Genomic DNA, 56551 nt, shown 5'->3' on the forward strand with positions numbered 1-56551 from the left:
CGATATTCAGATCATCGTCTTGGGTAGTAGTCATCGTGGTCTTCTAAGCAGAGGTAATGTGTTTGGCCGGTTTGGCTTTTGGTCCGGCATGGGAGGCGCGCGCGTCCGGCGGCCAGGGCGGCGGCACGCCGCAGGTGCGCACCTGCGCCACGATGGACGTGCATCGCCGCCTGCTGACGGAAGATCCATCGTATGCGAGCATTCGCGCCGATATTGAAAACCAGGCTGGCATGTACGAGGGCGCCGGCAGCAGCGCCGGGCGTTCCGGCGTGACGCAGATACCGGTGGTCGTGCACGTGGTGTGGAATACGGCCGCGCAGAATATTTCGGATGCGCAGATCGCCAGCCAGATCGATGTGCTGAACCGTGACTTCCGCCGCGTCAATCCGGACGTCAACAGCACGCCGGCGCCGTTCCTGCCGCTGACGGCCGATGCGCGCGTGGAGTTCGCGCTGGCCACGATCGATCCGCATGGCGCGGCTACCAGCGGCATTGAGCGGCGCCAGACGACGGTGGCCTCGTTTGGCGCCGACGATGCGGTCAAATCGCAGGCAACGGGCGGCATGGATGCCTGGCCGGCCGACAGCTACCTGAATATCTGGGTGTGCCAGCTGGGCGGCGGCTTGCTCGGCTACGCGCAATTTCCCGGCGGCCCGGCCGCCACCGACGGCGTGGTGATCCTGCAATCGGCCTTCGGCACGACGGGCACGGCGGCGCCGCCGTTCCACCTGGGGCGCACGGCCACGCATGAAATCGGCCACTGGCTGAACCTGAACCATATCTGGGGCGACGACGGCACCGGCTGCTCAGGCACGGACAACGTGGCCGACACGCCGAACCAGGGCGGACCGAACACGGGCCAGCCTTCGTTCCCCCACATTTCCTGCAGCAACGGGCCGAATGGCGACATATTCATGAACTACATGGATTACGTCGACGATCCCGCCATGTTCATGTTCACGGCGGGCCAGGTGGCGCGCATGCAGGCCTGTCTCGACGGTCCGCGCGCCAGCATCGGTACGGGGACGGGTGGCACGGGCGCCACGCCGCGCCAGAGTTCCTCACCCGTCGTGGCCTGGGGCGCGAACCGCCTCGACGTCTTCGTGCTGGGCACGGACCGCGCGCTGTACCACAAGGCCTGGAACGGCACGGCCTGGGCGCCGTCCGTCACCGGCTATGAAGGGCAGGGCGGCATTTGCACCAGTGCGCCGCAGGTGGTGTCGTGGGGGCCGAACCGGCTCGACGTGTTCGTCACGGGCACCGACAGCGGCTTGTTCCACAAATGGTGGAACGGCACGGCCTGGGGCCCGTCCCTGACCGGCTATGAAGCGATGGGCGGGCTGTGCGTGGGCGACCCGCGCGCCGTGGCCTGGGGGCCGAACCGCCTCGACGTGTTTGTCGTCGGCACGGACCGCGGCCTGTATCACAAGTGGTGGAACGGGTCCGCCTGGGGGCCGTCGCTGACCGGCTACGAAGCCATGGGCGGCATCTGCCTGGGCCAGCCGGAAGCCGTGGCATGGGGGCCGAACCGCCTTGATGTCTTCGTCATCGGCACGGACCGGGCGCTGTACCACAAGTGGTGGAACGGCACGGTCTGGGGGCCCTCGCTGACGGGCTACGAGCGCCTGGGCGGCATTTGTACCTCGTCGCCGAAGGCGGTGGCGTGGGGACCGAACCGGCTCGACGTCTTTGTCACGGGCACCGATGGCGCCCTGTATCATAAATGGTGGGATGGCGCGAAATGGGGCCCTTCCAACGATGGCTTCGAGCGTCTGGGCGGCATCTGCGTGGGCGAGGTGGATGCCGTGTCGTGGGCGGCCAACCGGCTCGACCTGTTCGTCATCGGCACCGATAGCGCCCTGTACCACAAGGCGTGGAACGGCAGCGCCTGGACGCCGTCGCTGACGGGCTTTGAAAGCCTGGGCGGCGTGTGCACCTCGCGCCCGCGCGCCACGGCCTGGGCGGCGAACCGCCTCGACGTGTTTGTCACGGGCACGAATGGCGCCCTGTTCCACAAGGCCTGGAACGGCACGGCGTGGTCGCCTTCCGTGAGCGGCTATGAAAGCCTGGGCGGCGTGGTATCGTGTTTCTGACGTCAATGCGTCAATGCGTGAAACGGGAGGCGGCATGCACGGCATGACAACGGCTTTGCCCAGCGGCAGCTGGACGCATTCCTTCGAGGAGGATGCAGACGGTATCGAGGTGTACCGGCCCACGGCCACCTTCGCCTTTCCTCCCAGCCGCAAGGGGCGCAAGGTGCTGGAGTTTGGCCCGTCCGCCGGCGCCATGGCGCAAGGGGCGGCGACATTGACGTCGATGGCGCCCGGCCCCGACGACCGTCCCCGCGCCGGCCCCGTTGCCAAGCTGGTGCCCCTGGGCATGGGCCGCTATGCGCTCAGTGATGCTGGCGGGGCGCAGGACGTGATCGACATCGTCGAAGCGACGCCCGACGTGCTGCGCCTGGCGCGGCGTTAAGGCTGGCCGCGCAGCTTGTGCGCGAGCGCCGTGCGGTTGCCCACGCCCAGTTTCTGGTAAATCGCATGCAGCTGGTTGCGCACGGTGGCCGGCGACTTGCCCAGTTCCCTGGCGATGCTTTTATACGGCAAGCCTTCGGCCGCCATGGCCGCCACCAGCCGTTCTGCCGGCGTCAGGCTCTGCATGGCAGCCTGCCTGAAACGTTGTTCGTCATCCTTGCTCTCCTGTCCGTAAGCGGCATGCCGGTGGCATGCCTGCAGGGATAACGGGAGCACGGTGCCTATCTGTAAAATTATTTTCTCTGCTGCCAGATGCGATGGGCGAAAAAAAAGACAGGCGAACCTGTCTTTTCGTGTGGCTGGGTGGCGCTCAGCCGATGGCTGCCATGGAGACAGGCTTCAGCTTGGCCGCCAGCGCCTTGCCCTTCTTGGCGCGCTTGCCGAAGTGCTCGGCCAGGGCCGTGGCGCCCAGCGACGCATCCTGCGGTTTCGAGGCCCGGCCGATGCCCGAGACCACCACGCCGCGCTGCGTGATCGGCTGCACGGCCAGCAGCTTGTCCTTGGCATCGAGGTCGATCAGCTTGACGCCGGTGCCGCCCTTGGACAGGGTTTTCATTTCATCGAGGCCGAACACCAGCAGGCGCGCGCCTTCCGTCAGGCAGGCCAGCGCGCTGGCCGCCTCGGGGATGACTTTCGGCGCCAAAGGCACGTCGCCATCGTCCAGGGTGATGAATGCCTTGCCGCCTTTCAGGCGGCTCGTCATGTCGCCCGCCTTGGCGATGAAGCCGTAGCCGGCGCTCGACGCCAGCAGCAAATTGGTGGCGCCATTGCCCGCAAAGTAGTGCAGGATGCGCACGGCGTTGCCCGGCGTGCCGCCGCTCAGGTCGCACAAGGTCGTGATCGGCACGCCGTCGCCGCGCGCGTTGGGCAGCGCCGAGACGGGCACCGAGTAGATCTTGCCGTTGTTGCCAAAGCCCAGCAGGGTGTCGACCGTGCGGCACTCGAAGGCGCCATGCAGGCTGTCGCCCGCCTTGAAGGTGAACTGCGCCGCATCGTGGCCGATGCCGGTACGCGCGCGCACCCAGCCTTTTTCCGAGATGATGACGGTGACCGGCTCATCGACCACCTTCTGTTCGGCCACGGCTTTCTGCGCTTCCTCGATCAGGGTACGGCGCGCGTCGCCGAACTGCTTGGCGTCCGCTTCGATCTCGCGGATGATGGCGCGCTTCATCGAGCCAGGGTTGTCGAGCAGGTCCTGCAGCGATTTTTCTTCCTTGCGCAGCTCGGCCAGTTCCTGCTGGATCTTGATCGTTTCCAGGCGCGCCAGCTGGCGCAGACGGATTTCCAGGATATCGTCGGCCTGGCGCTCGGACAGCTTGAACGCCTCGATCAGGGCCGCCTTCGGCTCATCCGAATTGCGGATGATCTGGATCACCTTGTCGATATTGAGCAGGATCGCTTCGCGTCCTTCCAGGATATGGATGCGGTCCTTGACCTTGCCCAGTTTGTAGCCGGTGCGGCGCGTGACGGTCTCGAAGCGGAAATCGATCCATTCGCGCAGGATGTCGCCCAGGCCTTTCTGGCGCGGACGGCCATCGCCGCCTATCATCACCAGGTTGATCGAGGTCGACGATTCCAGCGACGTATGCGCCAGCAGCATCAGCATGAATTCCGTCTGGTCCTGGTTCTTCGACTTCGGCTCGAACACGAGGCGCACGGGCGCGGCGCGGCCCGATTCGTCGCGGATGGTGTCGAGCGAATTGAGGATCAGCGCTTTCAGGGCCACCTGGTCCGGCGACAGCGCCTTCTTGCCCAGCTTGATCTTCGGATTCGTCAGTTCCTCGATTTCTTCCAGCACCTTTTGCGACGAGGTACCCGGCGGCAGTTCCGTCACGACGGCTTGCCACTGGCCGCGCGCCAGTTCCTCGATCTTCCAGCGCGCACGTACCTTCATGCTGCCACGGCCGCTCGCGTACATGTCGGCGATCTGCGAGGGCGGCGTGATGATCTGCCCGCCGCCGGGGAAGTCCGGGCCGGGAATGATGGCCATCAGCTCGGCGTGCGTCATCTTCGGATCGCGGATCATGGCGACGGCCGCTTTCGCCACTTCGGCCAGGTTGTGCGACGGGATTTCCGTCGCCAGGCCCACAGCGATGCCGGACGCGCCGTTCAGCAGCACCATCGGCAGACGGGCCGGCAGCAGCTTCGGTTCTTCCGTCGAACCGTCGTAGTTGGGCTGGAAGTCCACCGTGCCCATGCCGATTTCATCCATCAGCAGCTTGGCGATCGGCGTCAGACGCGCTTCCGTGTAACGCATGGCCGCGGCGCCGTCGCCGTCGCGCGAGCCGAAGTTGCCCTGGCCATCGATCAGCGGGTAGCGCAGGGAGAAATCCTGCGCCATGCGCACCAGCGCGTCGTATACGGACTGGTCGCCGTGCGGATGCAATTTACCCAGCACGTCGCCGACCACGGCCGCCGATTTGCGCGGCTTGGCCGTGGAATTCAAGCCCAGCTCATTCATCGCATACAGGATGCGGCGCTGCACGGGCTTCTGGCCGTCGCACACGTCGGGCAGGGCGCGGCCCTTGACGACGGAGATGGCGTAATCGAGATAGGCGCGCTCGGCAAAGGTGGACAGGGTCAGCGCTTCGCCGTCGAATACCGGTTCATCCGGCTCGATCGGCTCAGGCTGGGCATCGTCAAATAAATTGGTTTGTGTGGACATGGCGCTTGTTTCGGTGTTAAGTGGTTGCGGTTGAATTCATGGGGGCGATTATGACAGCCCGGATTTGGAAAAGGATTTACCGTAGGTCTTGTAGATGTAGCACATGGTGAAATACAGCACGGCCAGGGCCAGCTCCACGCTGTTGTGCATCATCTGCATGGCGCGGATGGCCGGGGCCTGGCCGGCCAGCACGACGCTGGCGAGGGACGGCACCAGCACCACCGGCCAGATCGTCTTCCATTTGAAATCGGTGGGGGAAAACAGCAGGCCGGCGCACGACCAGGCATACAGCGCGGCGCCCACGAGGGCGGCCGGCAGCAATTGCAAATACAGTTGCAACAGCAAGCCCGCACAGCCGATCAGCCATGCCGCGCGCAGGCGGGGCAAGAGCGCCTCCGGCCAGCCGCAATCGCCATACAGGCCGGTGGCGCTGCGCAGAGCCAGTGCCGCCAGGCAAAACATCATCGGCATGGCGTCGCCGATGGCCAGCGCCGACTGGCCCTTGCCGCTCATGAACATGGCGGCGAACAGCGACATGCCCAGAACCAGGAGTAGCAGCATGCCATGCAGCAGCTGGCGGTTCATCGCATACGCGAGCAGGGCCGACGCGCACAAGCCGACCGCAGTGACGAGGCGCATGGTGTCGCTGCGTTCGGGCAGGAACAGCATCAGCGTCAGCAGCAGATAGGGCGCGATCCAGCCCAGCTGCCGCAAGCCGGGCCGCTGCCACAGCACGGGCAGGCGGTCCTGCAGCGCTTCCTGCAGCGAATCCAGGCGCGCGAACAGGGGCGCCGGCCAGCGCAAGGCATGCATGGCCAGCAGAGTAAAGGCCAGCGCCTGGAAACCGAGCAGGCTGGCATAGGCGGCCGTGTCGCCGAGCTTGCAGCCGGCCGCATCGAGCACGCCCGCGAGCATGAAGTGCAGCACGAAGCCCAGGCCGCCCGACGCGAGCGCCGTCTGCTTGAAGTAGCGCTTCGCATGGACGGCGTGTTCCCACTGCTCGAACAGGTCCGTATCGAGCTTGTAGGCCAGCATCTCGCCATGCTGCCAGCGTATCGCGTGCAGCAGTTCGCGCAGCTGCAGCGTGAATTTTTGGTCGAACAGCTGGCGCGCATAGGCGCTTGGTGCCTGCTGCGACATGATGCAGTCCAGGCCGGGGTAGCTGTCGCGGTTGTCGCTGAAATGGGCGAACGAGCGGTCCGCCCGGTAGCGCTGCACGGCACTGCGCACCAGGTCCGCATGGCTGCGCGCCAGGTAGGAAAAGTCGTGGTCCCAGCCCAGCTGCTCGAACAGGGCCTGACGCAGCGCCAGGTTATAGCCGGCGTTGGCGCAATAGCGCAGCGCGCACAGCTCGAATTCCTCGCGCACGTCGAGGTTCAGCATGGCGTCGTCCTGCAGCATGCGGGCCAGCGCGTCGCCCGCATCCGCATGCCGCATCCATGCCAGGCAGCCTTGCCACAGATTGGCCGCTTCCTGCGCCGGATCGGTGGCGAGCACGCCCCATAGTTCCGGCGGCGGTGCCTGGTCCTGGGCTATGACGCCCCACAGTTCCGCAGGCGCATCCTGAGTGTCCTGGGTATTGTCGTCGATGATGCCCCATAATTCGATGGCTTCCGCAGGTGGCGTCCCGGCCTCCACGCTATTTTCCGCTGGCGGGGCCGGATGCGCTTCAGCCGTTTCCTCACCCTGCTGCTGCAATTCGGCGGCAAACAGATGCGCATGGCGCAGCGCGTATTCATACGCGTCGCGCAGCTCCTGGAAGGCGGCAGGATCGTCTTCGGGCCGCGTCGCCTTCAGGCGCTTCGCATACGCGCGCTTGAGGGCGCGCTCGTCACCGGTCGGTTCCGTGCCGAGGATGGCCCACAGGCTGCGCTGGCCGTTGTACATGCCGCCGTCCATTTACAGGAAGCTCTCGCTCTCGACCTGGCGCAGCACCTCGTCGAGCGCCTGGCGCGCCTTGCGGATGGTGTTCGGGTCCTGCGTTTCCAGCGCGGCCTGGAAGTTGGCCGTGTGCGCCGCCAGGTACTGGCGCACGTCGCCCAGCGACTGTTCATACAGGCGGTCGGCGCGCGTGACGAGGGTGCGGTTTTCCATCTGCTCGCGCGGGTGGATCTTCAGGTCGGCCAGTTCCGCAAAGCGCTGCTCGATCTGTTCCGGCGTCATCACGCCCGCATTGTCGCTGATGATCATCTTGTGGCGTTCCTGCGTGGCCAGCACCGTCACTTCCGCTTCCAGCACGCCGCTGACGTCGTAGGTGAAGCGCACGTCGATGCCGATCTCGCCCGCCTTTTTGGCGGGAATCGGGAAGCTGATCTTGCCGAGGAAGACGTTGTCGGCCACCAGGCGCGACTCGCCCTGGAAGATCGCCACGTTGATTTCCTTCTGGTTGTCGTGGATGGTGGTGATGTTTTCCGTGCGCGAGACGGGTACCACGGAGTTGCGCTCGATGATGGGGAGGTAATGCCCGCCCTCATACTGGTTCGCGCCGACCTGGCGCGAAATCGAAATGCCCAGCGAATACGGCGCCACGTCCGTCATGACCACTTCGTCGAGGGCCGCGTCGCGCATCTTCAGACCCGCCTGCACGGCGGCGCCCAGCGCCACGGCTTCGTCCGGGTCCAGGTGGATGGCGGGGAAGCGGCCGAACATGCGCGAGACAAGTTTACGTACCAGCGGCATGCGTGTGGCGCCGCCGGCCAGCACCACTTCATTCAATTCCGCCGCGCGGATGGTGGCGTCGCGCAGCGCCCGTTCCACGGGCAGGCGCAAACGGGCCAGCAGCGGTTCGCACAACTGCGCCAGCTTGTCTTCGCCGATCTCCCAGCTGTATTCCTTGTCCTGGTAGCGCGTGGCCATGCGCACGGACGGCTGGTCCGACAGCAATCGCTTGACGCGCTCGGCTTCGTCGCGCAGCAGCTGCTGCTGGCGCGGGTCGAGCAGGCGGCTGCCGACGGCGTCGCGCAGGCCGCTGCCTTCCATGAAAGCGTCGACCAGCACGGTGACGAAGTCTTCGCCGCCCAAAAAATTGTCGCCGGCCGAGGCGCGCACTTCCATCACGCCTTCGAACAGCTCCAGGATCGACACGTCGAACGTGCCGCCGCCAAGATCGAAGACGAGGAATTTGCTTTCCTGTTCCTTGTCGCGGATGCCGTAGGCCAGCGCGGCTGCCGTCGGCTCGTTGAGCAGGCGCTCCACGCGCAGGCCCGCCAGCTGGCCGGCGATGCGCGTGGCCTTGCGCTGCGCATCGCTGAAATACGCGGGCACGGTGATGATGGCTTCCTCGACCTTGTGGCCGAGGAAGGCTTCGGCATCTTCCTTCAGCGCGCGCAGCACCATTGACGACAGTTCTTCCGGGCGGAATTGCTGCGTGCCGAGGGTGATCTTCTTTTCGCTGCCCATGTAGCGCTTGAAGACGGCCGCCGTCAGCTGCGGGTGCGTCTGCAGCCGTTCGCGCGCGGCGCGGCCCACCAGCACGGTGCCGTCGTCGTCGATGCTCACGCACGACGGCGTCAGGTGTTCACCGAGCGCATTCGGGATGATGGAAGCCTTGCCGTCGCGCCAGATGGCGACCAGGCTGTTGGTGGTGCCCAGGTCGATGCCGATGATCATCAGATATCCGCCTCCGCCTCATTGCCGTGTTCCTCGATCCAGGCGCGGCGTCCTGCCGCCTCGCCCTTGCCCATCAACATATTGAAGCGGGACGCCGAGGCCATGTGGTCGATTTCACCGAGCGTGACGGGCAGCAAACGGCGCGTGTCCGGATTCATCGTCGTTTCCCACAGCTGTTCGGCGTTCATCTCGCCCAGGCCCTTGAAGCGCGAGATCGACCAGGCGCCCTGTTTCACGCCTTCCTTGCGCAGCTTGTCCTCGATGGCGACCAGCTCGCCGTCGTCGAGCGCATAGATTTTCTGCATCGGCTTCTTGCCGCGCGCCGGCGCGTCCACGCGGTACAAAGGCGGACGGGCGATGCAGATATGGCCCTTGTTGATCAGGACCGGGAAGTGCTTGAAGAACAGGGTCAGCAGCAGTACCTGGATGTGCGAGCCATCCACGTCCGCATCCGACAGGATGCAGATCTTGCCGTAGCGCAGGCCCGACAGGTCGGGCGAATCGCCCACGCTGTGCGGATCGACGCCGATGGCCACCGCAATGTCGTGGATCTCGTTATTGGCGAACAGGCGGTCGCGGTCCGTTTCCCACGAGTTCAACACCTTGCCGCGCAGGGGCAGGATCGCCTGGAATTCCTTGTCGCGGCCCATCTTGGCCGAACCGCCCGCCGAGTCGCCCTCGACGAGGAACAGTTCATTGCGCGTGATGTCCGACGATTCGCAGTCGGTCAGCTTGCCCGGCAACACGGCCACGCCCGAGGATTTTTTCTTTTCCACTTTTTGCAGCGAGCGCTGGCGCGACTGCGCCTGCTTGATCACGAGCTCGGCCAGCTTCTTGCCGTAGTCGACGTGCTGGTTCAGCCACAGTTCCAGCGGCGGCTTGGTGAAGGTCGACACGAGGCGCACGGCGTCGCGCGAGTTCAGGCGCTCCTTGATCTGGCCCTGGAATTGCGGGTCCAGCACCTTGGCCGACAGCACGAACGATGCGCGCGCGAACACGTCTTCCGGCAGCAGTTTCACGCCTTTGGGCAGCAGCGAGTGCATCTCGACGAAGTTTTTCACGGCGCCGAACAGGCCGTCGCGCAAGCCCGATTCGTGCGTGCCGCCATTCGAGGTGGGAATCAGGTTGACATACGATTCGCGCACGATGGCGCCTTCTTCCGTCCACGCCACGACCCAGGCCGCGCCTTCGCCTTCGGCAAAGCCTTCCGAGTCCGGGCCCGCGTATTGCGCGCCTTCGAACAGGGGAATCAGGGTTTCGCCATTTGATACCTGCGCCAGCGTTTCGGTCAGGTAGCCGCGCAAGCCTTCCGCGTACTGCCAGGTCTGCGTATCGCCCGTCTTCGCGTTGGTCAGCGTGACGGTCACGCCCGGCAGCAGCACGGCTTTCGAGCGCAGCAGGCGTTGCAGCTCCGTTTGCGAGATGTTCGGCGAATCAAAGTATTTTGCATCGGGCCAGGCCGTGACGCGCGTGCCGGATTTCTTGCCGTCGCGCGGGGCGGGGCGGGAACTCAGGGGCTCGATCACGTCGCCGTTGGCAAACACCATGTGGTGCAAGCCGTTGCCGTCGCTTTCCTTGCGCCAGACGGTGATTTCCAGGCGCGTCGACAGCGCATTGGTGACGGACACGCCGACGCCGTGCAAGCCGCCCGAGAACGCGTAGGCGCCGCCCGAACCCTTGTCGAACTTGCCGCCCGCGTGCAGCCGCGTAAACACGATTTCCACCGTCGGCACGCCTTCTTCCGGGTGCAGGCCGACGGGAATGCCGCGGCCATTGTCTTCGACGGTGATGCTGCCATCCGTGTTCTGCGTCACGGCGATATGCGTGCAATGACCGCCCAGCGCCTCGTCGGAGGCATTGTCGATCACTTCCTGAATGATGTGCAGCGGATTTTCAGTGCGGGTGTACATCCCCGGGCGCTGCTTGACGGGTTCCAGTCCTTTCAGGACACGGATGGATGATTCGCTGTAGTCGGATGCTGGTTTTTTAGTGGCCATACGTGTTCAAGCTAAGTAAAGACAGTGGTTGGAACGCCAGGCCAGGGCACTGCGGGACGCAATGACAGCGGCGGCGATAACTGTATGAATATACAGTATATCCCGTCCAGCGTCACTGGGGGAGGGCAGTGCGGCAGGCTTGGCGTCCTTGTGCGGACGCTCGCGCATTCTATCTTGTCCGGCGAGCAATAGCGCTACTCCAGGGCAACAACGGTGCGCCGCGCGCGGGGTTTTGCGCCAATTGTGATGGATTTTATGCGGTAAAGCCGCCTTTTTTACATCTTGTTTACAGCTGCCTTCCCAGTCTTTACGAATTTTTTAGACCCTTTTGGCTAATCTGCTCACTATCAAAACAAACCTGAATGAGGGTGGGAATGGATCTCGTATATCTCGGCTTGATTGCCGTGTTTTTCGTCGTGGCGGCCGGCTTTGCCGTCGCCTGCGACAAATTAGGGAGCGTCAAATGAACGCGTTTTATGTGCTGGGCGCCGTCGTCTCGGCCGGCCTGCTCGTGTATTTGCTGGTGGCGCTGCTGAAGGCGGAGGAACTGTGATGACGACGCAATCGATACTGTTATTGGTGGCCTTCCTGGCCGTGCTGCTGGCCGCCGGTTATCCGCTGGGCCTGTACATGGCCAAGGTGGCCGGCGATGGCCCCGTGCGCGGCCTGGGCTGGCTGCAAAAGCTGGAAAACCTGCTGTACCGCTGGTCCGGCCTTCCCGCCGACAAGGCCATGGGCTGGAAAAGCTATGCCATCGCCCTGATCGTCTTCAATACCGTGGGCGCCGTCTTCGTCTACGGCCTGCAGCGCCTGCAGGGTTTCCTGCCCTTGAATCCCCAGGGCCTGGGCGCCGTTAGCCCCGATTCCTCGTTCAATACCACCGTCAGCTTCGTCGCCAATACCAACTGGCAGGGCTATGGCGGCGAACAGACCATGAGCTATCTGACGCAGATGCTGGGCATGGCGTGCCAGAATTTCTTTTCGGCGGCCACCGGCATCGCCGTGATCTTCGCGCTGGTGCGCGGCTTCGCCTCGCGCTCGGGAAAATCGATCGGCAATTTCTGGGTCGACCTGGTGCGCTCGACCCTGTACATCCTGCTGCCGCTGTCCCTGGCCCTGTCCGTCGTCTTCATGGGCGAAGGCATGATCCAGAATTTTTCCGCCTATAAGGAAGTGACCCTGCTCGATCACGTGGCGTATGAAACGCCGAAGGTGACGGCCGACGGCCAGCCCGTGCTGGACGCCGCCGGCAAACCCGTGATGGAAGCGCAAGTGGCGACGACGCAGGCGATCGCCATGGGCCCCGTCGCGTCGCAGGAGTCGATCAAGCTGCTGGGCACGAATGGCGGCGGCTTCTTCAATGCCAATTCCTCGCATCCGTACGAAAACCCGACCGTGCTGTCGAACTTCCTGCAGATGCTGGCCATCTTCATCATTCCCGCCGGCCTGTGCTTCACGTTCGGCCGCATGGTGGGCGACATGCGCCAGGGTTGGGCCGTGCTGGCCGCAATGACCCTGATCTTTGTCGTCATGACGGCCGGCGTGATGAGCGCCGAGCAGCAAGCCAATCCGGCGTTGCAGGCACTGGGCGTGGACCAGCAGGCCAGCAGCCTGCAATCGGGCGGCAATATGGAAGGCAAGGAAACGCGCTTCGGCATCAGCTCCTCGACCCTGTTCGCGGCGGTGACGACGGCCGCATCGTGCGGTGCCGTCAATTCTATGCACGATTCCTACATGCCCCTGGGCGGCATGGTGCCGCTGCTGCTGATGCAGTTCGGCGAAGTGATTTTCGGCGGCGTGGGCACGGGCCTGTACGGCATGCTGATGTTCGCCATCCTGGCCGTCTTCATCGCCGGCCTGATGATAGGCCGCACGCCTGAATACCTGGGCAAGAAAATCCAGGCGTATGAAATGAAGATGGTGTCGCTGGCCATCCTGATTACGCCAGCCCTCGTATTGACGGGCACGGCGATCGCCGTGATGGTCGAACCGGGCAAGATCGGCGTGGCCAATCCGGGCGCGCACGGTTTCTCCGAGATTCTGTACGCCTTCACGTCGGCGGCCAACAACAACGGCAGCGCGTTTGCCGGCCTGTCCGCCAACACGCCGTTCTACAACGTGATGCTGGCGATCGCCATGTGGTTCGGCCGCTTCGGCGTGATCGTGCCCGTGCTGGCGGTGGCCGGTTCGCTGGCGGCCAAGCAGCGCCTGTCGGCCAACGCGGGCACCATGCCCACGCACGGCCCCATGTTCATCGGCCTGCTGATCGGCGTCGTCGTGCTCGTCGGCGTGCTCAATTACGTTCCCGCGCTGGCCCTGGGCCCGATCGTCGAACACCTGCAACTTTTCATCAAATAAGAGGCTACCATGTCACGCACAAGCCTGACTTTGTTCGATTCCGCACTGATTGGCCCCGCCATCGTCGATGCGTTCAAAAAACTCGACCCCCGCACGCAGTGGCGCAGCCCCGTGATGTTCGTCGTCTATGTCGGCAGCATCATCACGACCTTGCTGGCCATCCAGGCCCTGAATGGCCAGGGTGAAGCACCGTTCGGCTTCATCGTCGCCGTCGCCGTATGGCTGTGGTTTACCGTGCTGTTCGCGAACTTCGCCGAAGCGCTGGCCGAAGGCCGCAGCAAGGCCCAGGCGGCCTCGCTGCGCGCCCTCAAGCAGACGGTGATGGCGAAGAAAATGCAGACGCCGAAGTACGGCACTTCCTGGCTGCCCACGCCGGCGACCGACCTGCGCAAGGGCATGACGGTGCTGGTCGAGGCGGGTGACGTGATTCCCGCCGACGGCGAAGTGACGGCCGGCGTGGCCTCCGTCGACGAAAGCGCCATCACGGGCGAATCGGCGCCCGTCATCCGCGAATCGGGTGGCGACTTTTCCGCCGTCACGGGCGGCACCCGCGTGCTGTCGGACTGGCTGCTGGTGCGCGTTTCCGTCAACCCGGGCGAAGCCTTCATCGACCGCATGATCGCCATGGTCGAAGGCGCCAAGCGCCAGAAGACGCCGAACGAGATCGCCCTGACGATTTTATTGGTGGCCCTGTCGATCGTGTTCCTGATCGTCACCGTAACCCTGCTGCCGTACTCGCTGTTTTCCGTGGCGGCGGCCGGCAGCGGCACGCCGGTGACGATCACCGTGCTGATCGCGCTGCTCGTGTGCCTGATTCCGACCACCATCGGCGGCCTGCTGTCGGCCATCGGCGTGGCCGGCATGAGCCGCATGATGCAGGCCAATGTGATCGCCACCTCGGGCCGCGCCGTGGAAGCGGCCGGCGACGTGGATGTGCTGCTGCTCGATAAGACGGGCACCATCACCCTGGGCAACCGCCAGGCGTCGAGCTTCGTGCCGGCGCCCGGCGTGACGGAACAGCAGCTGGCCGATGCGGCGCAGCTGGCCTCGCTGGCCGATGAAACGCCGGAAGGGCGCAGCATCGTCGTGCTGGCCAAGCAGAAGTTCAATATCCGCGAACGCGAGATGGCCAGCCTGCACGCCACCTTCGTCCCGTTCACGGCGCAGACGCGCATGAGCGGCGTGGATATCCCGGGCGAACAGCAGGTGCGCCAGTTGCGCAAGGGCGCGGCCGATTCCATGAAAAAGTATGTGGAAGCGCTGGGCCAGCCGTATCCGGCCGAGGTGGGACGCGCCGTCGATGACATCGCGCGCCGCGGCAGCACGCCGCTGGTGGTGGTGGACGACGGCCGCGTCATGGGCGCCGTGGAACTGAAGGATATCGTCAAGGGCGGCATCAAGGAGCGCTTCGCGGAATTGCGCCGCATGGGCATCAAGACCGTCATGATCACGGGCGACAACAAGCTGACGGCGGCCGCGATTGCCGCCGAAGCGGGCGTGGACGATTTCCTCGCCGAAGCGACGCCGGAAGACAAGCTCAAACTGATTCGCAGCTACCAGTCCGAAGGCCGCCTGGTGGCGATGACGGGCGACGGCACCAACGATGCGCCCGCGCTGGCCCAGGCCGACGTGGCCGTGGCCATGAACTCGGGCACGCAGGCGGCGAAGGAGGCGGGCAACATGGTCGACCTCGATTCGAACCCGACCAAGCTGCTGGAAATCGTTGAAATCGGCAAGCAGATGCTGATGACGCGCGGTTCGCTGACGACGTTCTCGATCTCGAACGACATCGCCAAGTACTTCGCCATCATCCCGGCCGCCTTCGTGGGCACCTATCCGCAATTGAAGGCGCTCGACATCATGCATTTGGCCAGCCCCGCCTCGGCCATCATGTCGGCCGTGATCTTCAATGCCCTGATCATCGTCGTGCTCATTCCGCTGGCGCTGAAAGGCGTGCAGTACCGGGCTATCGGCGCGGCCAGCCTGTTGCGCCGCAACCTGCTGATCTACGGCCTGGGCGGGATTATTTTGCCCTTCATCGGGATCAAGCTGATCGACATGCTGCTGTCCGCCCTCAATTTAGTCTAAAGGAACCATCATGAGCACTATCGTACGTCCCGCCCTGGTCCTGTTTGCCGCGCTGACCGTGATCTGCGGCGTCGTCTATCCGTTTGCCACGGCCGGTATCGGCCAGCTGGCCTTCAATGATGAAGTCAACGGCAGCATCGTCGAGCGTGGGGGCAAGCCCGTCGGCTCGACCCTGATCGGCCAGTCCTTCACCTCGCCCAAGTATTTCTGGGGCCGGCCGTCGGCCACCGCGCCGATGGCCAATAACGGCGCCGGTTCGGGCGGCTCGAACCAGGGGCCGACCAATCCGGCCCTGGTGGACGCCGTCAAGGCGCGCATCGCCGCCCTGAAGGAAGCCGATCCCGGCAACCGCAAGCCGATCCCCGTTGACCTGGTGACGGCGTCGAGCAGCGGCCTGGACCCGGAAATCAGCCTGGCGGGCGCCCTGTACCAGGCGCCCCGCGTGGCCCGCGTGCGCGCCGTGCCGCTGGCGCAGGTGGAAAACGCCATCGCCAAGGTGCAGAAAACCGCGTATATCGGCTTTTTCGGCGAACCGCGCGTAAATGTGCTGGAACTGAATCTGGCGTTGGATGCCATGGCAAAGTAAGCTGGCAAAGGCGTGCAGGTCGGTATCGTGCACGGCTTGGCCAATGATGTCGTCGGATGAAGCGCTTGCGCGCTAATCCGACCTACTTGACGCCATGGCAAAATAAGGCGCAGGTCGGCGTAGGTCGGCTTAGCGCAGCGTAAGCCGACATCACCCATAGCCCCAGCCAGGCCAACGATGTTGTCGGATTACGCGCGCCCTTCGGACGCGCTAATCCGACCTACAATGCCCAAGAAGATTAAAATACAACATGCTCCCCAACGACAGCCAACGCCCCGACCCTGATGCCCTGCTGGCGCAAGTGCAGGCGCAGGAACAGAAAGCCGCGCGCGGCCGGCTGCGCATCTATTTCGGCGCCTCGGCCGGCGTCGGCAAGACTTACGCGATGCTGGCGGCCGCGCGCAAATTGCTGGCCGACGGCCAGGACTTGCTGGTGGGCGTGGTGGAGACGCATGGGCGCCAGGATACGGCGGCCCAGCTGGACGGCTTGCCCGTGCTTCCGCTCAAAGCCATCGAGTATCGGGGCAAGACCCTGTACGAGTTCGACCTGGACGAGGCCCTGCGCCGCGCGCCGCCGCTGATACTGATGGATGAACTGGCCCACTCGAACGTGGCCGGATCGCGTCATCCGAAGCGCTGGCAGGATGTCGAGGAATTGCTGGCGGCCGGCATCGACGTGCTGTCGACCGTGAACGTGCAGCACCTGGAAAGCCTGAACGACGTGGTGGGCGGGATCACGGGCGTGCGCGTGGCCGAGACCCTGCCCGACACGGTGTTCGACCGCGCCGATGAAGTGGTGCTGGTCGATATCCCCGCCGATGAACTGCTGCGCCGCCTGAAGCAGGGCAAGGTGTATCAGCCGCAGCAGGCCGAACGGGCATCGCAGCATTTTTTCCGCAAGGGTAACCTGATCGCCCTGCGCGAACTGGCCTTGCGCCGCACGGCGGACCGGATCCAGGATGACGTGCAAGCCTACCGCGTCGAAAAATCGATCAACCCCGTATGGAAGACGGGCGCCGCGCTGCTGGCCTGCGTGGGACCGCACGCGGGGGGCGAACACGTGATCCGCAGCACGGCGCGCCTGGCCAGCCAGCTGAACGCGGAATGGCACGCGCTGTACGTGGAAACGCCGCGCTTGCAGCGCTTGCCGGCGGGCCAGCGCGAACGCATCCTGAAAACCCTGAAACTGGCGCAGGACCTGGGCGCGCGCACGGCCATTGTGCCGTCCGCCGACATCGCCGGCGCCGTGGTCGAGTATGCGCGCGGCGCGAATATCTCGAAAGTCATCGTGGGCCGTGGCCGCGGCCGTGCGCTGGCGCGCCTGTGGCAGGCGCCGCCGGCCGCCCGCATGGCCAGCCTGGCGCCCGATATCGATTTGATCGAGGTGGGCTTGCCGCCGGCCGATGCGGCGCCCCGGCGCGCGGCGGGCGACGACGCGGACGCGCCGCGCCGGCCCGCGCGTCACTGGCGTTACATCCTGGCCGCCGGCGCCAGCCTGGGCACGGCCCTCGCGTCGGTGCCGCTGCAGCCCTACCTGGACCTGGCCAACATCGCCATGCTGTCCTTGCTGACGGTGGTGCTGCTGGCCGTGCGCCTGGGGCGCGGGCCGGCGGCATTGGCCAGCCTGGTGGGCGTGGCCTGCTTCGATTTCATCTTCGTGCCGCCCCGTTTCTCGTTTGCCGTGGGTGATTTCCAGTATGTGATCACGTTTGGCGTGATGCTGGCCGTGGGCCTGATCACGGGCCACCTGACGGCCGGTCTGCGCTTCCAGGCGCGCGTGGCCTCGCACCGCGAAGCGCGCGCCCGCGCCTTGTACGAATTCTCGCGCGAATTGTCCGGCGTGCTGCAGACGGAGCAGATTTTCGACATCACGAAAAGCGCCATCGAACGGGCGTTCCGCGCGCGCGCCACCTTGCTGCTGCCCGATGACGAGGGCAACTTGCAGGCCGCGAACGGCGGCGAACCGCTCGATATCGGCATCGCGCAGTGGGCCTTCGATCACGCGCAGGCGGCGGGGACGGGCACCGATACCTTGCCGGCTTCGCCCATTTTCTACCTGCCGCTGATCGCGCCGATGCGCACGCGGGGCGTGCTGGCGCTGCTGCCGCTCGATGGCGCGCATCGCGGGCGCTGGCTGCTGGTGCCGGAACAGCGCCAGCACCTCGATACTTTTGCCGCGCTGGCGGCCATCGCCCTCGAACGCGTGCACTACATCGACGTGGCGCAGGGCGCGCTGCTGCAGATGGAATCGGAGCGGCTGCGCAATTCGCTGCTGGCGGCCTTGTCGCACGACTTGCGCACGCCCTTGACGTCGCTGGTGGGCCTGGCCGAATCGCTGGCCCTGTCCCGGCCTGCGCTGTCGCCCGCGCAGCTGGACATGGCGCGCTCGCTGCAGTCCGAAACCGTGCGCATGAGCGCCCTGGTGGCGAACCTGCTGGACATGGCGCGCATCGAGAGCGGTCAGGTGCGCCTGAACCTGCAATGGCAGGCGCTGGAAGAAGTGGTGGGCAGCGCGCTGCGCGCCAGCGGCCCGCAACTGCAGCAGCACGCCGTGCAGACGCAGCTGGCGCCGGACTTGCCGCTGGTGCGCTACGATGCCGTGCTGATCGAGCGTGTGCTGTGCAACCTGCTGGAAAACGCGGCCAAGTACACGCCGCCGGGCAGCACCATCACGGTCGCGGCCGAGGTGCACGGCCAGTTCCTGCAGGTGACGGTGCTTGACGATGGCCCGGGCCTGCCGCTCGGCCGCGAAGAAGCCATCTTTGAAAAATTCACGCGCGGCGAGCGCGAATCGAACAAGCCGGGCGTCGGGCTGGGGCTGGCCATTTGCCGCGCCATCGTCGAAGCCCACGGCGGCACCATCCACGCGCAGCCCCACACGCCGGGGCAGGGCGCCGCCATCGTCTTCAGCCTGCCGCTGGGCACGCCGCCGGCGCCGCCGGAGATCGAGCTCGATGACGCCAACGACCATGAAACAGGAAAACCAACATGAACGAACCTTCCGCCACCGCCTTGCTGGTCGAGGATGAACCGCAAATCCGCCGCTTCGTGCGCGCCGCGCTGGAAGACGAGGGCTGGCAGATTTTCGAATCGGCCACCATGCAGCGGGGCCTGATCGACGCGGGCACGCGCCGGCCCGACCTGATCGTGTTGGACCTGGGGCTGCCCGACGGCGACGGCATCGATTTCATCGCCGACATCCGCAAATGGTCGGCCGTGCCCATCATCGTGCTGTCGGCGCGGGTCGACGAGCAGGACAAGATCCGCGCGCTCGATGCCGGCGCCGACGACTATCTGACCAAGCCGTTCGGCGTGGGCGAGCTGTTGGCCCGTGTGCGCGCCACCTTGCGCCGCCAGCGCCAGCCCGCCGCCAGCGATGATGGCGTGGTGCAGTTCGGCGACGTGCGCGTCGACCTGAAGGACCGGCTGGTGACGCGCAACAAGCAGCTGGTGCACATGACGCCGACGGAGTTCCGCCTGCTGTCGGTGCTCGTGAAGAATGCGGGCAGGGTGGTCACCAATCCGCAGCTGCTGCGCGAAGTGTGGGGACCGTCGAACAGCGAAAACGGCCATTACCTGCGCATCTACATGGGCCATCTGCGCCAGAAGCTGGAAGCCGATCCGGCCCAGCCGCAGTACCTGCTGACGGAAACGGCTGTCGGTTACCGCTTGCTGCTGCCGCTCTAACACCTGTTATTTCCCCTGTTTGAAAACAGGCGCCGCGCGCGCCGGGGGGACGCTTTACTTTAAATTTTTGCAGCGGCGGGCCAGCTGCGCCATGTTGGCAAAGGCCCATACCACCCATGAAGAAGAAAAAACCATGAATAAAATGTTACTTGCACTTGCCGTCGCGACCGCCTTTACCGGCAGCCTTGCCCACGCGGAAGAGGCCAAGCCCGACAATGAAGTCAGTTTCAACGTGGCCGGCGTGTCCGATTACCGTTACCGGGGCATCTCGCAGACGCGCTTGAAGCCCGCGCTGCAGGGCGGCGTGGATTACATCAACAACCCGACGGGCCTGTATGCGGGCGCCTGGGCTTCCACCATCAAGTGGACCAAGGATGCGGGCGGCAGCGGCGACGTGGAAGTCGATCTGTATGCGGGCAAGCGCGGCCAGTTGGGCGGCGATGTTGGCTATGACGTCGGCGTGCTCGCCTATGTGTACGCGGACAACGGCTTGAAGCACGTCGCCGGCCTGGCCGACGCGGACACGCAGGAAGTTTACGGCCAGCTGTCGTACGGCCCCGCCTATATCAAATATTCGCACGCCGTCTCGAACCTGTTCGGCATCGTCAACAGCAAGAACAGCGGCTACCTCGATATCGGCGCGAATATCGACCTGACGAACGGCTGGACCGGCAACCTGCATGCGGGCCACCAGAAAGTGAAAAACAATGATGCATCGAGCTACACGGACTGGAAAGTGGGCGTTACGCGCGACTTCGGTTTTGTTTCGGGCGCGCTGGCCGTGATCGGCACGAACGCGGGCAAGGCGGCGTATGCCTCGCCCGTGAATGGCAAATTCATGGGCAAGACGGCGCTGCAGCTGACGGTCAGCAAGACGTTTTAATTGACGGAAGGGAGAGGCGGCGCATGCGCCGCCTTTTTTGCGTGCCCAGACGGGCTAGGCAGAAAGGTTGAAAACGGCGCAATACAGCTGCCCCAGGCCGACCACGCGGGCGGCTGGAATCTGCGCGGCCAGGGCATGGGCGGGCGCCGCCTGCGAGTCCGTTGCCAGCAGGACGCGCAGGCCGGGATTGACGCTGCGCGCGTGCGCGATGCGGCGCGCCAGGCCCGCCTGCGCGCCGGCGTCGGCGACGCCGTCGAGCGGCACCACCAGTACGCGCGCGGCGATCAGGGCCGAGCGGCTGCCCATGGAGTCGCGGCCTTCGCTGTCGATGACGATGTCGTGGTAGCAGTGCACCAGGTGCTCGAGCTCCGGCTGCAAGCCCTTGGCGCTGATGGCGCGCGCCATCAGGCGCGGCCGCGTCAGGCTGCCGTGCATGGCGCCGTCGTGCATGTTCCTGGCTTGCGCCATGGCGCCCTGACGCGGATCGGCATCGAGCAGCAGCACCTTGCGGCCGGCCAGCGCGCGCGAGGCGGCCAGCCGTCCGGCCAGGATGGATTTCTCCATGCCCCCGCGTTCATCCGTGATGGCGATGATCATCTTGGCGCACGGCTGGCATGATGTTGGCGGGGGAAACCAGTTGCAGCAGACAGCCTTCGCGCGGCGCATCCCTGTCGCTCGCGGTCCATGCGGGCAGTTCCATCAGAGGCTCCAGCGCTTCGGCCAGGGCGGCCTGGCCGGCGGCCGACATGGGCGTCATCGGCAGGCGCAATGCGTCGCGTACCTTGCCCTGCATGGCCAGCGCCGCCTTCACGGGAGCGGGATTCGGTTCGGAAAACAGCAGGCGGATGACGGGCAGCATGGTCTTGAACAGGGCGCCCGCGGCGCCGTGGCGGCCCTGCCTGACGAGGTGGTACAGCTGCGCATACAGGTCGGGACGCACCTGGGCGGCGGCCGACATGGCGCCGTGGCCGCCCATGGACAGGCTGGCCAGCAGCAGCGCGTCGTCGCCGCACAGCACGTCCAGACGGGTGTCGAGCAGCAGTTCGCCCAGCTGCTGCAGCTTGCCGCCCGCTTCCTTGATGGCGACGAAGTGCGAGTCGCGCGCCAGCAGTGCCGCCGTTTGCGGTTCGATATTGACGCCCGTGCGGGCCGGCACGTTGTACAGCACGATGGACTGGTCGGTGGCGGCGGCGATGGCCTGGAAGTGGCGCACGATGCCGTCCTGCGAAGGGCGCACATACGCTGGCGCCGAGACCAGCAGGCCGGCCAGCGGATGGTCGTTGTAGCGCTGCACGGCGGAGACGACGCTGCGCGTATCGCTGCCGCCTATCCCCATGACGACGGGGAAGCGGGGGCCGACGGCTTCGAGCACGCTGTCGAGCAGCATGCTCTGTTCCGCGGCGCTCAGCATGGCCGCTTCGCCCGTGGTGCCGCATACCACCAGGCCATCGACGCCGCTGGCGGCCAGTTCGCACGCGAGCTGCTGGGCCGCGTCGAAGTCGATGTCGCCATCGCCGTCGCAAAATGGCGTGACCATCGGCACCCAGATGCCCTGGAAGTGCGCGGTGATGCGCGATGACGACATCGCCTGTTCGCAGGAGTACTGGTTCATAGCGATTTCCCCTGGCTGATGCGGCCAAATTCCGCCGCCGGCAGCAGGCGCATGACGGCATCCATGGTCAAGCGCAGGGCCGGCTCCGTCACGCACAGCCATACCTTCATGCGTTCGGCGTGGTCGACCGCCTCGATGCGCATGAACGACAGCATGCCGCCGCACGTCTTGACGACCAGTTGGCGCAGCTCGGCCAGGCAGGCTTTGTCGACCGTGATATGCATGAGGAAGGTGGGCAGGCGGGGATGGCGGTGGGGCAGTGCTTGATGCGATGGCAGGCGTGAATGGGGTTCCATGGTGGCTTTGCAGCGGTGGTTGAGGTACGTTCAAGATTAGCAGCGGGGGCGTAAAGATTCTCTAAAAAGCGGGGCCCCCGGCGTAAACGGGCTGTATGCAGGCGGCGTGAGTGTGTTGCGCAGAGGCCCCGGGCGTGGGCTTTTGTTACAAAATTGAATCGTGCTTTCGGAGACAGGGGTTTATATTGAAAACGTCTCCGCTTTCAGTCAGCCTTGCCATGTCAGACGAAAAAGATCCCCTGCATCCCCCTTCCACCGATCCCGCAGCGCCAACGCCGTCCCGGCCCGACCGGGTGGGCCGCCGGGCGCCCGATGATGAGCACCGCGCGCGCGATGCCGCGCCGCGCTACCTGAAGGATAACGACACGCCGCTGGCGCTGGCCTGGCGTGTGATCTCGTCGCGCTACCGCTCTATGCGCGACAAGGCCAGCCGCGACTTCATGCGGCGCACCCTGCGCATCGGCATCTCGGCGCGCATTTTCCACCCCGAGCCGGGCGCCACTGGCCTGCGCAGCAAGAACCTGCAATACCTGGAAGAGTCGATTGCCCAGTGGGTTATGTCGCGCGACGTGCTGGTGTTCATGATCCCGACGGTCAATACCAGCGGCCAGCTACACCCGAGCAATATCACCCTGCGCCACTATGCGCGCCATCTGGACGGCCTGGTGCTGCAGGGCGGCGCCGACGTCTCGCCGCAGACGTATTCCGAGGCGGCCACGCGGCCCGAATGGAACGGCGACCGCGCGCGCGACCTGTACGAGCTGGAACTGCTGCACGAATTCGTCGATGCGGGCAAACCCGTGCTGGGCATTTGCCGCGGCTGCCAACTGATCAACGTGGGCTTTGGCGGCACCCTGTACCAGGACATCGCCTCGGACGTGGAAGGTGCGGCCTCCCACGTCAACGACCTGTATGACCGCCACCGCCACACCATCGTCTTCCCGAAAGGCTCGTCCCTGGCGGGCATGTTTCCGAAGGCGGGCGAGGCGCTCGTCAATTCCATCCACCACCAGTCGGTCAAGGACCTGGGGCGCGACGTCACCGTGGAAGCGTATTCGCAAGGGGACAACATCGTCGAGGCCATCCGCTACCAGCGTGCCCGCTTCGTCATGGGCTTGCAGTGGCACCCGGAATTCCATTCGGCGGGCGGCGTCGAGCTGCTCGATTGCACGCCCATCCTCGATAATTTTTTGCGCGCGGCGCGGGAGACGCGGTTTTGAGTACGCACCTGATCCGCCGGCGCGCTGTGCTGGCCGGCCTGTTGGCGCTGCCCCTGGCGGGTTTGCGCGCGGCGCCGCGCCCGCACGAGGGCACGTTGCCGTTTGCGCTGACGTCCGCCGCGCGCGCCCGCATGCTCAAGGCGCGGGTGGCGCCAGCCATCGCCGAACAGGTGGTCAAGGCGGCGCGCAAGGACGCTGCGCGGCCCGTGCACCTGATGGCGGAAGTGCGCACGGGCGGCTTGCTGAAGGGAGAGGGCGGGCGCGAGACCAGCCAGCAGGCGCAGGAAGACTGGCGCCAGGCGCGCTTGCAGGCGCTGGCCTGGCGGCTGTCGGGCGAGATGCCGCATTTCGAGGCGGCGCGCCAGCTGCTGCTGGCCTGGAGCGGCAGCTATCAGCCCTCGTTCAGCCCCGTCGACGAGACGGAACTGGCCAGCCTGCTGATGGGATTTGACCTGGTACAGGAGCGCTTGAACGGCATCGAGCGCGAGCAGGTGCAGGCGTTTTGCCGCACCCTGGCGCACGGGTATCTGAGCGATCCGATCAGGGTGGGAGGCCCGTCCACGGCGCGCAACAACTGGCACAGCCACCGCATCAAGATCGGCACGGCCGCCGCGTATGTCACGGGCGACGCCCTGCTGGTCGCGCGGGCGAAGGAACGCTTCCTGGCGCACGTGCCGCGTAATATCGGCGCCGGCGGCGTGCCCTTCGACTTCGAGCAGCGCGACGCCCTGCACTACACCACCTACAGCCTGGAGCCGCTGCTGACGACGGCCCTGATGGCGCAGGCGCATGGCGACGACTGGTATGGCGCGCCGGAAGCGCGGCGCCTGGCCGAAGCGCTGGCCTGGCTGGCGCCGTATGCGCAGGGCAAAAAGACGCACGAAGAGTTCGCGAAAAGCGCCGTCCCCTTCGACCGCAAGCGCGCGGCGGCCGGTGAAAAGGGCTTTACGGGAAATTGGGAGACCAAGGGCGCCGCCAATGTGTATTTGCTGGCGGCGCGCTTCGATCCCGCTTACCTGTCCCTGGCACTGGAACTGCGTCCGCCAGCCTGGGCGCTGGCGCTGTACGGCAGTGAGTTAAAACTTGCTGGTTAAAACTTCGTGCGCACGGTGAACATCACGTTGCGCGGTTCGCCGTAAAAGCCCGTCTGGAACAGGCCCAGGCCCGTAAAGTACTTCTTGTCCAGCAGGTTGTTCACGTTCAGGCTGGCCGTGACGTTCTTGCTGATCTCGTAGCGCGCCATCAGGTTGACCAGCGCGTAGCCGCCCTGCTTGATGCGTGCATTGTCCTCGATGGCGGGATTCCAGATATTGCCGTCGTAGCTGCTTTGCCAGTTGATGCCGCCACCGACGGTCAGCTTGTCCAGGCTGGCCGGCAGGAGCCACGAGCCTTGCACGCGCACCAAATGGGCAGGCTGCGTGGTTTGCATCATGGTGGAAAACACGTCCTTGCCATCCGCGTCGCGCACATGCGCATAGGTATAGCCGGCGCTCAGCTTCACGTCCTTCATCACTTCGCCCGTCACTTCCATTTCCACGCCGCGGCTGGTGACGCCATCGATGGCCTTGAACACGGCCTCACCGTTGACTTCGCCCGCAGGGCCGGCCACGTTGCTTTGGCGGATCTGGAACAGGGCGGCGCTGGCATTGACCTTGCCATCCAAATATTCTGCCTTCACGCCTGCTTCAAAACCCTTGCCGCGCACGGGCGACAGAAAATTACGGTTCACGTCGCGGTTGCTCTGCGGCGCAAAGATGCTGGTGTAGCTGCCGAACACGGAATAGGTCTTGTCGAGGTCATACACGACGCCCGCATATGGCGTGATGACGTTGGTTTCCTCGATGCGCGAGGTGATGCGCGCAGTCTTGGGGTCGAAGAAGCTGCGGTCCGTCTCTTGCTTGTAGTTGCTGACGCGCGCGCCGACGATGACGGACAGCGCGTCGGCCGGATGCAGGCGCACGGCGCCATACAGACCGCTCTGGCGCGTGCTGTCGTTGTCGTTGCCCAGGCGGCTAAATGCGGGTTCCGCATACTGGCCGCGCCAGTCGAAATAGCTGCCTTCCACGGGCGGGTAGACCGATTCGTAGACGGGGCCATCCTGCTTTGCCGTCGAGGTGGAGTAGCCGAGCATCGCTTCATGCCGGCGGCCGAAGGCCGTGAACGGGCCGCTGGCGTCGACGTTGACGGTGGTCTGGCGGCGGTCGCCCTTGTATTTGCCCATGAAGAAAAACGTGCCTTCGCCCGTATCGGGGCGGGGATTGCCGCCGCTGGCCGAACCGAGCACGCTGTCATGCTTGCTGCGCAGCTGGTTGGCGCTCAGTGTCAGTTTCCACGCGTTGGCGAACGTGTGTTCGAGCGACGAGAACAGCGTGGTGTTCTGCATGTCGCGGCGGCTCCAGTCCGTGGCCGGATTCCACGCGGTGGGGAAATCCGTGCGGGTGCCGTCGGCCAGCAGCACGGGGAAGCCCGTCCAGGTCGAGCCGCGCGGTTTGTAGTCCTGGTGCGTAAAGCCGGCCGTCAGCAGGGTGACGGGTGTCAGGTCCGCCTCGACGATGCCGTAGGCGACGGATTTTTGCTGCGTGTAGCGGTCCAGGTAGGAGTGCTTGTCCTGGTAGGCGCCGACTAGGCGGCCGCGCACCGTGCGGCTGTCGTTCAGGGGGCCGGAGACATCGGCCTCGCCGCGGTAATTGTCCCACGATCCCGCGCCCACGGTGGCCGCGCCCTCGAAGCTGGCAGTGGGGCGCTTGCGCACCATGTTGACGGTGGCGGATGGGTCGCCCGAGCCGCTCATCAGGCCCGTCGCGCCCTTCAGTACTTCGATACGGTCGTAGATGGCCATGTCGCTGTTGGTCGTGCCCCAGTCGTAGACGCCGTCATAGATGGCCGACACGCCGTCATACTGGAAATTGGTGACGGCAAAGCCGCGCGCCTGGAAGCTCCAGCGGTCGCTGTCGTAGTTTTGCACGCTCACGCCATTGACGTTTTTCATGACGTCGGAGACGGCGTTGCTGTTTTGGTCATCCATCTGCTGGCGCGTGACGATGGTCAGCGACTGCGGGGTTTCGCGCTGCGTCAGGGCCAGGCCCGTGGCGCCGCTGGCGGGGCCGCCCGTATAGCTGCCCGTGCCGCTGGTGGCGGCGCTGCGCTCGGCCGACGCCACCACGGTGACGCCGCTCATGACGGCCACGCCGCGGCTGTCCGCCGTGGGAGTAGTCGCGCCGGCGGGGATCTTTTGCAGCAGGTAGCCGCCATTCGATTGCGGCACGGCTTGCAAGCCGCTGCCGGCCAGCAGCACGCGGAAGCCATCGTGCAGACTGTAGCTGCCTTGCAGGCCGGCGCTGCGCAAGCCCTGCGTGGTATCGCTGGAGAACGACAACAAAATGGCGCTGTCGCTGCCGAAGCGCGTCAGCACGTCGCCCAGCGCGCCGGCCGGAATGCTGTAGGCGCGTACTTGCCGGCTTTGCGCCTGGGCTGGCGCCGGCAGGGCCAGGGCCATGCCGATCTGCGCCAGGGCGCAGGCCAGAACGGTACGGGTAAGGAGGGAACGCGAAGCGTGGTGCATGGAATAAAGCCTTTCGTGGATGCGCAAGATGGAGACTGCCTATCTTCCAAGTCACGCGAGCACGGTAAAACAGCTCACTTTGCAGAAAATATTTTTCAGCGGGCCGCCAGTTCGATGCGCACCACCTGATGGCCCCAGAAGCGCGTGATGGTATTGCGCCGTAACTGCAGGCTGGCGCTGACGGCGTCGACGATGGCATCGACGTCGGCCAGCGGGTAGGAACCGGACACGCGCAAACCGGCGACGGCGGGCGTGCAGGCCAGCGGATGGTCGCTGTAGCGCGACAGCTCGGCGAGAAAATCGGCCAGGCGCATGTCGCGCGCCACCAGCATGCCATTCAGCCACGCGCCGCCATACGGCGCCAGCGCCTGGCGGTGATAACCGTCACTGTCGAAATGGGCGCCTTCGCCGGGGCGCAGCAGCAGGCGCTGGCTGCCGTCACCGCCCAGCACGGCGACGGCCCCTTCGAGCACGCCGGCGCTGGCATAGCCATCGTGCAGGCGCACGGTGAAACGCGTGCCCAGCGCCTGCAGGCTGCCATGCGGCGTGCCGACGAAGAACGGCCGCCGCGCCGCATCCTTGCCGGTGGCGATGAAGATTTCGCCGGCCAGCAGGTCGATGCGGCGCTGTGTGCCGTCGTAAGCGATATTCACGGCGCTATTGGTATTGAGGGTGAGCCGCGTGCCGTCGGCCAGGGTCATGATGCGGCGCTGGTTGATGCCCGTGCGGTAGTCGGCCGTCCAGCTGCGCCACGGGCTGCGGCGTTCGAATGCATACAGCGAGGCGCCGCAGGCCAGCAGCAGGGCCAGGGTCTTGACGGCATGGCGGCGCGGCGCGTTCGCCTGCACGCAGGCGCGCAGCAGGGTCGCGTGCATGGCGGGCGGCAGATGCTCGTGCTGTATTTGCAGCTGCTGCCACGCCTGCGTGGCACTGCCGGCCCGCTGCAGATGGCGTTTTACTGTCGCCAGCGAGATGCCGAGCTGGCGCGCGATGTCTTCCTGCGGCAGTTCGTCGAGCTGGCGCAGTAAAAAAGCCCGTTTGACGGGGGGCGGCAAGCCGTCGAGCATGCGGTCCAGTTCAAACACGGTGGCCAGCAGCAGCGCGCGCTCCTCGGGCGATGGCGCATGCAGGGGCGGCAGCTGCGCCAGCACGTCGAGATAAGCCTGTTCCAGTTTCTGGCGGCGGTAATGGTTGAACAGCACGCGCTGGGCCACGGTGGCGAGAAAGGCGCGCGGCTCGCGCGCGGCGACGGCGTCTTCGCGGTCGAGCAGGCGCATGAAAGTATCGTGCGCCACATCGGCCGCGCACGCCGTGCTGCCGAGTTTTTTGCGCAGCCAGCCCTGCAGCCAGCCGTGGTGGTCGGCATACAGTGTCGCGATGTCCTGGCGTTGTAGCGGCTCTGCCAGCGGCATCGCATTCCCTTTGCGTTTTAAATAATAATAAGAATCATTCTCATTGTAGCAAGCGGGGACGGCGGCTGTAAATGACGGGCAGGCGCGCTGTGGTTTTTTGGTTGACGAACGGTAGGTCGGATTAGGTGGGGCCGCCGAGGTCCGAAGGACCGTAATCCGACAACATGGTTGGCAGCGCCAGTCGGATTACGCGGCTACGCCGCTAATCCGACCTACGTTACCAGGCAGCAACGTCAGTAGTTTATGGGCTCGCCACGGAAGCAGCGGATGGCCGAATCGACCATGCCTTCGGCGCTGCCCTGCAGGCTGTGCTGCTTGCGCAGGTATTGCGCGTCGCTCCACTGCTTGGCCACGTCCGACAGGTGTTTCAGGGCCGGCGTGCTGCCCAGCGCCTCGGCGTGCGGTTCCATCTTGCGCAGGGTGGTCATGATGTCTTCGCGCAGCGACATCGTTTCGTAGGTTTTCGGATGCGTGATGGCGCCATCGAGGCCGAAGCGGCAGGCCTGGAAGCGGTTGTAGTTATATACGAGGTAATCGTCTTCCACGGGCGGGGTTTCGCGGCGTTCGAGCAGGTAGCGGCACAGCGCCTGCAGGTAGGCGGCCAGCGCGGCGGCCCGCTCCACCGTCAGCGGCGTGTCGCACACGCGCAGTTCGATGGTGCCGAATTCCGGCTTGGGACGGATATCCCAGTAAAAATCCTTCATGCTCTTGATGATGCCCGTGTTCTCCATCTTGGCGAAATACTCGTTGGAGAACTGGTCCCAGCTGAGGGTGAACGGCGCGCGCCCGCTCATGGGGAAGGCGAACACGGAATTCAAACGGGCCGAATCGAACAGGGTATCGCGGCCCTGCACATAGGGCGAGGAAGCCGACAGGGCGATGAAGTGGGGGATGTAGCGGTTCAGCGAATGCAGCAGGAACATGGCGTCGTCGCCCGAGGCGCAGCCGATGTGCACGTGCTGGCCGAAGATGGTGAACTGCTTGGCCAGGTAGCCGTACAGTTCCGAAATCTCCTGGAAGCGGGGCTTGGAAAAGATCTTTTGCGACGACCATTGCTGGAACGGGTGCGTGCCGCCGCCCGCGATGCCGATATTGAGCTTGTCGCCGGCCGTGATCAAGGTGTCGCGGATTTCCTGCAATTGCTCCAGCAGGGGGCCGTGATGCGTGTGCACGCTCGAGTTAATCTCGATCATGCTCTCGGTGATTTCCGGCGTGACGTTGCCGGGAAACGGTTTCTTGTTCAGCAGATGCAGCAGGTCTGGGCTGGCGGCCGTCAAGTCATAGTCCGACAGGTTCACCAGTTGCAGTTCGAGTTCGACGCCGAAGGTCAGCGCGGCCGATTGGCCAAAGGGTTCCAGCGGCATTTAGCGCTCCTTGATTTCGTGGGTTTCTTTGGCCAGCATCAGCACGCGCTGCACCAGCACGGGGCCGATCAGTTCCAGGCCCAGGGTGATGGCGGCCAGGGCGTTCAATTCGTCGCCGAAGTTCACGCCGTGCTGGCGCGCGTGCTCGAGCAGCAGGATGATGAAGACGGAGACGGGCGTCAGGGCCACGCCCGTCAGCACGCCCTTGCGCCAGGAAATGCCGCTCACATGCGAGAACGCGGCCACGCCGGCGACCTTCGTCAGCAATCGTCCGCCGACGACGGCCAGGGCCAGTCCCGCGCCGGCCGTCACGCTGGCCCATTCCAGGGTCGAGGCGGCATACACGAACAGCAGCACCGTCAGCAGCTCGCCCATGGCGCCGAAATTGCGCTGCGCCTGGCTGAAGGCGACCCTGCGGTGGCGCGCCACCAGGCCGAAGGTGAGGGTGGCCAGCAGCGGCGACAGGCTGGTGGTGTAGGTCAGGGCGACGAGCAGCATCACCGACAGCGCGAACGCCACGGTGGCGTCCTGCGCCATGTTGCCCAAGCGGCGCAGCATGGCCGGCACGACGATGCCGAAGACGGTGCCGGCGGCCACGGAGGCGGCCAGCACGGCGGCGCTGCTGCTGCTCGCCTCGATCAGGTCGGTGGAACTCTGGAACATCCAGAAGCCGACGATGATGTTGAACGTGAAGACGGCCAGCACGCAGTTCAGGGCGGTGAGGTGGACGATGCGTTCCGTGACCTGGCCCGAGCTGCGTTCCTCGTTGATGACGCGCATGATGGTGGCCGGCGAGGTGGACATGGCGAGAGATGCGAGCAGCAGCGCCGTCATCGAGGTGCTGCCGAATTCGATGCCGATGAAGTAGACGACGGCAAAGGTCAGCAGGGATTCGACCAGGCCCGTGACGGCGATCCACGGATTGTTCTTCAGCCAGCGCAGGTTGATGCGGTAGCCGACCTCGAACAGGATCAGGCCGAAGGCCACGTCGGCCAGCACCAGCATGGGGCCGGCGTCCGTCTGCGGCAGGATGCCTACCTGCGTCTGCGCGAGGATGAAACCGATCACGCCGTAAAAACTGATGCGCGGCAGGCCCGTCCAGCGGTGGCCGAATTCGCCCACTACCCAGGCCAGGGTAATGGCGAACGGCCAGGATAGGTCGGCGGCGATCGAGATCAGACTTTGCATGCTCATTCCTTTGAAAATGGCGCTGGCACCGGCCGGCAGCACGGGGGCTGGCGCGGCAAGGTCTTGGTGCAGCGGTGGTGCATGGTTTGCGCAGAGCGATGCGCCGATTCTACCGGAGCAGAAGGCGCGCACGATGTGCGCAATCGAACAGTGTCGCGACCATGGCGGCCGCGCACGGGATGCAGCAGGGTGGGGCAGGGCTGGTATCGGCGTATGCTACCCGCCCGCGGCGGAGATGCTCCGCACGGTAGTGCCGTGTCGCAGTGTACGGCATGGCGGCCTCATGCCGCCATGGACTTTTTGTTGCGTGCTTTTATTTACTGAGCAGACGCATGCCCCGTTCCAGCCCGTCGATCGACAGGGGGAACATGCGGTTGTTCATCAACTGCCGCATCACGCCGATCGACTGGCGGTACTGCCACAATCCTTCCGCTTCGGGGTTGAGCCAGATGAATTTCGGGAACGCCTGGGTAAAGCGCGCCAGCCACGTCGATCCCGCTTCCTCGTTGTTGTATTCGACGCTGCCGCCCGGCTGCAGGATTTCATAGGGGCTCATGGTGGCGTCGCCGACGAAAATCAGCTTGGTATCGGGCGGGTATTTGTGCAGCACGTCCCAGGTGGGAAAACGCTCGGCATTGCGGCGCCGGTTGTTCTTCCACAGGTAGTCGTAGACGCAGTTATGGAAGTAAAAGAACTCCATGTTCTTGAATTCCGTCTTCGCCGCCGAAAACAGTTCCTCGGTGCGCTCGATATGGTCGTCCATGCTGCCGCCCACATCGAGCAGCATCAGCACCTTGATGCGGTTCTTGCGCTCGGGCCGCATCCTGATGTCGAGGTAGCCCGCGTTGTTGGCCGTGGCGGCGATGGTGGCGTCGAGCGCCAGTTCATCTTCCGCGCCTTCGCGCGCGAACTTGCGCAGGCGGCGCAAGGCTACCTTGATGTTGCGCGTGCCCAGTTCGCGCTCGCCGTCATAATCCTTGTAGCTGCGCGCTTCCCACACCTTCACGGCCGTGCGGTTGCCGCCCTTGCCGCCGATGCGGATGCCTTCCGGATTCGTGCCGCCATTGCCGAACGGCGAGGTGCCGCCCGTGCCGATCCACTTGCTGCCGCCCTCGTGGCGCTCCTTCTGTTCCTTCAGCAGCTCGTTCAGGCGGTCCATCAGCTTGTCGTAGCCGAATTTTTCCAGCTGCGCCTTCTGCTCTTCGGAAAGCTCGCGCTGCATGCGTTTGAGCAGCCAGTCGAGGGGAATCGCCGCGTTCGTGTCGAAGGCCGCATTGACGCCCTTGAAGTACTGGGCAAAGGCGCGGTCGAACTTGTCGAAATGGGCTTCATCCTTGACCAGGGTCAAACGCGCCAGATAGTAGAAATCGTCCATCGAGGCGTCGATGACGTTCTTTTGCAGCGCTTCAAGAAGGGTCAGAAATTCCTTGATCGAGACGGGAATCTTCGCATCCTTGAGCGTGAAGAAGAAATCGATCAGCATGGCGCCTGCTCTCCCGCGCGGGGCAGTGCGGCGATGGGGCGCTGCGCCAGCTTGTAGCGCAGGTGGGCGGCAATTTCCGGCCACTCGCCGCGCGTGATGCTGTACATGACGGTGTCGCGCACGGTGCCGTCGCGTCGCAGCGCATGGTGGCGCAGCACGCCATCCTTTTTCGCGCCCAGGCGCTCGATGGCCGCCTGCGAGGCGTGGTTGAAATTGTCGGTGCGCAGGCCCACCAGCGCGCAGCCGAGGTTATCGAAGGCGTGCGCCAGCAGCAGCAATTTGCAGGTGGTGTTGACGTGGCTGCGCTGGCAGCGCTTCGCATACCAGGTGTAGCCGATTTCCAGGCGTCCGATGGCCGGCACCACGTCGTGATAGCTGGTGGTGCCGAGCACCTCGCCGCTGGCCGCGTCGATGACGGCAAAGGCGAAGCGCGTGGGGCGCATCTCGATGCCCTTGAAAATGTACTGGTCCACCTGGTCCGGCTCGGGCACGGAGGTGACGCGCAGATTCCACAGTTCCCCATCCATGGCTGCCGCGCGCAGGCCGGGCGCGTGGTGCGGCGCCAGTGCCTCGAGGCGGATGCCGTGCAGTTCCAGGGGGACGAAGACCTTGTCGGAGCTGATATCGTTCACCGGCGCTCCTTAGCGGTTGGTGCGCGACATGAACATCAGGCGCTCGAACAGGTGCACGTCCTGCTCGTTTTTCAGCAGCGCCCCGTGCAGCGGCGGCACGACGGCCTTGTTGTCCTTGCTGCGCAGCGCTTCGGCTGGGATGTCCTCGGCCAGCAGGAGCTTGAGCCAGTCGAGGAATTCCGACGTCGACGGCTTTTTCTTCAGGCCCGGCACGTCGCGCACTTCATAGAAGGTTTGCAGCGCCTGCGCCAGCAATTCCTGTTTCAGGTGCGGGTAGTGGACGGCGACGATCTGCTCCATCGTGTCCTTGTCCGGGAATTTGATGTAGTGGAAGAAGCAGCGGCGCAGGAAGGCGTCCGGCAATTCCTTCTCGTTGTTCGAGGTGATGATGACGAGCGGTCGGTGGCGCGCCGTGACCATTTCGCGCGTCTCATACACATAGAATTCCATGCGGTCCAGTTCGCGCAGCAGGTCGTTCGGGAATTCGATGTCGGCCTTGTCGATTTCATCGATCAGCAGCACCACCGGTTCGGGCGCCGTGAATGCCTGCCACAGCACGCCCTTGACGATATAGTTCTGGATGTCGCGCACGCGCTCGTCGCCCAGCTGCGAATCGCGCAGGCGCGACACGGCGTCGTATTCGTACAGGCCCTGCTGCGCCTTGGTGGTCGATTTGATATGCCATTGCATCAGCGGCATGTTCAGCGCGGCGGCCACTTCCTCGGCCAGCATGGTCTTGCCCGTGCCCGGTTCGCCCTTGATCAGCAGCGGGCGTTGCAGGGTCAGCGCCGCATTCACGGCCAGTTTCAGGTCGGCGGTGGCGACATAGCTGTCGGAACCTTCGAAGCGTTGGCCTTGCTGGGTGTGCTGTGCTTGCATGAGCGGTCTGCCAAAGTAGGGAAATGGTGAGTATAAACAGAACTGTGGCGCGCTGCCACGCGGACGGCCTGTGCCTGCCTGCCGACAATGCGGGTTTTATAGGTGGACTTGCAAGAATATCTTGGCTAGAATCGGCAAGCAGCAGATTAATTGTCAACCTTAATTGTCAACACATAAAATCAATAAAAACCAGCTCTGGCGTTTCTCCGATTACCTTTGTTCACATTGCCACTATGAAAAAAATATTTGCACTTCTCGTGCTTGCCGGCATAGCAAATGCCGTCACAGCGGCTGACATTGTAGGAAACGCCAAGGCAGCCCCTGCCAAGGTGGAAATGTGTATCGGCTGCCACGGCATCCCCGGTTACAAGGCGACCTTCCCCGAAGTGTTCCAGGTGCCGATGATCGGCGGCCAGCCGGCAAAATATATCGAGAATGCGCTGCAAGCCTACAAGAAGGGCGACCGCAAGCACCCCAGCATGAAGGGCATCGCCAGCAGCCTGTCCGACCAGGATATCGCCGATGTCGCCGCGTACTATGCGCAACAAGCCAAGCCGAACTGAGGACCAGCCAGATGATGAAAACACTACTCGCCGCCCTCGTTTGCGCCACCGTCTCGTTTTCCGCCAGCGCCGCCGGTAATATCAACACGGGCAAGGCCCTGGCCGAAAAATACAGCTGCGCCACCTGCCACGGCAAGGATTACGGTTCGCCCATCGACCCGTCCTACCCGAAACTGGCGGGCCAGCACAGGGATTACCTGGAACACGCCTTGACGGCGTATAAACGGGGCGACAAGGCCAACGGCCGCAACAACGCCATCATGACGGGCCAGGTGAAGCCGCTGAGCAACCAGGACATCAAGGACCTGGCCGCCTACCTGCACAGCCTGCCGACCACCCTGGTGACCCACCGCTGAGTTTGAATTTACGTTTGAGTTCGGTTCAGGCTTTCAGTCCGACCCGGCGCGCCAGCTTGTGCAGATTGCTGGCGTCGAGCCCCAGTTGCCGCGCCGCGGCGGCCCAGTTATCCTGATGCAACGCCAGCGCTTGCCGGATGGCCTGGCGCTGGCTCGCTTCGACGATCTGATGCATGGACAGCGGCGCCGCCGGCATCGTGCACGCAGTTAGCACTGGCGGCAGCGCGTCCGCGCCGGCCGGCGCTTCCAGCGCATCGAGGTCGAGCATATCCGTTTCCAGCGTTACTATCTCTTTGCGGTCCGCGCCGCGGATCACGGCTTTCAGCGCGGCCCGGCTGATCACATGTTCCAGTTCGCGCACGTTGCCGGGCCAGCGGTAGTGGCACAGGGCGTTTTCCGCCGCGGCCGACAGGCGCAGGCTGCGCAAGCCCAGGCGCGCGCGGTTCAGTTCCAGGAAACCGCCCGCCAGCAGCAGCACGTCGTTGCCCCGCTCGCGCAGCGGCGGAATCGGCACGGGATAGACGGATAAACGGTGGTACAGATCGGCGCGGAACGAGCCGTCGCGCACATGTTCGCGCAGGCTGCGGTTGGTGGCGGCGATCACGCGCACGTTGACCCGGCGCGGCCGGTCCGCGCCCAGGCGCTGGATTTCGCCATTTTGCAAGGTGCGCAGCAGCTTGGCCTGTATCGACAGCGGCAATTCCCCCACTTCATCGAGAAACAGGGTGCCCCCTTCGGCCGCCTCGAAACGCCCGGGCCGGTCGCTGACGGCGCCGGAAAACGCGCCGCGCACATGGCCGAACAACTCGCTCTCGGCCAGCGATTCCGGCAAGGCCGCGCAATTGACGTGGATCAATGGCTTGCCGGCGCGGCGCGACAGCCGGTGCAGGCGGTGCGCGCACAATTCCTTGCCGACGCCTGTCTCTCCCAGCAGCAGCACGGGCAGCTCGGAATCGGCGACCACCTGCAATTCGTGCAGCAAATGCGTGATGGCGCTGCTCTGGCCGACGAAGTCGTGTTCCTCGCGCGGGGCCTGCGCATCGGCCAGCATGGCGCCGCCCGACAGGCGCAGGGCGCGGATTTCCGTCTCCAGGCGCGTGACGCGCACGGCCGCCTCGATGGCGCAGGCCAGCTCGCCCAGGTCGCGCTGCGCTTGCGTATCGAAGGTGCCCACCCGCAGCGCGTCGAGCGTGATCACGCCCCAGCGTTCGCCTTCCAGGTCCAGCGCCATGCCCATGCAGTCGTGCACGGGCAGCGGTTCGCCGGCCCGCTCGGCGATCAGGCCGTCGTAGGGATCGGGCAGCGAGCTGTCGTGATGGAAGCACAGCACGCCGCGCCGCTGCAGGATGGCGGCCAGGCGCGGATGGTCGGCGACGGCGAAGCGGCGTCCCAGCGCGTCGCTGGCCAGGCCGGCCATCGCCACGGGGCGCAGGTGCTCGCCATCGAGCTTGAGCAAGGCCACGGCCTCGCAGCCGAAGTGCGCGCGCAGGCTGCCCACGAGGCGCTGCAGGCGCACGGCCACGGGCAGGTCGGCGACCAGGTCGGTGAGCAGCAGCAGGTGGATGGCGGTGGTGGTCATAAGTACCATGCAGGGTACAACGGACCACGCTTGAAAAGGGTCATATCGACCCTGCATTTTTCAAATCGTTGATTTAAAACAAGTTTTTCCTGGCACACCGTTTGCCTAGGTAAGGGTGCCGAACCGGCATACAAGACCAAGGAAAGCCTGATGAAAACGACTCCCTCCCTCCGCGCCATTGCCGCCGCCGTCTGCGTGCTGGCCATGCCCCTGTCCGTGCAAGCCCAGGCGAGCCTGCCGGCCAGCGCCGCCGCCACTGCGGCCGCTGTCAGCCAACCCTCTGCCGCCGCCGTGGTCAAGCGCTATGAACTGCAAACCAATATCGTCGACGGCAAGATGGTGTTCATCGATGCCAAGGGCCAGGTCAACCCCGTGCTGGCGGCCAAGGTGGGCGACACGGTCGAACTGGTGCTGAAAAGCGGCGAAGGCGCCGAGCACGACCTGCTGATCCCGGAACTGAACGTGGCATCAAACAAGTTCAGCGCCAATAGCGGCAGCACCACCGTGCGCTTCAAGGTCACGCGCGCCGGCACGTTCACCTATTACTGCTCGATTCCCGGCCACCGCCAGATCGGCATGGAAGGCAAGCTGGAAGTCGCCGGCACCTCGCTGGCCGAAGCCGGGGCACCGAAGGCCGCTGGCGCCGGCAGCGCTGCCGGCGAATCGAGCCAGGCCGCCGCGCTGGCCCTGTACACGCCCGCGCCGTCGCCGATGCGCGGCCCCGATCCATCGGCCGTCAGCGTGGCCGCCAATCCGGCGCAGGTGCCTTCCGCCATCGGCGCGCGCGCGCCGCAAACCCTGAAATACAGGATGGAGACGGTGGAACTGCCGGGCAAGCTCGATGACGGCACCAGCTTTACCTACTGGACCTTCAACCGGCAAGTGCCGGGCCCGATGCTGCGCGCGAAGGTGGGCGACACGGTGGAACTGACCCTGTTCAACGCCAAGGACAGCAAGATGATCCACTCGATCGACCTGCACGCGGTGACGGGCGGCCATGGCGGCGGACAGCACACGCAGGTGGCGCCGGGGCAGGAAAAGACGGTGACCTTCAAGGCGCTCAATCCGGGCCTGTTCGTCTACCACTGCGCCACGCCGCTGGTGCCGCAGCATATCGCGGCCGGCATGTACGGCATGATCCTCGTCGAACCGGAAGGCGGCCTGTCAAAAGTCGACCGCGAGTATTACGTGATGCAGGGCGAGATGTACACGGGCCGTCCGCACGGCGCCCCCGTGCACCAGGAACCGAACCTGGAAAAAATGGCCAATGAGCTGCCCGACTACTACGTCTTCAACGGCGAAGTGGGCGCCCTGAGCAAGACGCACAAACTGCAGGCGAAAGTCGGCGAGACCGTGCGCATCTATTTCGGTGTCGGCGGCCCGAACAAGATTTCATCATTCCACATCATCGGCGAGATCTTCGACAAGGTGTACAGCGAAGGCTCGATCAGCAGCCCGAAAAACGACGTGCAAACCACGCTCGTCGCACCGGGCGGCGCGACCATCGTCGAACTCAAGGTGCAGCACCCTGGCAGCTATCTGCTGGTCGACCATGCGCTGTCGCGCGCCGGCAAGGGCACCGTGGGCGTGCTGGAAGTGACGGGCGAAGCCGTGCCCGGCGTCTACCACGCGGGCGCCGTCCAATAAAACAACCCCCCATTCATCATCAAGGAATTGCTATGGAAATGATCGACCTATCCCTGGGCCAGCTGGCCCGCCGCATCCCCGGCGCCACGCGCCTGTTCGATGCGCACCGCCTCGATTTCTGCTGCGGCGGCAACAAGACCCTGCGCGCGGCGGCTGAAGCGGCCGGCGTGGACACGGCGCCCATCGTCGAGGAACTGCAAGTGCTGGCCGGACGGATTGACGCCAGCGGCGAGCGTGACTGGCAGGACGCCCCGGCCGCCGAGCTGGTGGAACACATCCTGGCGCGCTACCACGCCGTGCATCGCGAGCAGCTGCCCGAGCTGATACGCCTGGCGCGCAAGGTCGAGCAGGTGCATGGCGACCGCGCCGACTGTCCGCACGGGCTGGCGGAACACCTGTCGGCCATGGCGCAGGAACTGGAAAGCCATATGCGCAAGGAGGAAGACGTGCTGTTCCCCATGATCGTGCGCGGCCAGGGCCCCCGGGCCGGCGCGCCCATCAACGTGATGCGCATGGAGCATGACGACCATGGCGTGGCCTTGCGCGCCATGGAGGCGATGACGAACGATATCACCGCACCAGGTGGCGCCTGCACCACCTGGCGCGCGCTGTACACGGGCCTGCGCACTTTCCGCGAAGACCTGATGGCGCACATCCATACTGAAAACAATATCCTGTTCGAGCGCTTTGCGCCGGCCGTGGTGCACTGACAAAGGAAAGACCCATGGGTCCCTACAAAAAACTCTGGTTCACCCTGATCGGTGTGCTGATTGTGACGTTTTCGCTGCTCGGCTACTACGGCACGGAAGTGTATCGGCAAGCGCCGCCCATCCCCGCGCAAGTGCTGGCGCAGGATGGCCGGCAGCTGTTCGACCGCGAGGGCATCCTCGACGGCCAGACGGCCTGGCAATCGGTCGGCGGCATGCAGCTGGGCTCCATCTGGGGCCACGGCGCCTACCAGGCGCCCGACTGGACGGCCGACTGGCTGCACCGCGAATTGACGGCCTGGCTGGAACTGGCCGCGCTAGAGCAGCATGGCAAGGCGTACGCGGCTCTCGACGGCCCCGCGCAGGCGGCGCTGCGCGAAGCGCTCAAGCTGGAGTACCGCGGCAACCGTACCGATGGTGCGCAAGTGCTGCATCTGTCGGCGCGCCGCGTGCAAGCCATCGCCAACACGGCGCACTATTACGACCAGCTGTTCTCCGACGCGCCGGCGCTGCAAAAAAGCCGCGAACACTTCGCCATGAAGGAAAACACCCTGCCCAGCGCCGAGCGGCGCGCGCAGATGACGCAGTTCTTCTTCTGGACGGCGTGGGCTGCCGCCACCGAACGTCCGGGCCAGAAAGTGACCTATACGAACAACTGGCCGCACGAACCGCTGATCGGCAACCAGCCCAGCGGCGAAAACCTCGTCTGGTCGGTCGCCAGCGTGGTGGTGCTGCTGGCCGGCGTGGGCTTCCTCGTCTGGGGCTGGGCCTTCTTGCGCGACCACGACGAAGCGCTGCCGGCCGCCGGTCCGCGCGATCCACTCACCACTTTCGCGCTGACGCCTTCGCAGCGGGGACTGGGCAAGTACCTGTTCCTGGTGGTGGCGCTGTTCATCTTCCAGGTCTTCATCGGCGGCTTTACGGCGCACTACACGGTGGAAGGACAGCAGTTCTACGGCATCGACGTGTCGCGCTGGTTCCCGTATGCGCTCACGCGCACCTGGCATATCCAGGCCGCGCTGTTCTGGATCGCCACGGGCTTCCTGGCCGCCGGCCTGTTCCTCGCGCCCTTGATCAATGGCGGCAAGGATCCCAAGTGGCAGCGTCTCGGTGTCGACGTGCTGTTCTGGGCCCTCGTCGCGGTCGTCGTCGGCTCGTTCATCGGCAATTACCTGGCCATTGCGCAAGTGATGCCGCCCGAGTGGAATTTCTGGCTTGGCCACCAGGGCTATGAATATGTCGACCTGGGCCGTTTGTGGCAGATCGGCAAATTTGTCGGTATTCTGCTGTGGCTCGTGCTGATGTTGCGCGGCGTCGTGCCGGCCCTGCGCCAGCCGGGCGGCGACAAGAACCTGCTGGCGCTGCTGACCGCGTCCGTGGGCGCCATCGGCCTATTCTATGGCGCCGGCCTGTTCTACGGCGAGCGCACGCATTTATCGGTGATGGAATACTGGCGCTGGTGGGTGGTGCACCTGTGGGTGGAAGGTTTCTTTGAAGTGTTCGCCACGACGGCGCTGGCCTTCATCTTCTCGACCCTGGGCCTGGTGTCGGTGCGCATGGCCACGACGGCCAGCCTGGCGTCGGCCTCGCTGTTCATGCTGGGCGGCATACCCGGCACCTTCCACCACCTGTACTTTGCCGGCACCACCACGCCCGTGATGGCCATCGGCGCGAGCTTCAGTGCGCTGGAAGTGGTGCCGCTGATCGTGCTGGGGCATGAAGCGTGGGAAAACTGGCGCTTAAAGGAGCGCGCGCCGTGGATGGAGCAGTTGCGCTGGCCGTTGATGTGCTTTGTCGCCGTCGCCTTCTGGAACATGCTGGGCGCCGGCGTGCTGGGCTTCATGATCAACCCGCCCGTAGCCTTGTACTACATCCAGGGTCTCAACACGACTCCCGTGCATGCGCATGCGGCGCTGTTCGGCGTGTACGGCTTCCTGGCGCTGGGCTTTACCTTGCTGGTGCTGCGCTACCTGCGGCCCGACTACCGCTTCAGCCCTGCCTTGATGAAGACGGCGTTCTGGGGCTTGAACGGGGGGCTGGCGCTGATGATCTTCACCAGCTTGCTGCCGATTGGCATCATCCAGTTCCACGCCAGCGTGACGGAAGGCCTGTGGTATGCGCGCAGCGAAGGCTTCATGCAGCAGCCTTTGTTGCAGAACCTGCGCTGGATACGCACCTTCGGCGACGTGGTGTTCATCGCCGGCGCCGTCGCCATGGCGCTGCAGGTGGTGCTGGGATTGCTGGACAAGGCGAAGGCACCCGCGCTGCCACAGGCGGTACGGCCAGCCTGATCGCTTGCTGCGCCGCAGAGTGTTGTTGATCGATCTCCCGAAGCCGTGCTAGCCACGGCTTTTTTCATATAGGGCCAGGAAGACGAGGCCGGCGACCAGCGGGATATTTTTCGTCAGCGGCCCGAAAGGGTGTATCAGGAATTCCGGCAGGAAGACGGCGATCACCAGTGTATAGCCGGCCACCAGCGCGCACTGCGTCCACCATAGCAACGGCCTGGCATGGAACAGCGAGGCGATGCCCATGGCTAGGTCGGCCAGGCAGGAGGCGGCAAACACGTGTTCCGTATGCAGCGTGATGCCGCTGCGGCGCAGCCATGCGAGCGATTCGGCATGCGGATACAGATACCAGGACACAAACGCCGTCCATAGCCAGATAAAGGCCATGCCGAGGCGCATGGCCCAGTACAGCCCTTGCAGCTTGGCTGGCGTCATGGCGCGGGCTTGGCAACCATCAGCCAGTAGACCAGCATGAGCGCGGCAAATGCGGGCACGCCAAGCCAGAACCAGCAGCGCGCATAGAACCAGTACAGGCGCGGCAGCGGTGTGCCCGTGTCATCAGCCAGGCGGGCCAGGCTGCGCATGCGGATCTGCAGCCATACCACGGGTAACCAGCAGGCGCCGGCCACCGCATACAGCAGCATCGAGGCGAGGACCCAGCCGGACAGGATCGGATAGCCGGCCAGGTGCGCCAGGGCCAGTCCGGACAGCGGCTGGACAATGACGGCCGGCGTGGTGAACAGCCAGTCGGCCAGCACGGTCTTTTCGGCCGACAGGCGGATCGCACGCACCTCGCCACCCCGGTCGTTGATCCACTTGAAGAAAGCGATGCCGATGCCAGTGCCAAACAGGATGGTGGCGCTGAGGATGTGCAGCCATTTGACGAACAGGTACCAGCTCATGCCGGTACCTCGGTCACGTCATGGCCTTGCAGCGCGGCCAGGTAATTTTCCACCGTGAGCAGGCCGACGCAGGGCATCGCGCCGTGCGGTAGCGGCGCGCCACCGCTGCTGGCGCCGGCCAACCGGTTCGCCAGCGCGATCGACGCGCCGCACGGGATATGCGGGCCGTGGTTTTGCGCCGCCAGCAATTGCCAGGTCAGCGTCAGCGGCAGGCCATCGAGTCCCGTGCCTTGCAGCGTTACGAACATCGCGCCTTTGTCGCTGACCAGCGGTTCCACCCATTGGCTGATGGCGTGCAATGGCCTGGCCAGCGGCAGCAGGCTGCGCAACAGGCCCAGGCGCACCAGTTGCGCGGCGGCCCAGACGAACAGATGGCCGGGCGCACCGGCAAAACCGGCGTGAAAAGTGACGGTGTCGAGGCCCGGATAGCGTTGCGGGAACAGCGCCAGGTCGGGCACGTCGCAGCTGCCCAGCAAGCGCCGTCCCACGGGCGCGGCAAAGCGGTGGCGCTTCAGGTCGAGCCAGCCGTGCGTGGTCTGCTGGGTGCCGGCAACCAGGCGCTGGAACGGTTTGCCACAGTACGAGAAGATGCCGGCCATGGTGGCGATGCCCGGCGCGCGGGCGCCGGAGGCGATGCCGTGGCGGATCGATGTGAGCTGGCGAAAGCGCGGCAGGTAGCGGTCTACCACGGCCGAGGACAGCGCTGGCAGCGAGCTGGCGCCGCTGGTGACGAACACGCCGCGCTGGCGCGCCAGGTCGTCGAGGCTGGCGATGCCGGCGACAAAATCGCGGCCGTCGGCCAGGTCGATATAGTTGGCGCCGGCATCAATCGCCGCATCGGCGACGCGGTAATCCTGGCCCTGGAACGGGCCGGCGGTATGGATCAGCGTATCGACGCCCAGTTCGGCCAGGCGCCGCGCCAGATCAGGTGCATCGGCATCGAGCGCCAGTGCTTGCCGCGGCGGCAAGCCCAATTGCGCCGCCAGTGCCCTGGCCCTGGCGGCGTCGCGCCCGGCCACCAGCAGATGGATATCCTGGTTGCCGGCTAGCGCCTGGCAAATGCGCGTGCCGAAAAAACCGTAACCGCCGAGTACGAGAATGGTGTGATGGGCCAAGATATCCTTCAGTGGCTGAGTTTCTTGGCAACATGATACTACCTGATCAGCGGCGCCGCACGCAGTCGATATACGCGTCCGTATCCGGCGGCAAGCCCGAGCGCTGCGAAGCCCAGATCATCTGGCCCAGACATTCCATCACTTCGTGCTGGGCCGCATGGGCCGAATCGAGGCGCTGCGTCAGTTGCTGGACGGCCGGGCGGATGCCGCGCGGCTGGTCCACCTGTACCTGCTCCGTGATCGACAGATGCATGGACAGGTGCAGGAAAGGATTGGCCTGGCCCCCTTCGACGGAGTAATCGCGCGCCAGCGCCGCTTCGACGTCGGAGAGCTCGTTTTCATACTCGGGATGTTCGAGGATCCAGTCGAGCGCGATGGCTTCCATCGGCGTGAGGATTTCGTGGGCGCGGTGCTTGCGCAAGGTGTCGCAAAAGAAGCGGCGCACGTCGTCGGAAGAGGGGTTGAACATGGCTGTAGGACTATGGCTAAGGGGCAGCCGGCATTGTACCGCGTACATCAATTCAAGGCATCGGGGATGCCCTTTTTGCCGTCCGGCGTCCGCTTTCGTGACCCGATAGTCACCGCAATTTAATACCCTGTAGTAAGTATTATCCACTACCGCCACGGCCCGGCGGCGCCAAATAACGGTGATAAAATCGCCGCTCTTGATATTTGCTCTGGACACGATGGCGATTTTGTTGCCATTGCGTGCTTCCATTGCCCGCACCTTTGCCACCAGATCTTGCTCCTGGCTTATTCCGGAGCGCGGCAGCATGCCTATCACCATCAACCTTGACCTGTCCGGCCGCCCTGGCGTTCCGGCTGGCCGGCTGTTTTTCATTCAACACAGCGATGGTGCCGCCACGGTGGCGCGCAAGAATCATCCTTCAGTATTCATAAACGGAGTTACGTATGCGTAAATCGCTATTACTTTTGATGTCGTGCCTGATCCTGGCGGCATGTAACAAGACCCCTCCGGCCTCGTCCGAAAAACCGGTCGACGTGCTGCTGATCGGCGCCGGCACCATGAGCGCCACCCTGGGCAGCATGCTCAAGGAACTCGATCCCTCGCTGACGATGGAAATGGTCGAGCGCCTCGATTCCGTGGCCGCCGAAAGCTCGGACGCGATGAACAACGCAGGCACGGGCCACTCGGCATTTGCCGAACTGAACTACACGCCCGAAGCGGCCGACGGCAGCATCGAGACCAAGAAAGCCGTTGCCATCAACGAGCAATTCGAAATTTCCAAGCAATTCTGGGCCTATCAGGTGGCCAACAAGCACTTGGGCGCGCCGCAAACCTTCATCAACAACGTGCCGCACATGGCCTTTGTGTGGGGCGACGACAATATTGCCTTTTTGAAGAAGCGCTACGCCGCGCTGGAAAAGGAAAACCTGTTCAAGGGCATGCTGTTCTCGGAAGACCAGGCGCAGATCGAGCAATGGGCGCCGCTCGTCATGCAAGGCCGCGACAAGGGCCAGAAAGTGGCCGCGACGCGCATGGACATCGGTACCGACGTCAATTTCGGCAACCTCACGCGCGGTCTCGTGAAATACCTGACGGACAGCCACGGCATGGTCTTGCACCTGCGCCACCAAGTGGAAGATATTCAGCGCGGCGCCGACGGCGTGTGGAACGTGACGGTGAAAGACCTGGCTGCCGGCAAGGAAAAGACCATGCGCGCCAAGTTCGTCTTCATCGGCGCCGGCGGCGGTTCGCTGCCGCTGCTGGAAAAATCGGGTATTCCTGAAGCCAAGGGCTACGGCGGCGTGCCGGTCGGCGGCCAATGGCTGGTGACCACCAATCCGGAACTGGTGGCGGCGCATGCGGCCAAGGTCTACGGCAAGGCGTCCGTCGGTTCGCCGCCGATGTCCGTGCCGCATCTGGACACGCGCATCATCGATGGCAAGAAAGCCTTGCTGTTTGGCCCGTTCGCCACCTTCTCGACGAAGTTCCTGAAAAACGGTTCGTGGATCGACTTGCCTGCCTCGATCGGCACGGGCAATGTGAAACCGATGCTGCAAGCCGGCTACGACAATATTCCGCTGACGAAATATCTGGTGGAACAGGTCATGAATACGCCGGAAGACCGCCTGAAGACCCTGCGCGAATACTTGCCGAACGCCAAGATGGAAGACTGGACCTTGCAAAACGCCGGCCAGCGCGTGCAGATCGTCAAGGATGACCCGGTCAAAGGCGGCTTGCTGCAGTTCGGCACGGAAGTCGTCGGCGCCGCCGATGGCAGCATCGTCGCCTTGCTGGGTGCTTCGCCAGGCGCCTCGACCGCGCCGCCCATCATGATCAAGGTGCTGCAAACGGCATTCAAGAGCCGCCTGGCCACGCCGGAATGGCAAGCGAAGATGGTGGAAATGGTGCCATCGTACGGTCAAAAGCTGAACAACGACCCGGCCCTGGCCAACAAGATCCGCCATTACAGCAGCAATATCCTGGGCTTGAAAGCCATCACGCTCGACGTTCCCGCTGCTGCGCCAGCGCCGGCAGCAAACTAAGCCAGCCTGACCGGCAGGGGAGTTTCCTGCCGGCATGAAAAAAGGGGCAGCCTGTTCAGGCTGCCCCTTTTGCGTGGGAGCGTGCGTTCATTGCGGCGGACTACTCCTTGCCCGGCAAGATCAGCTCCGGCGTACACCCTTCGGCGGCGATGCCGTCGCAAGGCTTGGCCAGTGCCGCGCCGTCCTGTGCCCGTGGCGCATGGGGCTGGCGCAGGTAGCGCGACGTGTGGCGGTGCGCTTGCTGTGCGTTGCCATGCACGGGCCAGGTCAGGAAGCGGGACAGCTCCTGCAAGGCGCGCTGGTACACATCGCGTTTAAATTCAATGACGACATCGAGCGGGACCCAGTATTCATGCCAGCGCCAGGCGTCGAACTCGGGATGGTCGGTCAGGCGCAGATTGACGTCGTTATCGCGCGCGCACATTCTCAGCAGAAACCAAATCTGCTTCTGGCCACGGTAATGGCCGCGAATCTCGCGCTTGATGAAGTGGTCTGGCACTTCATAGCGCAGCCAGTCGCGGGTGCGGCCGACAATTTTGACGTGTTCCTGTCTGAGTCCGATTTCCTCTTCAAGTTCGCGAAACATGGCTTGTTCCGGTGTTTCGCCATATTTGATACCGCCTTGCGGAAACTGCCATGAGTGCTCGCGCACCCGCTTGCCCCACCACACCTCGTTCTGGGCGTTTAGCAGGATGATGCCGACGTTGGGCCGAAACCCTTCACGGTCGAGCATAATGCACCTCAAACTTTCTGCGACAGTGCGTCCTTTTTTACATAATTACCCACAACTTCGCAAGCCGGTGACCTTTTCGGGGTGCGAAAAGCGCCGGAATCGCACCAATTGAGCGCATTTGTGTAAAGTATGGACGCATCAGCCAGCTAATCCTTTAAAATTAGGTTGATTATAACCCTCTCTTTTTAAAAAGAATTCACCGTTATGCGCGCCTCCCGTTTTTTTATTTCCACACTTAAAGATGCACCTTCTGACGCGGAAATCGTCAGCCACCAATTGATGATGCGTGCAGGCATGATCAAACGCCTCGGTTCCGGCATCTATACCTACATGCCGATGGGCTTGCGCGTGATCCGCAAGGTGGAAGCCATCATCCGTGACGAGATGAACAAAGCCGCCGCCATCGAACTGCTGATGCCGCTCGTGCAGCCGGCCGAACTGTGGCAGGAAACGGGCCGCTGGACCAAGATGGGCGACGAATTGATGCGCGTGAAAGACCGCCACGGCCGCGAATATGCGATCCAGCCCACGTCGGAAGAAGTGATCACGGACGTCGTGCGCACGGAAATCAAGTCCTACCGCCAGTTGCCGTTGAATTTTTATCATATCCAGACCAAGTTCCGCGACGAGCGCCGCCCACGTTTCGGCCTGATGCGCGGCCGCGAATTCACCATGAAGGACGCGTATTCGTTCGACCGCGACCTGGCCGGCATGCAGGCGTCGTATAAAGTCATGTTCGACGCCTACACGCGCATCTTCACGCGTTTCGGCCTGAAATTCCGCGCCGTGGCGGCCGACAACGGCGCCATCGGCGGTTCCGGTTCGCATGAATTCCACGTCATCGCCCACACGGGTGAAGACGCGCTTGTGTACTGCCCGACCTCCGACTACGCCGCCAACATGGAAGCGGCCGAAGCGCTGCCGCCAGCGGGCGAGCGCCCGGCTGCCAGCCAGGCGCTGATCAAAACGGCTACGCCGGACACCGTCAAGTGCGAAACCGTGGCCGCCTTGCTGGGCATCGAGCTGTCGCGCACCGTGAAAACCATCGCCCTGACGGTGGAAACGACGGGCAAGGACGAAAAAATCACGAAACAGCATTTCATGCTGCTGCTGCGCGGCGATCATGAATTGAACGAGATCAAGGTGGGCAAGGTTGCCGGCCTGGTCGGTCACCGTTTCTCGACGGAAGCGGAAATCCTGGAAGTCTACGGCACCATCCCTGGCTACCTGGGCCCGATCGGCACGAAGGCACCGGTCACCGTGGTGGCGGATCGCACGGTCGCCCACATGAGCGACTTCGTCTGCGGCGCGAATGAGGCCGGTTTCCACTACACGGGCGCCAACTGGGGCCGTGACGTGGCCGAGCCTGCCATCGTGGCCGACTTGCGCAATGTCGTCGCCGGCGACGCGTCGCCGGACGGCCAGGGCGCACTGGCCATCGAGCGCGGCATCGAAGTGGGCCACGTGTTCCAGCTGGGTACGGCGTACTCGGAAAGCATGAAAGCCACCTTCCTCGATGAAAACGGCAAGCCTGCGCCGCTGCAGATGGGTTGCTACGGCATCGGCGTGACGCGCATCCTGGGCGCCGCCATCGAACAGAACTTCGACGACAAGGGCATCATCTGGCCTGCGTCGATCGCGCCGTTCGAGGTCGTGCTGTGCCCGATGGGCATGGACCGCAGCGAACTGGTCAAGGAAGAGACGGAGAAGCTGTACGCGGCCCTGCAAGGCGCTGGCGTGGACGTCATCGTCGACGACCGCGGCTTGCGCCCTGGCGCCATGTTCGCTGACTGGGAACTGATTGGCGTGCCGCACCGCATCGTCATCGGCGAGCGCGGACTGAAAGAAGGCAAGCTGGAATACCAGGGCCGCCGCGATGCGGAAGCGACCGGCGTTGCGCCGGACGAGATCGTTGCCTTCATCCAGGGCAAAATGGCGCAGTGAAGCGCTTATCGCCAAGTAAAACGGCTGGCGCGCTCGCGCTGGCCGCCGGCCTGGCCTGCGTTTCCTTTGCGCAGGCCGGCAACCAGAAAGAGGAGGCGCTGGCCGACTCCGTCCGCCTGGCCCTGTCGCATGCGATCCGCGACGAACGCCCGCCGCAGCCCAAATTTGCCACGCCCGCCGACCTGCAGCGCTACCAGCAATGGCTGGGACAGATGTCGCAACGCCTGCAGCGCAAGCTGCCGGACGCCCAGTTGCGCACGGAATTCCTGGAAACCGTCTGGTACGAAGCGCGCCGCGCGGGCCTGGAACCGGCCCTGGTGCTGGGTCTGATCCAGGTGGAGTCGGCCTACCGCAAATATGCCGTTTCGCTGGCCGGCGCCCGCGGCTACATGCAGGTAATGCCATTCTGGACGGGCGTCATCGGCGACCATGACCGCAGCAAGCTGTTCCACATGCAGACGAATCTGCGCTACGGCTGCGCGATCCTGCGCATGTACCTGGATATGGAAAAGGGCGATTTGTACCTGGCGCTGGGCCGGTATAACGGCAGCCGGGGCAGGGCAGAGTATCCGAATGCGGTAAGGGCGGCTTGGAAGCAGTGGGAAGTCAAATAAAGGCTGGGGTCAGACCCCCGGCAGCGTTGGCGCAGAGCTCTGAATTAACGGTGTTGAGGGTCTGACCCCGGGTGAATGGGGCGGACGTAGGTCGGATTAGGTCTGAAAGACCGTCATCCGACAACATGGTTGACCCCCGCAGCAAAAAAATGCCCCGCTCGCAGTAAAGCGGCGGGGCACTCACACGGCGTAGACGCCCTGTGCGTATCTGATTATTTCAAATGATCGGAGATCAGTTTCGTCATTTCAAACATGGAGACTTGGGCTTTGCCGCCGAAAACAGCTTTCAGCTTGTCGTCCGCATTGATCATGCGGCGGTTGGCCGGATCTTGCAGATCGAGTTTTTTGATGTAATCCCATACCTTTTTGGTCACTTCCGTGCGCGGCAGTGGTGCTGCGCCAACAACGGCGGCCAGATCTTTCGATGGCGTCATTGCTTTCATGAATGCTGCGTTTGGCTTGCGTGGTGTTGCCGGTGCTGCCGCTTTCTTCGCCGCTGCTGGTTTAGCTGCTGCCTTGGCTGCGGGTGCTGCTTTCTTGGCGGCTGCAGGCTTGGCTGCTGCTGCTTTGGCTGGCGCTGCTACTGGGGTTTTTTTGGCTGTTGCCATCTTCGAGCCTCCTTAACAAACACATGGGAAATTGCGCAATTAATCGCACGGCTAATATTGGTGTGGATTTACCTTGTATGCAAGTGTTTTTCACGTTTTCACGAGGAAAAAGCAGGGAAATGGCAATGCTGTCGCCCGGGCGCACCGCTTGGGAGCGCAGAACGGCGTTTTTACCCGTAAATGGCATGGTTGCTGGCTATGCGGGGAGGGGCGCTGCGGAGGGCGGGAAGCGTGATGCCGGACACATGAAAATGCAATCCGGCATTATTTGGAACGGTGTTTTTTGATCTATCGACTTTCGATACGCGGCGTAAAAAAGGCCTTCAAAATCACAGCGAGCGGAGGTGATTTGTGGCAGAGAAGCGCAACCGTACTAAAGTACGGTGAGCATCGCCGGCCGCAAGGCGCCCCGCGCAGCGGATTTTGAAGCCTTCCACTACCTCATGCCAGGCATCATGCCTTTCATACTGCGCATCATCTTCATCATGCCGCCGCCCGACAATTTCTTCATCATCGTCTGCATCTGCTCGAATTGCGTCAGCATGCGGTTCACTTCCTGCACCTGCACGCCGGCGCCGGCGGCGATGCGGCGCTTGCGCGTGGCCTTGATCAGTTCAGGCTTGGCGCGTTCCTGCGGCGTCATCGAATCGATGATGCCGCACATGCGGCGCACCTGCTTATCGGCCTGATCCATGTTCTTGCCGCCTGCCGCCTGCTGGAACTGGGCCGGCAGCTTGTCCATCAGGTTGGCCATGCCGCCCATTTTCTTCATCTGGCCCAATTGCGCCTTGAAGTCGTTCATGTCGAACTTGCCGCCGACCTTGATCTTTTGCGCCAGATCGGCCGCTGCCTTGCTGTCGACGCCCTTGCGCGCTTCTTCGACCAGCGCGAGGATGTCGCCCATGCCGAGGATGCGGTTGGCCATGCGGGTCGGATCGAACGCTTCCAGGCCGTCGAGTTTTTCCGAGACACCGGCAAACTTGATCGGCTTGCCCGTGATGTGGCGCACGGACAGGGCGGCACCGCCGCGTGCATCGCCATCGAGCTTCGTCAGCACGATACCGGTCAGCGGCAGCGCATCATTGAAGGCCTTGGCCGTATTGATGGCGTCCTGGCCCAGCATGGCGTCGACGACGAACAGGGTTTCGATCGGTTTCACGGCGCCGTGGACGGCGGCGATTTCGCGCATCATCTCTTCGTCGATACCGAGACGGCCCGCCGTATCGATGATCAGCACGTCGTGGTAGTGCTTTTTCGCCCAGTCCAGCGCGGCCAGGGCGATATCAACCGGCTTGTCCGTGCTGGTGGACGGGAAGAAGTCGGCGCCGACCTGGGCGGTGACCGATTGCAGCTGGGCGATCGCGGCGGGACGGTACACGTCGGCCGAGACGGTCAGCACTTTCTTCTTCTTTTCTTCCTTCAGGTACTTCGCCAGCTTGCCGACGGTGGTGGTTTTACCCACACCTTGCAGACCGGCCATCAGGATGATGGCGGGCGGCTGCTGCGCAAAGCTGATCTGCGACGCTTCCGGTCCCAGGTCGGCGCCCATCAGGGCGGCCAGCTCGCGCTGCACCACGCCAACGAGGGCCTGGCCTGGCGTCAGCGAGGAAATGACATCCTCGCCCATGGCTTTTTCTTTGACTTTGGCGATGAATTCGCGCACGGCGGGCAGGGCGACGTCGGCTTCGAGCAGCGCCAGGCGCACTTCGCGCAGCATGTCGGCGGTGTTCGCTTCGGTCAGGCGCGCCTCGCCGCGCATGGTCTTGACGACTTTGGCAAGCCGTTGGGTGAGATTATCTAGCATGATGAACCTGCAATGAAAAGCTTGGGAGTGGGCGGCGCAAGCCGGACGATGGCCGTCATTTTACCTTATCGCGGGTGGCTGGCGGTCCCGCGCAGCAGCGCCTGGCGGTTGGCCGGCTTTTGAATGAGTTGGTATTTCTGCCAATGCCACGATTGCATGAAAGTCAAAAACACGGTTAAAATGAGAATAATTCTTATTTACATTCGTGGGCGCGTCGCGCCAGACCGGAAAGGGATGCCATGTCGGCGGCCGATTTTGCACAGCAACAAGACCTGCACGCGCTCTACAGCAGCCATCACGGCTGGCTGCAGGGCTGGCTGCGGCATAAGCTGGGCAATGCGGGCGACGCGGCGGATCTGGCGCAAGACACCTTCATCAGCGTGCTGACGGCCGCTTCCGCGCCGCAGATCCGCGAAGCGCGGCCTTTTCTCGCCACCGTCGCGCGCCGCCTGGTGGCGCACCGCTACCGCCGGCAAGTGCTGGAAGACGCCTACCTGGAGGCGCTCGCCTGCCTGCCGCCCGAGGTGGTGCCCGCGCCGGAAGCGCGGCTGCTGGCGCTGGAAGCCTTGCAGGAGATCGACCTGGCCCTCGACGGCTTGCCGGGTCCCGTGCGCACGGCGTTCTTGCTGGCGCAGCTCGAAGGCCTCAGCTATGCCGAGATCGCCGCGCGCCTGAACGTATCGGCCAGCTCGGTCAAGCAATACCTGACGCGCGCCAACCGCCAGGTGTTTTTCTCGCTGCCGGCATGAGCACGGCGGCAGAACCGGCGGCACCGCCAGCCATCCGCGAGGACGTGCAGCAGCAGGCGGCCGAGTGGCTGACCGTGCTGATGTCTAGCGAGGCCAGCGAAGCGCAGCAGGCCGCCTGGCAGCGCTGGCGCGCCGCCGACCCGGAACATGAACGGGCCTGGCGGCATATCGAAGCGGTATCGCGGCGCTTCAACGGCTTGCACCGTGGCGCGGCCGCGCAGGCGCTGGCCGGCACGCAGCGCAAAGCCGTCAACGGCAAGCGGCGCCAGGTGCTGGCGTGGCTGGGCGTGGCGGCCGGCGGCGGCATGCTGGCCGCGCAGACGGGCGCCTGGGACGGCGTGCGCACCCTGCGTGCCGACTACCGCACGGCCACGGGCGAGCGGCGCGAGGTGGTGCTGGACGATGGCAGCGTGCTCAGCCTGAATACGGGATCGGCAGTCAACGTGCGTTTCGACGCCAGCCGCCGCCTGATCGAACTGCTGGCCGGTGAGATCCTCGTCGTTAGCGGCCACGGCGCCGGCAGCGCCGCGCCTTTGGTGGTGGCCACGCGCGAAGGCCTGGTGCGCGCGCTGGGCACGCGCTTTGCCGTGCGCCAGCAAGATGACTACAGCACGGTGGACGTGTTGGAAAGCGCCGTGGAAATCCGTCCCCGCGACAGTGCCGGCGCGCCAATGCTGCTGGCGGCCGGGCGCGGCGTGGCATTTTCCCGCCAGACGCTGGACGCGCCGCACGCCATCGCTGCGTATGCGCATGCCTGGTCGCGCGGGCAGCTGATCGTCGACGACGTGACCCTGGGCGATTTCCTGGCCGACCTGGCCCGTTACCGCCCCGGCGTGATCGACTGCGCGCCGGCAGTGGCCCAGCTGCGCCTGTCGGGCGTGTTCCCGCTGGCCGACACGCAGCGCATTTTGAACATGCTGCCCAACTCGCTGCCGGTGCAGGTCCGCAGCCGCACGCGCTATTGGGTCAGCGTCGAGCCGGCGTCATAGCACGCTGCGCAGAAATATTTAGCCATCCGGCTGCCCGTTTTTCGTTTTCGCGGCACCTACAAGGTAGGCGCCTGTTTTTTACCGTCTCATGACGCCATTACTATCAGGAACTTTCATGTCGCACGCTTTGCCTTTTGTCAGTTTGCCATCCTCTCACTCCTCACTGCGTCCGCTGGCGCAAGCCGCCGCGGCCCTGTGCCTGGCCGCCAGCCTGCCGGCGCTGGCGCAGCAGGCGCCAGCCATTCCCGCGACCGAGCAAACCATGCTCGGCGTATCCGTCACGGCGGGGCGCGATGCGACGACGGAAGGCAGCGGCTCCTACACGACGGGCGTGAGCAACACGGCAACCAAGCTGAACCTGTCGCTGCGCGAAACGCCGCAGTCGGTCAGCGTGCTGACGCGCCAGCAGATCGACGACCTGGGCATCACAACCCTGGACGACGCCGTGCAGTCGATCACGGGTCTTGTCATGCAAAAGGGCAACTTTACGGGCGATTCGGGCAGTTTCAGCGCGCGGGGATTTCCAATCGACAACATCCTGTTCGACGGCTTGCCTACCAGCCTGGGCGCGAACGGCACGTTCAATGGCGACAATGACGACCTGGCCATCTATGACCGCATCGAGGTGGTGCGCGGCGCCACGGGCTTGATGACGGGCAGCGGCACGCCCAGCGCGGCCATCAACATGGTGCGCAAGCGCCCGACGGCCACGCCGCAAGCGTCGTTCTCGGCCAGCATCGGCAGCTGGAGCAACTACCGGCTGGAAGCCGATGCGGCCAACGCGCTCAACGCAGCGAAGACCCTGCGCGGGCGCATGGTCGTCACGGTGCAGGACAAGAAGGATTTTGTCGACGTGCTGCATGGACGCAATCACCAGCTGTACGGCATCATCGAGGCCGATCTGCGTCCCGATACCACGTTGACCGTGGGCGCCCACTACCGCAAGACCGATAACGACGGAGTGACGACGGGCGTGGTGACGGCCGCCGACGGCCGCTTTTTGAATTTGCCCCGCTCCACCTACCTGGGCAGCGATTTCGACGGCTGGCGCCAGACCGATAAAACCATCTTCGCCGAACTGGAACACCGCTTCGGCAACGGCTGGAAGGCCAAGCTGGCGGCCACGCGCAAGACGCCCGAGATCGACACGACGTTTTCCGGCATCAACCGCCGCGGCGACACCCTGCGCTTCAATTCGCAAAGCTACCGCGCCGAACTGGCCAACACCAGTTATGACGCCTATGCGAGCGGCGGCTACAGCCTGTTCGGCCGCGAGCACGAGCTGACCGTCGGCGCCAGCCACCGCCGTTCGTCGAAAAACAGCTATGGCGGCTGGGCGCCGTACAGCTGGGGCGCGGCTGCACCCGTGCTCGACCCGTTCCACTGGGATGCGGGCAGCGTGGCGCGCCCCGTCATCAATTACGCGCAGTGGCGCACGGCCAGCATTACCGAGCAAAGCGGCGTGTATGCGGGCACGCGCCTGCGCCTGACCGAGCCGCTGTCGCTGGTGCTGGGCGGGCGCGTGAGCTGGTACAAGGACGATGCCGGCTACTCGGTGGCGCGCGAATTCACGCCGTACGCCGGTGTCGTATATGACCTCGACAAGCAGCATTCCGTGTACGCCAGCTGGACCGAGATCTTCCAGCCGCAGGCGTCCACCGATGCCAATGCGCGGCCCCTGAAACCGATCAGCGGCACCAACTACGAAGCGGGCGTGAAAGGCGAATACTTCGGCGGCGCCCTCAATGCCAGCGCGGCCGTGTTCCAGATCCGCCAGCAGAACCGCGGCGTGGACGACCTGGCCGGCCCGAATCCCTGCCCCGGCAGCACCTGGGGCTATTGCCAGCGCGCGTCGGGCGAAGTGCGCAGCGAAGGTGTGGAGCTGGACGTGGCGGGCGCGCTGACGCCGGACTGGCAGCTGTCGGCCGGTTTTACGTATGTGAAGGCGCAATTCACGCGCGACAGCGATCCGGCCAATATCGGCAAGGATTTCAACAGCCGCTATCCGCGCCAGCAGCTCAAGCTGGCCACCAGCTACCGCCTGTCCGGCGCCGCACAGGGCTGGCGCGTCGGCGCGTCGGTGTACGGGCAGGGCGCGACCGAGTCGAGCGACGGCACCTACCATCTGCGCCAGGGCCGCTATGCGATCGTGGGCCTGAACGCGGCCTGGCAGATCGACAGCCGCGCCGAGCTGCGCCTGAACGTCAACAATGCGCTGGACAAGCACTATTACCAGAGCATCTATTCCGATGTCTTCGGCAACCTGGCAGGGGCGCCGCGCAACGTGATGCTGACATTGAACTACAAACTGTAAACAATCACTTTTGAATGACCTATCTTGATGAAGGATGCATGGCTTATGGATGTGCAGTTGAATCTGGCCCACGCCAGTAATGGCGTGAGCCTGCGTATGCCACGGGGAGTGCCGCGATGATGAAGTCGGCCCACATGATGTTGTTTTCGCGCGTGCTTGCCGCCGTCTTTGGCGGCTATGCGCTCACGTCCGGCGTGGCCGTGCTGCTGGCGGCCGTGCTGCCGCTGTCGCGCGCCGAAGCCGTGCTGACGGCGACCCTGAGCGCCTTTGTCGTCTACACCTGCGCCGTGATCTGGGTCTTTGCCGTGCAAGACCTGCGCCGCGCCTGGCTGGGCATGCTGTTGCCAGCGATCCTGTGCGGCGGCATCGGCCTGCTGCTGTCGCGGGGTGCCGCATGAACGCCGTCAAGGTAGACAAAGTGGTGAAAACGCCGCAGCAGGGCGGCTTGCGCCAGGCCATGGCCTGGCTGCATACCTGGAGCGGCCTGTGGATTTCCTGGCTGCTGTTCGCCATCTTCCTGACCGGCACCCTGGCCGTCTTCGACGACCCGATCGGCCACTGGATGACGCCCGAACACGCGTTGGAAGAAGCGGCGCATGCGAACGATCCGCCGTTGCCGAAGGTCACGGACCGTGGCCACCGCCTGGAGCTGGCGCTCGATTTCATGGCGAAGGAACACCCGAAGGCGGACATGTGGGAAATCTGGCCCGTGCAGCGCCCCGGCCACGGCCTTTCCGCCTACTGGTTCCAACCCAGCGGCGGCTATGGCTCGGCGGAGCTCGATCCGCTGACGGGCGCCGTCATCGAACATGCGCGCGAGGCAACGGAACGGGAAACCATCGGCGGCCACCATTTCGTCGATTTCCACTACGAGCTGCACGCGGGGCGCATCGGCGTCTGGATCGTCGGCATCACCACCATGATCATGCTGGTGGCGCTCGTGAGCGGCGTCATCACGCACAAGCGCATCTTCAAGGATTTCTTCACCTTCCGCCCGGCCAAGGGCCAGCGCTCGTGGCTCGACGCGCACAACGCCGTGGCCGTGCTGACCTTGCCGTTCCAGTTCATGATCG

49 protein-coding genes and 1 pseudogene (1 of these 50 cut by a window edge) are annotated in these 56551 nt (G+C 64.5%); 26 read left to right on the forward strand and 24 right to left on the reverse strand.

Annotated elements, in window-relative coordinates:
• The first annotated feature begins 62 nt into the window (after positions 1 to 62).
• Positions 63 to 2093, forward strand: a complete 2031-nt coding sequence (locus CSQ95_RS19650) for a zinc metalloprotease (protein ID WP_257218113.1) — start codon at positions 63 to 65, stop codon at positions 2091 to 2093.
• Positions 2094 to 2127: 34 nt separating this feature from the next.
• Positions 2128 to 2475, forward strand: a complete 348-nt coding sequence (locus tag CSQ95_RS19655) for a hypothetical protein (protein WP_099410734.1) — start codon at positions 2128 to 2130, stop codon at positions 2473 to 2475.
• Here CSQ95_RS19655 and CSQ95_RS19660 read toward each other — a convergent pair.
• The 5 genes from CSQ95_RS19660 to CSQ95_RS19680 all read right to left on the reverse strand — a co-directional run bounded on the left by CSQ95_RS19660 (position 2472) and on the right by CSQ95_RS19680 (position 10805).
• Positions 2472 to 2660 carry a helix-turn-helix transcriptional regulator gene (locus CSQ95_RS19660; RefSeq protein ID WP_099410735.1) on the reverse strand — a complete coding sequence of 63 codons (189 nt, stop codon included), beginning with the start codon at positions 2658 to 2660 and terminating at the stop codon, positions 2472 to 2474. The genes CSQ95_RS19655 and CSQ95_RS19660 overlap by 4 nt on opposite strands.
• A 184-nt stretch (positions 2661 to 2844) precedes the next feature.
• Positions 2845 to 5199, reverse strand: coding sequence for a DNA topoisomerase IV subunit A (gene parC / locus CSQ95_RS19665; RefSeq protein WP_099410736.1), 2355 nt, complete (start codon positions 5197 to 5199; stop codon positions 2845 to 2847).
• Positions 5200 to 5247: 48 nt separating this feature from the next.
• Positions 5248 to 7086, reverse strand: coding sequence for a J domain-containing protein (locus tag CSQ95_RS19670; protein WP_143450012.1), 1839 nt, complete (start codon positions 7084 to 7086; stop codon positions 5248 to 5250).
• Positions 7087 to 7098: 12 nt separating this feature from the next.
• On the reverse strand, positions 7099 to 8808 hold the full coding sequence (locus tag CSQ95_RS19675; RefSeq protein ID WP_099410738.1) for a molecular chaperone HscC: 1710 nt from the start codon (positions 8806 to 8808) through the stop codon (positions 7099 to 7101).
• Positions 8808 to 10805: a DNA topoisomerase IV subunit B gene (locus CSQ95_RS19680; RefSeq protein WP_099410739.1), complete on the reverse strand. Its 1998-nt coding sequence runs from the start codon at positions 10803 to 10805 to the stop codon at positions 8808 to 8810. Before CSQ95_RS19680 ends, CSQ95_RS19675 begins: the two co-directional genes overlap by 1 nt.
• Before the next feature lie 463 nt (positions 10806 to 11268).
• Between CSQ95_RS19680 and kdpF the strand changes: the two genes are divergently transcribed.
• The 7 genes from kdpF to CSQ95_RS19715 all read left to right on the forward strand — a co-directional run bounded on the left by kdpF (position 11269) and on the right by CSQ95_RS19715 (position 20407).
• Positions 11269 to 11358, forward strand: coding sequence for a K(+)-transporting ATPase subunit F (gene kdpF / locus CSQ95_RS19685; RefSeq protein WP_034746483.1), 90 nt, complete (start codon positions 11269 to 11271; stop codon positions 11356 to 11358).
• A complete protein-coding gene (kdpA, locus tag CSQ95_RS19690; RefSeq protein WP_099410740.1) occupies positions 11358 to 13163 on the forward strand; it encodes a potassium-transporting ATPase subunit KdpA in 1806 nt (601 codons plus the stop codon). The genes kdpF and kdpA overlap by 1 nt, the downstream gene beginning before the upstream one ends.
• Before the next feature lie 9 nt (positions 13164 to 13172).
• Positions 13173 to 15251, forward strand: a complete 2079-nt coding sequence (gene kdpB / locus CSQ95_RS19695) for a potassium-transporting ATPase subunit KdpB (protein WP_099410741.1) — start codon at positions 13173 to 13175, stop codon at positions 15249 to 15251.
• A gap of 10 nt (positions 15252 to 15261) precedes the next feature.
• Positions 15262 to 15837, forward strand: a complete 576-nt coding sequence (kdpC, locus tag CSQ95_RS19700; RefSeq protein WP_099410742.1) for a potassium-transporting ATPase subunit KdpC — start codon at positions 15262 to 15264, stop codon at positions 15835 to 15837.
• A 250-nt stretch (positions 15838 to 16087) separates the two neighbouring features.
• The gene (locus CSQ95_RS19705) at positions 16088 to 18829 is read left to right on the forward strand and encodes a DUF4118 domain-containing protein (protein WP_099410743.1); all 2742 of its coding nucleotides are present in this window, start codon (positions 16088 to 16090) and stop codon (positions 18827 to 18829) included.
• Positions 18826 to 19524, forward strand: a complete 699-nt coding sequence (kdpE, locus tag CSQ95_RS19710) for a two-component system response regulator KdpE (RefSeq protein ID WP_034746496.1) — start codon at positions 18826 to 18828, stop codon at positions 19522 to 19524. Before CSQ95_RS19705 ends, kdpE begins: the two co-directional genes overlap by 4 nt.
• A 133-nt stretch (positions 19525 to 19657) precedes the next feature.
• Positions 19658 to 20407, forward strand: coding sequence for a TorF family putative porin (locus CSQ95_RS19715; RefSeq protein WP_070224312.1), 750 nt, complete (start codon positions 19658 to 19660; stop codon positions 20405 to 20407).
• A 54-nt stretch (positions 20408 to 20461) separates the two neighbouring features.
• Here CSQ95_RS19715 and CSQ95_RS19720 read toward each other — a convergent pair whose 3' ends face one another.
• The 3 genes from CSQ95_RS19720 to CSQ95_RS19730 are packed head-to-tail and all read right to left on the reverse strand — an operon-like array spanning position 20462 to position 22315.
• Complete coding sequence (locus tag CSQ95_RS19720; RefSeq protein WP_257218114.1) at positions 20462 to 20971, reverse strand: cobyrinic acid ac-diamide synthase; 510 nt, start codon at positions 20969 to 20971, stop codon at positions 20462 to 20464.
• Between the two features lie 10 nt (positions 20972 to 20981).
• Positions 20982 to 22019, reverse strand: a complete 1038-nt coding sequence (gene dapA, locus CSQ95_RS19725; RefSeq protein WP_070288618.1) for a 4-hydroxy-tetrahydrodipicolinate synthase — start codon at positions 22017 to 22019, stop codon at positions 20982 to 20984.
• The gene (locus CSQ95_RS19730) at positions 22016 to 22315 is read right to left on the reverse strand and encodes a hypothetical protein (protein WP_257218115.1); all 300 of its coding nucleotides are present in this window, start codon (positions 22313 to 22315) and stop codon (positions 22016 to 22018) included. The genes dapA and CSQ95_RS19730 overlap by 4 nt, the downstream gene beginning before the upstream one ends.
• A 218-nt stretch (positions 22316 to 22533) precedes the next feature.
• On the opposite strand from CSQ95_RS19730, the gene CSQ95_RS19735 reads away from it, so the two are divergent.
• Both CSQ95_RS19735 and CSQ95_RS19740 read left to right on the forward strand, forming a co-directional pair.
• The gene (locus tag CSQ95_RS19735) at positions 22534 to 23535 is read left to right on the forward strand and encodes a gamma-glutamyl-gamma-aminobutyrate hydrolase family protein (protein ID WP_070288617.1); all 1002 of its coding nucleotides are present in this window, start codon (positions 22534 to 22536) and stop codon (positions 23533 to 23535) included.
• Positions 23532 to 24629: an alginate lyase family protein gene (locus CSQ95_RS19740; RefSeq protein WP_099410745.1), complete on the forward strand. Its 1098-nt coding sequence runs from the start codon at positions 23532 to 23534 to the stop codon at positions 24627 to 24629. Before CSQ95_RS19735 ends, CSQ95_RS19740 begins: the two co-directional genes overlap by 4 nt.
• Here CSQ95_RS19740 and CSQ95_RS19745 read toward each other — a convergent pair.
• The 8 genes and pseudogenes from CSQ95_RS19745 to CSQ95_RS19775 all read right to left on the reverse strand — a co-directional run bounded on the left by CSQ95_RS19745 (position 24626) and on the right by CSQ95_RS19775 (position 34055).
• On the reverse strand, positions 24626 to 27097 hold the full coding sequence (locus CSQ95_RS19745) for a TonB-dependent receptor (protein WP_099410746.1): 2472 nt from the start codon (positions 27095 to 27097) through the stop codon (positions 24626 to 24628). The genes CSQ95_RS19740 and CSQ95_RS19745 overlap by 4 nt on opposite strands.
• 95 nt (positions 27098 to 27192) lie before the next feature.
• Entirely contained in the window at positions 27193 to 27972 is a 780-nt protein-coding gene (locus tag CSQ95_RS30125) for a FecR family protein (RefSeq protein ID WP_257218120.1), read from the reverse strand.
• 54 nt (positions 27973 to 28026) lie between these two features.
• Positions 28027 to 28509 (reverse strand): annotated as a pseudogene (locus tag CSQ95_RS30130) (sigma-70 family RNA polymerase sigma factor); the annotation flags it as partial.
• Positions 28510 to 28742: 233 nt separating this feature from the next.
• Entirely contained in the window at positions 28743 to 29873 is a 1131-nt protein-coding gene (locus CSQ95_RS19755; RefSeq protein WP_099410748.1) for a YbdK family carboxylate-amine ligase, read from the reverse strand.
• Positions 29874 to 31061 carry a cation:proton antiporter gene (locus tag CSQ95_RS19760; protein ID WP_180279110.1) on the reverse strand — a complete coding sequence of 396 codons (1188 nt, stop codon included), beginning with the start codon at positions 31059 to 31061 and terminating at the stop codon, positions 29874 to 29876.
• 313 nt (positions 31062 to 31374) lie between these two features.
• Positions 31375 to 32544 (reverse strand): VWA domain-containing protein, encoded by a 1170-nt coding sequence (locus tag CSQ95_RS19765; protein WP_099410750.1) that lies wholly within the window; start codon positions 32542 to 32544, stop codon positions 31375 to 31377.
• A complete protein-coding gene (locus CSQ95_RS19770) occupies positions 32538 to 33176 on the reverse strand; it encodes a GNAT family N-acetyltransferase (RefSeq protein ID WP_099410751.1) in 639 nt (212 codons plus the stop codon). Before CSQ95_RS19770 ends, CSQ95_RS19765 begins: the two co-directional genes overlap by 7 nt.
• A 9-nt stretch (positions 33177 to 33185) precedes the next feature.
• Positions 33186 to 34055, reverse strand: a complete 870-nt coding sequence (locus CSQ95_RS19775) for a MoxR family ATPase (RefSeq protein WP_034746522.1) — start codon at positions 34053 to 34055, stop codon at positions 33186 to 33188.
• A 233-nt stretch (positions 34056 to 34288) separates the two neighbouring features.
• On the opposite strand from CSQ95_RS19775, the gene CSQ95_RS19780 reads away from it, so the two are divergent.
• Together CSQ95_RS19780 and CSQ95_RS19785 are read left to right on the forward strand one after the other, a co-directional pair.
• On the forward strand, positions 34289 to 34618 hold the full coding sequence (locus CSQ95_RS19780; RefSeq protein WP_046684254.1) for a cytochrome c: 330 nt from the start codon (positions 34289 to 34291) through the stop codon (positions 34616 to 34618).
• Between the two features lie 14 nt (positions 34619 to 34632).
• Positions 34633 to 34974, forward strand: a complete 342-nt coding sequence (locus CSQ95_RS19785; RefSeq protein WP_099410807.1) for a cytochrome c — start codon at positions 34633 to 34635, stop codon at positions 34972 to 34974.
• 25 nt (positions 34975 to 34999) lie between these two features.
• Here the strand turns inward: CSQ95_RS19785 and norR are convergent, their stop codons facing one another.
• On the reverse strand, positions 35000 to 36553 hold the full coding sequence (gene norR, locus CSQ95_RS19790) for a nitric oxide reductase transcriptional regulator NorR (RefSeq protein ID WP_099410752.1): 1554 nt from the start codon (positions 36551 to 36553) through the stop codon (positions 35000 to 35002).
• A 150-nt stretch (positions 36554 to 36703) separates the two neighbouring features.
• Between norR and nirK the strand changes: the two genes are divergently transcribed.
• Genes nirK through CSQ95_RS19805 form a run of 3 tightly spaced genes read left to right on the forward strand, consistent with a single transcriptional unit; the run spans position 36704 to position 41198 of the window.
• On the forward strand, positions 36704 to 38200 hold the full coding sequence (gene nirK, locus CSQ95_RS19795) for a copper-containing nitrite reductase (protein WP_099410753.1): 1497 nt from the start codon (positions 36704 to 36706) through the stop codon (positions 38198 to 38200).
• A 32-nt stretch (positions 38201 to 38232) separates the two neighbouring features.
• A complete protein-coding gene (ytfE, locus tag CSQ95_RS19800; RefSeq protein WP_099410754.1) occupies positions 38233 to 38910 on the forward strand; it encodes an iron-sulfur cluster repair protein YtfE in 678 nt (225 codons plus the stop codon).
• A gap of 14 nt (positions 38911 to 38924) precedes the next feature.
• Positions 38925 to 41198 carry a nitric-oxide reductase large subunit gene (locus CSQ95_RS19805; protein ID WP_099410755.1) on the forward strand — a complete coding sequence of 758 codons (2274 nt, stop codon included), beginning with the start codon at positions 38925 to 38927 and terminating at the stop codon, positions 41196 to 41198.
• Positions 41199 to 41246: 48 nt separating this feature from the next.
• Here the strand turns inward: CSQ95_RS19805 and CSQ95_RS19810 are convergent, their stop codons facing one another.
• The 4 genes from CSQ95_RS19810 to CSQ95_RS19825 are packed head-to-tail and all read right to left on the reverse strand — an operon-like array spanning position 41247 to position 43681.
• A complete protein-coding gene (locus tag CSQ95_RS19810) occupies positions 41247 to 41630 on the reverse strand; it encodes a DoxX-like family protein (protein ID WP_052140001.1) in 384 nt (127 codons plus the stop codon).
• A complete protein-coding gene (locus tag CSQ95_RS19815; RefSeq protein ID WP_099410756.1) occupies positions 41627 to 42097 on the reverse strand; it encodes a DUF2269 domain-containing protein in 471 nt (156 codons plus the stop codon). Before CSQ95_RS19815 ends, CSQ95_RS19810 begins: the two co-directional genes overlap by 4 nt.
• Positions 42094 to 43212 carry a saccharopine dehydrogenase family protein gene (locus tag CSQ95_RS19820; RefSeq protein ID WP_218963623.1) on the reverse strand — a complete coding sequence of 373 codons (1119 nt, stop codon included), beginning with the start codon at positions 43210 to 43212 and terminating at the stop codon, positions 42094 to 42096. Before CSQ95_RS19820 ends, CSQ95_RS19815 begins: the two co-directional genes overlap by 4 nt.
• Before the next feature lie 46 nt (positions 43213 to 43258).
• A complete protein-coding gene (locus CSQ95_RS19825) occupies positions 43259 to 43681 on the reverse strand; it encodes a DUF1841 family protein (RefSeq protein WP_070218599.1) in 423 nt (140 codons plus the stop codon).
• A 217-nt stretch (positions 43682 to 43898) separates the two neighbouring features.
• On the opposite strand from CSQ95_RS19825, the gene CSQ95_RS29205 reads away from it, so the two are divergent.
• Positions 43899 to 44132, forward strand: a complete 234-nt coding sequence (locus CSQ95_RS29205; protein WP_139142938.1) for a hypothetical protein — start codon at positions 43899 to 43901, stop codon at positions 44130 to 44132.
• Positions 44125 to 45723, forward strand: a complete 1599-nt coding sequence (mqo, locus tag CSQ95_RS19830) for a malate dehydrogenase (quinone) (protein WP_218963624.1) — start codon at positions 44125 to 44127, stop codon at positions 45721 to 45723. Before CSQ95_RS29205 ends, mqo begins: the two co-directional genes overlap by 8 nt.
• A 100-nt stretch (positions 45724 to 45823) precedes the next feature.
• Here the strand turns inward: mqo and CSQ95_RS19835 are convergent, their stop codons facing one another.
• Complete coding sequence (locus tag CSQ95_RS19835) at positions 45824 to 46456, reverse strand: RNA pyrophosphohydrolase (protein WP_070218597.1); 633 nt, start codon at positions 46454 to 46456, stop codon at positions 45824 to 45826.
• A gap of 204 nt (positions 46457 to 46660) precedes the next feature.
• Here CSQ95_RS19835 and CSQ95_RS19840 point away from each other — a divergent pair, with 204 nt between their 5' ends.
• Positions 46661 to 48400, forward strand: coding sequence for a proline--tRNA ligase (locus CSQ95_RS19840; RefSeq protein WP_099410758.1), 1740 nt, complete (start codon positions 46661 to 46663; stop codon positions 48398 to 48400).
• The gene (locus tag CSQ95_RS19845) at positions 48397 to 49014 is read left to right on the forward strand and encodes a lytic transglycosylase domain-containing protein (protein ID WP_099410759.1); all 618 of its coding nucleotides are present in this window, start codon (positions 48397 to 48399) and stop codon (positions 49012 to 49014) included. The genes CSQ95_RS19840 and CSQ95_RS19845 overlap by 4 nt, the downstream gene beginning before the upstream one ends.
• A 212-nt stretch (positions 49015 to 49226) precedes the next feature.
• Here the strand turns inward: CSQ95_RS19845 and CSQ95_RS19850 are convergent, their stop codons facing one another.
• Positions 49227 to 49622, reverse strand: coding sequence for an SWIB/MDM2 domain-containing protein (locus CSQ95_RS19850; protein ID WP_071650146.1), 396 nt, complete (start codon positions 49620 to 49622; stop codon positions 49227 to 49229).
• 77 nt (positions 49623 to 49699) lie between these two features.
• Between CSQ95_RS19850 and CSQ95_RS29210 the strand changes: the two genes are divergently transcribed.
• A complete protein-coding gene (locus CSQ95_RS29210) occupies positions 49700 to 49909 on the forward strand; it encodes a hypothetical protein (protein ID WP_139142937.1) in 210 nt (69 codons plus the stop codon).
• A gap of 149 nt (positions 49910 to 50058) precedes the next feature.
• On the opposite strand, the gene ffh is transcribed toward CSQ95_RS29210, so the two are convergent.
• Positions 50059 to 51426 carry a signal recognition particle protein gene (gene ffh / locus CSQ95_RS19855; RefSeq protein ID WP_034746567.1) on the reverse strand — a complete coding sequence of 456 codons (1368 nt, stop codon included), beginning with the start codon at positions 51424 to 51426 and terminating at the stop codon, positions 50059 to 50061.
• A 239-nt stretch (positions 51427 to 51665) separates the two neighbouring features.
• On the opposite strand from ffh, the gene CSQ95_RS19860 reads away from it, so the two are divergent.
• The 5 genes from CSQ95_RS19860 to CSQ95_RS19880 form a co-directional block, all read left to right on the forward strand.
• A complete protein-coding gene (locus tag CSQ95_RS19860) occupies positions 51666 to 52175 on the forward strand; it encodes a sigma-70 family RNA polymerase sigma factor (RefSeq protein ID WP_099410760.1) in 510 nt (169 codons plus the stop codon).
• Positions 52172 to 53164 carry a FecR domain-containing protein gene (locus CSQ95_RS19865; protein WP_180279111.1) on the forward strand — a complete coding sequence of 331 codons (993 nt, stop codon included), beginning with the start codon at positions 52172 to 52174 and terminating at the stop codon, positions 53162 to 53164. Before CSQ95_RS19860 ends, CSQ95_RS19865 begins: the two co-directional genes overlap by 4 nt.
• A gap of 115 nt (positions 53165 to 53279) precedes the next feature.
• Positions 53280 to 55478, forward strand: a complete 2199-nt coding sequence (locus CSQ95_RS19870) for a TonB-dependent siderophore receptor (protein WP_218963625.1) — start codon at positions 53280 to 53282, stop codon at positions 55476 to 55478.
• A gap of 116 nt (positions 55479 to 55594) precedes the next feature.
• Positions 55595 to 55876 (forward strand): hypothetical protein, encoded by a 282-nt coding sequence (locus CSQ95_RS19875; protein WP_083293410.1) that lies wholly within the window; start codon positions 55595 to 55597, stop codon positions 55874 to 55876.
• A protein-coding gene (locus tag CSQ95_RS19880; RefSeq protein WP_180279112.1) for a PepSY domain-containing protein crosses the window boundary here: on the forward strand, positions 55873 to 56551 show its beginning. It continues 1025 nt past the right edge of the window; only the first 679 of its 1704 coding nucleotides appear in the window; its start codon is at positions 55873 to 55875; its stop codon lies beyond the right edge, outside the window. The genes CSQ95_RS19875 and CSQ95_RS19880 overlap by 4 nt, the downstream gene beginning before the upstream one ends.

This window comes from Janthinobacterium sp. BJB304 (genome assembly GCF_002735765.1).
GTDB lineage: Bacteria > Pseudomonadota > Gammaproteobacteria > Burkholderiales > Burkholderiaceae_D > Janthinobacterium.

What these genes read in the sequence shown, in the direction of transcription:
- CSQ95_RS19655 (WP_099410734.1), top strand. Translation starts at nt 2,128, where the DNA reads ATGCACGGCATGACAACGGCTTTGCCCAGCGGCAGCTGGACGCATTCC.
- CSQ95_RS19660 (WP_099410735.1), bottom strand. Translation starts at nt 2,660, where the DNA reads ATGCAGAGCCTGACGCCGGCAGAACGGCTGGTGGCGGCCATGGCGGCC.
- parC (WP_099410736.1), bottom strand. Translation starts at nt 5,199, where the DNA reads ATGTCCACACAAACCAATTTATTTGACGATGCCCAGCCTGAGCCGATC.
- CSQ95_RS19670 (WP_143450012.1), bottom strand. Translation starts at nt 7,086, where the DNA reads ATGTACAACGGCCAGCGCAGCCTGTGGGCCATCCTCGGCACGGAACCG.
- CSQ95_RS19675 (WP_099410738.1), bottom strand. Translation starts at nt 8,808, where the DNA reads ATGATCATCGGCATCGACCTGGGCACCACCAACAGCCTGGTCGCCATC.
- CSQ95_RS19680 (WP_099410739.1), bottom strand. Translation starts at nt 10,805, where the DNA reads ATGGCCACTAAAAAACCAGCATCCGACTACAGCGAATCATCCATCCGT.
- kdpF (WP_034746483.1), top strand. Translation starts at nt 11,269, where the DNA reads ATGAACGCGTTTTATGTGCTGGGCGCCGTCGTCTCGGCCGGCCTGCTC.
- kdpA (WP_099410740.1), top strand. Translation starts at nt 11,358, where the DNA reads ATGACGACGCAATCGATACTGTTATTGGTGGCCTTCCTGGCCGTGCTG.
- kdpB (WP_099410741.1), top strand. Translation starts at nt 13,173, where the DNA reads ATGTCACGCACAAGCCTGACTTTGTTCGATTCCGCACTGATTGGCCCC.
- kdpC (WP_099410742.1), top strand. Translation starts at nt 15,262, where the DNA reads ATGAGCACTATCGTACGTCCCGCCCTGGTCCTGTTTGCCGCGCTGACC.
- CSQ95_RS19705 (WP_099410743.1), top strand. Translation starts at nt 16,088, where the DNA reads ATGCTCCCCAACGACAGCCAACGCCCCGACCCTGATGCCCTGCTGGCG.
- kdpE (WP_034746496.1), top strand. Translation starts at nt 18,826, where the DNA reads ATGAACGAACCTTCCGCCACCGCCTTGCTGGTCGAGGATGAACCGCAA.
- CSQ95_RS19715 (WP_070224312.1), top strand. Translation starts at nt 19,658, where the DNA reads ATGAATAAAATGTTACTTGCACTTGCCGTCGCGACCGCCTTTACCGGC.
- CSQ95_RS19720 (WP_257218114.1), bottom strand. Translation starts at nt 20,971, where the DNA reads ATGGAGAAATCCATCCTGGCCGGACGGCTGGCCGCCTCGCGCGCGCTG.
- dapA (WP_070288618.1), bottom strand. Translation starts at nt 22,019, where the DNA reads ATGAACCAGTACTCCTGCGAACAGGCGATGTCGTCATCGCGCATCACC.
- CSQ95_RS19730 (WP_257218115.1), bottom strand. Translation starts at nt 22,315, where the DNA reads ATGGAACCCCATTCACGCCTGCCATCGCATCAAGCACTGCCCCACCGC.
- CSQ95_RS19735 (WP_070288617.1), top strand. Translation starts at nt 22,534, where the DNA reads ATGTCAGACGAAAAAGATCCCCTGCATCCCCCTTCCACCGATCCCGCA.
- CSQ95_RS19745 (WP_099410746.1), bottom strand. Translation starts at nt 27,097, where the DNA reads ATGCACCACGCTTCGCGTTCCCTCCTTACCCGTACCGTTCTGGCCTGC.
- CSQ95_RS30125 (WP_257218120.1), bottom strand. Translation starts at nt 27,972, where the DNA reads ATGCACGCGACCCTGCTGCGCGCCTGCGTGCAGGCGAACGCGCCGCGC.
- CSQ95_RS19755 (WP_099410748.1), bottom strand. Translation starts at nt 29,873, where the DNA reads ATGCCGCTGGAACCCTTTGGCCAATCGGCCGCGCTGACCTTCGGCGTC.
- CSQ95_RS19760 (WP_180279110.1), bottom strand. Translation starts at nt 31,061, where the DNA reads ATGCAAAGTCTGATCTCGATCGCCGCCGACCTATCCTGGCCGTTCGCC.
- CSQ95_RS19765 (WP_099410750.1), bottom strand. Translation starts at nt 32,544, where the DNA reads ATGCTGATCGATTTCTTCTTCACGCTCAAGGATGCGAAGATTCCCGTC.
- CSQ95_RS19775 (WP_034746522.1), bottom strand. Translation starts at nt 34,055, where the DNA reads ATGCAAGCACAGCACACCCAGCAAGGCCAACGCTTCGAAGGTTCCGAC.
- CSQ95_RS19780 (WP_046684254.1), top strand. Translation starts at nt 34,289, where the DNA reads ATGAAAAAAATATTTGCACTTCTCGTGCTTGCCGGCATAGCAAATGCC.
- CSQ95_RS19785 (WP_099410807.1), top strand. Translation starts at nt 34,633, where the DNA reads ATGAAAACACTACTCGCCGCCCTCGTTTGCGCCACCGTCTCGTTTTCC.
- norR (WP_099410752.1), bottom strand. Translation starts at nt 36,553, where the DNA reads ATGACCACCACCGCCATCCACCTGCTGCTGCTCACCGACCTGGTCGCC.
- nirK (WP_099410753.1), top strand. Translation starts at nt 36,704, where the DNA reads ATGAAAACGACTCCCTCCCTCCGCGCCATTGCCGCCGCCGTCTGCGTG.
- ytfE (WP_099410754.1), top strand. Translation starts at nt 38,233, where the DNA reads ATGGAAATGATCGACCTATCCCTGGGCCAGCTGGCCCGCCGCATCCCC.
- CSQ95_RS19805 (WP_099410755.1), top strand. Translation starts at nt 38,925, where the DNA reads ATGGGTCCCTACAAAAAACTCTGGTTCACCCTGATCGGTGTGCTGATT.
- CSQ95_RS19810 (WP_052140001.1), bottom strand. Translation starts at nt 41,630, where the DNA reads ATGACGCCAGCCAAGCTGCAAGGGCTGTACTGGGCCATGCGCCTCGGC.
- CSQ95_RS19815 (WP_099410756.1), bottom strand. Translation starts at nt 42,097, where the DNA reads ATGAGCTGGTACCTGTTCGTCAAATGGCTGCACATCCTCAGCGCCACC.
- CSQ95_RS19825 (WP_070218599.1), bottom strand. Translation starts at nt 43,681, where the DNA reads ATGTTCAACCCCTCTTCCGACGACGTGCGCCGCTTCTTTTGCGACACC.
- CSQ95_RS29205 (WP_139142938.1), top strand. Translation starts at nt 43,899, where the DNA reads ATGGCGATTTTGTTGCCATTGCGTGCTTCCATTGCCCGCACCTTTGCC.
- mqo (WP_218963624.1), top strand. Translation starts at nt 44,125, where the DNA reads ATGCGTAAATCGCTATTACTTTTGATGTCGTGCCTGATCCTGGCGGCA.
- CSQ95_RS19835 (WP_070218597.1), bottom strand. Translation starts at nt 46,456, where the DNA reads ATGCTCGACCGTGAAGGGTTTCGGCCCAACGTCGGCATCATCCTGCTA.
- CSQ95_RS19840 (WP_099410758.1), top strand. Translation starts at nt 46,661, where the DNA reads ATGCGCGCCTCCCGTTTTTTTATTTCCACACTTAAAGATGCACCTTCT.
- CSQ95_RS19850 (WP_071650146.1), bottom strand. Translation starts at nt 49,622, where the DNA reads ATGGCAACAGCCAAAAAAACCCCAGTAGCAGCGCCAGCCAAAGCAGCA.
- CSQ95_RS29210 (WP_139142937.1), top strand. Translation starts at nt 49,700, where the DNA reads ATGCAAGTGTTTTTCACGTTTTCACGAGGAAAAAGCAGGGAAATGGCA.
- ffh (WP_034746567.1), bottom strand. Translation starts at nt 51,426, where the DNA reads ATGCTAGATAATCTCACCCAACGGCTTGCCAAAGTCGTCAAGACCATG.
- CSQ95_RS19860 (WP_099410760.1), top strand. Translation starts at nt 51,666, where the DNA reads ATGTCGGCGGCCGATTTTGCACAGCAACAAGACCTGCACGCGCTCTAC.
- CSQ95_RS19865 (WP_180279111.1), top strand. Translation starts at nt 52,172, where the DNA reads ATGAGCACGGCGGCAGAACCGGCGGCACCGCCAGCCATCCGCGAGGAC.
- CSQ95_RS19870 (WP_218963625.1), top strand. Translation starts at nt 53,280, where the DNA reads ATGTCGCACGCTTTGCCTTTTGTCAGTTTGCCATCCTCTCACTCCTCA.
- CSQ95_RS19875 (WP_083293410.1), top strand. Translation starts at nt 55,595, where the DNA reads ATGATGAAGTCGGCCCACATGATGTTGTTTTCGCGCGTGCTTGCCGCC.